This window comes from Aliiglaciecola aliphaticivorans, assembly GCF_054782055.1.
In genome coordinates this window covers 115,344-173,014 of sequence record NZ_BAAGTF010000010.1, presented here as the reverse complement: position 1 = coordinate 173,014, position 57,671 = coordinate 115,344, and the positions used below count along the sequence as shown (strand labels likewise).

Annotated in this window: 50 protein-coding genes (2 of these 50 cut by a window edge); 27 read left to right on the top strand and 23 right to left on the bottom strand. The window is 40.2% G+C overall.

Annotated features, from left to right (window positions below; genetic code table 11):
• From ACYVIL_RS06110 to ACYVIL_RS06100, 3 genes are all read left to right on the top strand, one after another.
• Nucleotides 1–480 carry the 3' portion of an FMN-binding negative transcriptional regulator gene (locus ACYVIL_RS06110; RefSeq protein ID WP_460311907.1) on the top strand. 138 nt of this gene lie to the left of the window's left edge, so the window shows 480 of its 618 coding nt (coding positions 139–618); its start codon lies beyond the left edge, outside the window; the stop codon is at nt 478–480.
• A 34-nt stretch (nt 481–514) separates the two neighbouring features.
• Nucleotides 515–985 (top strand): Cys-tRNA(Pro) deacylase, encoded by a 471-nt coding sequence (gene ybaK / locus ACYVIL_RS06105; protein WP_460311906.1) that lies wholly within the window; start codon nt 515–517, stop codon nt 983–985.
• A gap of 197 nt (nt 986–1,182) precedes the next feature.
• Nucleotides 1,183–2,379 (top strand): MFS transporter, encoded by a 1,197-nt coding sequence (locus ACYVIL_RS06100; RefSeq protein WP_303473737.1) that lies wholly within the window; start codon nt 1,183–1,185, stop codon nt 2,377–2,379.
• A gap of 163 nt (nt 2,380–2,542) precedes the next feature.
• On the opposite strand, the gene ACYVIL_RS06095 is transcribed toward ACYVIL_RS06100, so the two are convergent.
• From ACYVIL_RS06095 to ACYVIL_RS06075, 5 genes are all read right to left on the bottom strand, one after another.
• Nucleotides 2,543–2,890 (bottom strand): VOC family protein, encoded by a 348-nt coding sequence (locus tag ACYVIL_RS06095; RefSeq protein WP_303473738.1) that lies wholly within the window; start codon nt 2,888–2,890, stop codon nt 2,543–2,545.
• A gap of 15 nt (nt 2,891–2,905) precedes the next feature.
• On the bottom strand, nt 2,906–4,225 hold the full coding sequence (locus ACYVIL_RS06090) for a DEAD/DEAH box helicase (protein WP_460311905.1): 1,320 nt from the start codon (nt 4,223–4,225) through the stop codon (nt 2,906–2,908).
• 2 nt (nt 4,226–4,227) lie between these two features.
• Nucleotides 4,228–5,328: a tetratricopeptide repeat protein gene (locus tag ACYVIL_RS06085; RefSeq protein ID WP_460311904.1), complete on the bottom strand. Its 1,101-nt coding sequence runs from the start codon at nt 5,326–5,328 to the stop codon at nt 4,228–4,230.
• A gap of 216 nt (nt 5,329–5,544) precedes the next feature.
• Nucleotides 5,545–6,201 (bottom strand): CoA transferase subunit B, encoded by a 657-nt coding sequence (locus ACYVIL_RS06080; RefSeq protein WP_303473742.1) that lies wholly within the window; start codon nt 6,199–6,201, stop codon nt 5,545–5,547.
• Nucleotides 6,201–6,914, bottom strand: coding sequence for a CoA transferase subunit A (locus tag ACYVIL_RS06075; RefSeq protein ID WP_303473743.1), 714 nt, complete (start codon nt 6,912–6,914; stop codon nt 6,201–6,203). Before ACYVIL_RS06075 ends, ACYVIL_RS06080 begins: the two co-directional genes overlap by 1 nt.
• 109 nt (nt 6,915–7,023) lie before the next feature.
• Here ACYVIL_RS06075 and ACYVIL_RS06070 point away from each other — a divergent pair, with 109 nt between their 5' ends.
• Nucleotides 7,024–7,929, top strand: coding sequence for a LysR family transcriptional regulator (locus ACYVIL_RS06070; RefSeq protein WP_303473744.1), 906 nt, complete (start codon nt 7,024–7,026; stop codon nt 7,927–7,929).
• Here ACYVIL_RS06070 and ACYVIL_RS06065 read toward each other — a convergent pair.
• Nucleotides 7,913–8,680 carry a hypothetical protein gene (locus ACYVIL_RS06065; RefSeq protein WP_303473745.1) on the bottom strand — a complete coding sequence of 256 codons (768 nt, stop codon included), beginning with the start codon at nt 8,678–8,680 and terminating at the stop codon, nt 7,913–7,915. The two genes, ACYVIL_RS06070 and ACYVIL_RS06065, sit on opposite strands and share 17 nt — an antisense overlap.
• 51 nt (nt 8,681–8,731) lie before the next feature.
• Nucleotides 8,732–9,439: a sensor histidine kinase gene (locus tag ACYVIL_RS06060; RefSeq protein WP_460311903.1), complete on the bottom strand. Its 708-nt coding sequence runs from the start codon at nt 9,437–9,439 to the stop codon at nt 8,732–8,734.
• A gap of 174 nt (nt 9,440–9,613) precedes the next feature.
• On the opposite strand from ACYVIL_RS06060, the gene cysB reads away from it, so the two are divergent.
• Nucleotides 9,614–10,588, top strand: a complete 975-nt coding sequence (gene cysB / locus ACYVIL_RS06055; protein WP_216046411.1) for an HTH-type transcriptional regulator CysB — start codon at nt 9,614–9,616, stop codon at nt 10,586–10,588.
• Between the two features lie 37 nt (nt 10,589–10,625).
• On the opposite strand, the gene ACYVIL_RS06050 is transcribed toward cysB, so the two are convergent.
• The 3 genes from ACYVIL_RS06050 to pabB all read right to left on the bottom strand — a co-directional run bounded on the left by ACYVIL_RS06050 (nt 10,626) and on the right by pabB (nt 14,148).
• On the bottom strand, nt 10,626–11,999 hold the full coding sequence (locus tag ACYVIL_RS06050) for an L-serine ammonia-lyase (protein ID WP_303473747.1): 1,374 nt from the start codon (nt 11,997–11,999) through the stop codon (nt 10,626–10,628).
• 117 nt (nt 12,000–12,116) lie between these two features.
• Nucleotides 12,117–12,710 carry a CoA pyrophosphatase gene (locus ACYVIL_RS06045; RefSeq protein WP_460311902.1) on the bottom strand — a complete coding sequence of 198 codons (594 nt, stop codon included), beginning with the start codon at nt 12,708–12,710 and terminating at the stop codon, nt 12,117–12,119.
• Nucleotides 12,703–14,148, bottom strand: coding sequence for an aminodeoxychorismate synthase component I (gene pabB / locus ACYVIL_RS06040; protein WP_460311901.1), 1,446 nt, complete (start codon nt 14,146–14,148; stop codon nt 12,703–12,705). Before pabB ends, ACYVIL_RS06045 begins: the two co-directional genes overlap by 8 nt.
• 125 nt (nt 14,149–14,273) lie before the next feature.
• Between pabB and ACYVIL_RS06035 the strand changes: the two genes are divergently transcribed.
• Nucleotides 14,274–15,794 carry a fumarate hydratase gene (locus ACYVIL_RS06035; RefSeq protein ID WP_303473751.1) on the top strand — a complete coding sequence of 507 codons (1,521 nt, stop codon included), beginning with the start codon at nt 14,274–14,276 and terminating at the stop codon, nt 15,792–15,794.
• A gap of 110 nt (nt 15,795–15,904) precedes the next feature.
• Nucleotides 15,905–17,383, top strand: a complete 1,479-nt coding sequence (rmuC, locus tag ACYVIL_RS06030) for a DNA recombination protein RmuC (RefSeq protein WP_460311900.1) — start codon at nt 15,905–15,907, stop codon at nt 17,381–17,383.
• A 174-nt stretch (nt 17,384–17,557) separates the two neighbouring features.
• Here rmuC and rimO read toward each other — a convergent pair whose 3' ends face one another.
• A complete protein-coding gene (gene rimO, locus ACYVIL_RS06025; protein WP_460311899.1) occupies nt 17,558–18,964 on the bottom strand; it encodes a 30S ribosomal protein S12 methylthiotransferase RimO in 1,407 nt (468 codons plus the stop codon).
• A gap of 469 nt (nt 18,965–19,433) precedes the next feature.
• Here rimO and ACYVIL_RS06020 point away from each other — a divergent pair, with 469 nt between their 5' ends.
• Complete coding sequence (locus tag ACYVIL_RS06020) at nt 19,434–21,224, top strand: diguanylate cyclase domain-containing protein (protein ID WP_460311898.1); 1,791 nt, start codon at nt 19,434–19,436, stop codon at nt 21,222–21,224.
• 53 nt (nt 21,225–21,277) lie between these two features.
• A complete protein-coding gene (locus tag ACYVIL_RS06015; RefSeq protein WP_303473755.1) occupies nt 21,278–21,754 on the top strand; it encodes a DUF2919 domain-containing protein in 477 nt (158 codons plus the stop codon).
• A gap of 27 nt (nt 21,755–21,781) precedes the next feature.
• Here ACYVIL_RS06015 and ACYVIL_RS06010 read toward each other — a convergent pair whose 3' ends face one another.
• The gene (locus ACYVIL_RS06010; protein WP_303473756.1) at nt 21,782–22,195 is read right to left on the bottom strand and encodes a hypothetical protein; all 414 of its coding nucleotides are present in this window, start codon (nt 22,193–22,195) and stop codon (nt 21,782–21,784) included.
• A 225-nt stretch (nt 22,196–22,420) separates the two neighbouring features.
• Here ACYVIL_RS06010 and ACYVIL_RS06005 point away from each other — a divergent pair, with 225 nt between their 5' ends.
• Nucleotides 22,421–23,062 (top strand): hypothetical protein, encoded by a 642-nt coding sequence (locus tag ACYVIL_RS06005; RefSeq protein WP_460311897.1) that lies wholly within the window; start codon nt 22,421–22,423, stop codon nt 23,060–23,062.
• Nucleotides 23,063–23,086: 24 nt separating this feature from the next.
• Here ACYVIL_RS06005 and tcdA read toward each other — a convergent pair whose 3' ends face one another.
• Nucleotides 23,087–23,863: a tRNA cyclic N6-threonylcarbamoyladenosine(37) synthase TcdA gene (gene tcdA, locus ACYVIL_RS06000; protein WP_460311896.1), complete on the bottom strand. Its 777-nt coding sequence runs from the start codon at nt 23,861–23,863 to the stop codon at nt 23,087–23,089.
• Between the two features lie 311 nt (nt 23,864–24,174).
• Between tcdA and ACYVIL_RS05995 the strand changes: the two genes are divergently transcribed.
• Both ACYVIL_RS05995 and ACYVIL_RS05990 read left to right on the top strand, forming a co-directional pair.
• A complete protein-coding gene (locus ACYVIL_RS05995) occupies nt 24,175–25,593 on the top strand; it encodes a mannose-1-phosphate guanylyltransferase/mannose-6-phosphate isomerase (protein ID WP_303473759.1) in 1,419 nt (472 codons plus the stop codon).
• Nucleotides 25,594–25,606: 13 nt separating this feature from the next.
• A complete protein-coding gene (locus ACYVIL_RS05990; RefSeq protein WP_460311895.1) occupies nt 25,607–27,055 on the top strand; it encodes a phosphohexomutase domain-containing protein in 1,449 nt (482 codons plus the stop codon).
• Nucleotides 27,056–27,144: 89 nt separating this feature from the next.
• Here ACYVIL_RS05990 and ACYVIL_RS05985 read toward each other — a convergent pair whose 3' ends face one another.
• Nucleotides 27,145–27,570 carry a DUF3429 domain-containing protein gene (locus ACYVIL_RS05985; protein WP_303473761.1) on the bottom strand — a complete coding sequence of 142 codons (426 nt, stop codon included), beginning with the start codon at nt 27,568–27,570 and terminating at the stop codon, nt 27,145–27,147.
• Nucleotides 27,571–27,746: 176 nt separating this feature from the next.
• A complete protein-coding gene (gene gltA / locus ACYVIL_RS05980; protein ID WP_303473762.1) occupies nt 27,747–29,027 on the bottom strand; it encodes a citrate synthase in 1,281 nt (426 codons plus the stop codon).
• A gap of 401 nt (nt 29,028–29,428) precedes the next feature.
• On the opposite strand from gltA, the gene sdhC reads away from it, so the two are divergent.
• From sdhC to glnS, 9 genes are all read left to right on the top strand, one after another.
• Nucleotides 29,429–29,803 carry a succinate dehydrogenase, cytochrome b556 subunit gene (sdhC, locus tag ACYVIL_RS05975; RefSeq protein WP_303473763.1) on the top strand — a complete coding sequence of 125 codons (375 nt, stop codon included), beginning with the start codon at nt 29,429–29,431 and terminating at the stop codon, nt 29,801–29,803.
• Nucleotides 29,797–30,147, top strand: coding sequence for a succinate dehydrogenase, hydrophobic membrane anchor protein (gene sdhD / locus ACYVIL_RS05970; protein ID WP_303473764.1), 351 nt, complete (start codon nt 29,797–29,799; stop codon nt 30,145–30,147). The genes sdhC and sdhD overlap by 7 nt, the downstream gene beginning before the upstream one ends.
• Nucleotides 30,144–31,913: a succinate dehydrogenase flavoprotein subunit gene (sdhA, locus tag ACYVIL_RS05965; RefSeq protein WP_303473765.1), complete on the top strand. Its 1,770-nt coding sequence runs from the start codon at nt 30,144–30,146 to the stop codon at nt 31,911–31,913. Before sdhD ends, sdhA begins: the two co-directional genes overlap by 4 nt.
• A gap of 14 nt (nt 31,914–31,927) precedes the next feature.
• Complete coding sequence (locus ACYVIL_RS05960) at nt 31,928–32,638, top strand: succinate dehydrogenase iron-sulfur subunit (protein WP_303473767.1); 711 nt, start codon at nt 31,928–31,930, stop codon at nt 32,636–32,638.
• A gap of 176 nt (nt 32,639–32,814) precedes the next feature.
• A complete protein-coding gene (gene sucA / locus ACYVIL_RS05955) occupies nt 32,815–35,637 on the top strand; it encodes a 2-oxoglutarate dehydrogenase E1 component (RefSeq protein ID WP_303473768.1) in 2,823 nt (940 codons plus the stop codon).
• Between the two features lie 12 nt (nt 35,638–35,649).
• Entirely contained in the window at nt 35,650–37,137 is a 1,488-nt protein-coding gene (odhB, locus tag ACYVIL_RS05950) for a 2-oxoglutarate dehydrogenase complex dihydrolipoyllysine-residue succinyltransferase (RefSeq protein ID WP_303473769.1), read from the top strand.
• A 132-nt stretch (nt 37,138–37,269) separates the two neighbouring features.
• Nucleotides 37,270–38,436, top strand: coding sequence for an ADP-forming succinate--CoA ligase subunit beta (sucC, locus tag ACYVIL_RS05945; protein ID WP_303473770.1), 1,167 nt, complete (start codon nt 37,270–37,272; stop codon nt 38,434–38,436).
• Complete coding sequence (sucD, locus tag ACYVIL_RS05940; RefSeq protein ID WP_303473771.1) at nt 38,436–39,308, top strand: succinate--CoA ligase subunit alpha; 873 nt, start codon at nt 38,436–38,438, stop codon at nt 39,306–39,308. The genes sucC and sucD overlap by 1 nt, the downstream gene beginning before the upstream one ends.
• A 787-nt stretch (nt 39,309–40,095) precedes the next feature.
• Nucleotides 40,096–41,760: a glutamine--tRNA ligase gene (glnS, locus tag ACYVIL_RS05935; protein ID WP_460311894.1), complete on the top strand. Its 1,665-nt coding sequence runs from the start codon at nt 40,096–40,098 to the stop codon at nt 41,758–41,760.
• A gap of 131 nt (nt 41,761–41,891) precedes the next feature.
• Here glnS and ACYVIL_RS05930 read toward each other — a convergent pair whose 3' ends face one another.
• Nucleotides 41,892–42,638: a YciK family oxidoreductase gene (locus ACYVIL_RS05930; RefSeq protein WP_460311893.1), complete on the bottom strand. Its 747-nt coding sequence runs from the start codon at nt 42,636–42,638 to the stop codon at nt 41,892–41,894.
• Nucleotides 42,639–42,990: 352 nt separating this feature from the next.
• On the opposite strand from ACYVIL_RS05930, the gene ACYVIL_RS05925 reads away from it, so the two are divergent.
• Both ACYVIL_RS05925 and sohB read left to right on the top strand, forming a co-directional pair.
• Nucleotides 42,991–45,570: a VolA/Pla-1 family phospholipase gene (locus ACYVIL_RS05925; protein ID WP_460311892.1), complete on the top strand. Its 2,580-nt coding sequence runs from the start codon at nt 42,991–42,993 to the stop codon at nt 45,568–45,570.
• Nucleotides 45,571–45,834: 264 nt separating this feature from the next.
• The gene (sohB, locus tag ACYVIL_RS05920) at nt 45,835–46,857 is read left to right on the top strand and encodes a protease SohB (RefSeq protein WP_303473775.1); all 1,023 of its coding nucleotides are present in this window, start codon (nt 45,835–45,837) and stop codon (nt 46,855–46,857) included.
• Between the two features lie 75 nt (nt 46,858–46,932).
• On the opposite strand, the gene ACYVIL_RS05915 is transcribed toward sohB, so the two are convergent.
• Both ACYVIL_RS05915 and ACYVIL_RS05910 read right to left on the bottom strand, forming a co-directional pair.
• The gene (locus ACYVIL_RS05915; RefSeq protein ID WP_460311891.1) at nt 46,933–48,762 is read right to left on the bottom strand and encodes a M2 family metallopeptidase; all 1,830 of its coding nucleotides are present in this window, start codon (nt 48,760–48,762) and stop codon (nt 46,933–46,935) included.
• A gap of 79 nt (nt 48,763–48,841) precedes the next feature.
• Nucleotides 48,842–49,177: a hypothetical protein gene (locus tag ACYVIL_RS05910; RefSeq protein ID WP_303473777.1), complete on the bottom strand. Its 336-nt coding sequence runs from the start codon at nt 49,175–49,177 to the stop codon at nt 48,842–48,844.
• Nucleotides 49,178–49,306: 129 nt separating this feature from the next.
• Between ACYVIL_RS05910 and ACYVIL_RS05905 the strand changes: the two genes are divergently transcribed.
• Nucleotides 49,307–50,068, top strand: coding sequence for a Nif3-like dinuclear metal center hexameric protein (locus tag ACYVIL_RS05905; RefSeq protein ID WP_460311890.1), 762 nt, complete (start codon nt 49,307–49,309; stop codon nt 50,066–50,068).
• 46 nt (nt 50,069–50,114) lie between these two features.
• Here the strand turns inward: ACYVIL_RS05905 and ACYVIL_RS05900 are convergent, their stop codons facing one another.
• Nucleotides 50,115–50,873 (bottom strand): ElyC/SanA/YdcF family protein, encoded by a 759-nt coding sequence (locus tag ACYVIL_RS05900; RefSeq protein ID WP_460311889.1) that lies wholly within the window; start codon nt 50,871–50,873, stop codon nt 50,115–50,117.
• 67 nt (nt 50,874–50,940) lie between these two features.
• On the opposite strand from ACYVIL_RS05900, the gene ACYVIL_RS05895 reads away from it, so the two are divergent.
• Entirely contained in the window at nt 50,941–51,702 is a 762-nt protein-coding gene (locus ACYVIL_RS05895; RefSeq protein ID WP_460311888.1) for a methyltransferase domain-containing protein, read from the top strand.
• Nucleotides 51,703–51,760: 58 nt separating this feature from the next.
• Here the strand turns inward: ACYVIL_RS05895 and ACYVIL_RS05890 are convergent, their stop codons facing one another.
• The 4 genes from ACYVIL_RS05890 to sbcB form a co-directional block, all read right to left on the bottom strand.
• Nucleotides 51,761–52,750 (bottom strand): 2-hydroxyacid dehydrogenase, encoded by a 990-nt coding sequence (locus tag ACYVIL_RS05890; protein WP_460311887.1) that lies wholly within the window; start codon nt 52,748–52,750, stop codon nt 51,761–51,763.
• 48 nt (nt 52,751–52,798) lie between these two features.
• Complete coding sequence (locus ACYVIL_RS05885; RefSeq protein ID WP_303473782.1) at nt 52,799–53,281, bottom strand: glutathione peroxidase; 483 nt, start codon at nt 53,279–53,281, stop codon at nt 52,799–52,801.
• Nucleotides 53,282–53,320: 39 nt separating this feature from the next.
• Entirely contained in the window at nt 53,321–54,976 is a 1,656-nt protein-coding gene (locus tag ACYVIL_RS05880; RefSeq protein ID WP_303473783.1) for a DUF342 domain-containing protein, read from the bottom strand.
• Between the two features lie 284 nt (nt 54,977–55,260).
• Complete coding sequence (gene sbcB / locus ACYVIL_RS05875; RefSeq protein ID WP_303473784.1) at nt 55,261–56,697, bottom strand: exodeoxyribonuclease I; 1,437 nt, start codon at nt 56,695–56,697, stop codon at nt 55,261–55,263.
• Between the two features lie 277 nt (nt 56,698–56,974).
• Here sbcB and ACYVIL_RS05870 point away from each other — a divergent pair, with 277 nt between their 5' ends.
• Nucleotides 56,975–57,391, top strand: coding sequence for a CBS domain-containing protein (locus tag ACYVIL_RS05870; protein ID WP_303473785.1), 417 nt, complete (start codon nt 56,975–56,977; stop codon nt 57,389–57,391).
• Between the two features lie 90 nt (nt 57,392–57,481).
• Nucleotides 57,482–57,671, top strand: partial view of an ATP-dependent RNA helicase HrpA gene (hrpA, locus tag ACYVIL_RS05865; RefSeq protein WP_303473786.1) — the 5' portion only. Its footprint extends 3,716 nt past the window's final position; the window shows 190 of its 3,906 coding nt (coding positions 1–190); it begins with the start codon at nt 57,482–57,484; its stop codon lies beyond the right edge, outside the window.

Here is a 57,671-nt window from a genome sequence, read left to right as displayed (position 1 = left end):
GGTAAGCTTTGGTTGTATGCCCATATGGCGAAGGCCAATTCACACTGGAAAACCATTGATAATACCCGTGCACTAGTCGTGTTTAACGGGCCTCATGCTTATATCTCACCTAGCTGGTATGATAAGAAACCCGCAGTGCCAACCTGGAATTATGTGGCCGTTCATTGTTATGGTGATATTCATTTGTTGGACGAAAGTGAGACAGCCATAAGAATGCACCAATTGGTATCTCACTACGAACCCAGTCTATTGAAAGATGAGGTCACAATGCCCGAGGGGTTTCAACATCGTCTGCGTCAAGCTGTGATCGGTTTTAAACTTGAAGTAAATGACGTTCTAGGAAAAGAAAAGCTGGGGCAACATCGTAGTCATGAAGATCAAGTTGGCGTGTTATCAGGCTTAACCAATAGTACAGATCCCATGGCAAACCTATTAGCTGAATATATGCAAGCTCGTAATCTGGGGAATGGCGAAGCCTAATTGGTAACTTACTTAATAGAATGAGTATTGGAAAATGACACCGGCAATCAACCTGGCCAAAAAACGTAAAATTCAATTTACTGTTCATCAATATCAGCATGACGCAGATGCTAAATCTTTCGGTTTAGAGGCTGCTGAAAAGCTCGGTTTAGATGAGGAGCAGGTGTTTAAAACTTTGGTAGTGGAGTTTGATGGTAAAGAATTAGCTGTCGCCATTTTACCCGTCAATACCAGTTTAAATATGAAGTTAATGGCCAAAGCTCTGGGCGTAAAAAAAGCTCAGATGGCCAATAAAGCCGACGTGGAGCGAACTACGGGTTATGTTATAGGGGGCGTGAGCCCTTTAGGCCAGAAGAAGCGGCTGAAAACCATTATTGATGGCAATGCTCAAAAATTTCCAACGATTTTCGTCAGTGCCGGGCGAAGGGGGTTAGAAATTGAATTAGCAGCCGATGATATGATCAGCTTGCTGGGTGCAAAATACGCCCAAATCAGCCAACACTAGAGTGCTTTGGCATTATTCCATGCAATTGAATTCGGGTTCATCTAATGCGTTTTGAAATTAGTTATTTAGCAGCGAAGAAAACAAAGTAATTGTAATACAAGCTGTTTAACTTATTACACCGTTAGTCTTGGAAACTGCTGTTGGGTGTATAAATGTCTGTTATTATTCATCTTTCGATTTAATTGTTAATTGTTGTAATGAACTCAATGCCATCTACTCGCTCCCTTTTTTCCTCTGCCATTTTAATACTAGGCATTTTCTTGATCGCTGCCAATCTGCGGGGCCCCATTACTGGAATTGGTCCAGTATTAGATCAAGTTATTGATAGTTTCCAACTAACAGCTTCGCAGGCGGGGATGTTAACCACATTACCGTTACTGGCATTCGCTGTTGCTTCGCCGTTGGCTCCAAGTTTAGCGAAACGATATGGCCTTGAAATATCCTTATTTGTTGCGCTGGCCTTAATCGGTTTTGGACTTGGTATTCGCTTGTTCGACTCAGTGATTATTCTTTACCTAGGTACTGCAGTCATTGGTATAGGAATCGCCATAGGTAACGTGTTATTACCCAGTTTAATTAAACGAGACTTTCCCCATAAAGTAGCGGTTATGACCTCAGCATATGTATTAGCAATGGGAGTGTTTGGAGGCAGTTACTCTGCTGTGATCATTCCATTGGCTGCTTATCAGGATTTCGGCTGGAAAATGGCCCTAGCCAGTTATGCTTTAATCACATTATTGGGCCTTATAGTTTGGTTACCTCAGTTAAAATTACATACCAAGCCTACCAAAGATCTTACCCAGTCTTTCACTAAAGGGAAGATTTGGCATCATGCCATTGCGTGGTATGTGACCTTGTGTCTTGGTCTCAATTCTTTTTTTACTTATATAATAATTGCTTGGTTACCTAATATATTGATCGAAGGAGGGCAGGAAGCGCAAAAAGCGGCTGTCTATCACGGCGTATTTTTAATAGGTTCAGCTGTACCTGGAATTATCTTAATACCATTATTATCTAAACTAAAAGATCAAAAAATACTGGCGCTATTGTTAGCTATTTTAGGATTCCTATGTGCCTTAGGGTTACTGTATCTACCTAGTTTTGCTTTGGTCTGGTCTGCCACGTTAGGTTTTTGCTCTGGAGCTATTTTTATCTTAGGTTTGTCTTACATCAGTTTGCGCACCCACAATTCAAGACAAGCGGCTTCGTTATCTGGAATGGCACAGTGCATTGGTTATTTATTGGCAGCTATAGGCCCAATGTTTGCCGGGGGGTTACATTCGTATTTCAGCAGTTGGGCACCGGTCTTGTGGCTATGCGCCTTAGCGAGTTTGTTATGCGGTGTGTTTGGTTATTTAGGTGGTCGAAACATCAGTTTACATGAACATGCTTAATGCCTGTGAAAGCGGCTTTTTGCGATAGCTGAACGGACAATAAAGGAATCAAAACCAATTCAAATAGGAACAGATACTCAATTCCTAATTAGAATTAGATGAAATTCAAGGTATAGATAAAGTGGTTTTCGTCAGATCAGGTCTAAATTTCAAGAGATTAATTTCATAAATGATTGAGTTGGGTTATGTGGAGCAACTCGCCAACCGGCCCCCAGAGATAAAACACCTGACCCCAGGACTCAGTTTGAATTTCCGATAGTTTTGTCTTGTGTTCGGCATTTTGAGCAAGAGAGTAGGCTTGTTCGATATCCTCTACACATATCTGTAGCATCAAATTTTCGGCTAACTGTTGATTATAGAAACGTTGAATAAAAAAATAACATTCCCCATTTTTGCACAAAGTTAGATCATCGCTGGCGAATTCACAATCGAATCCCAATTGTTGATAAAAACCTATGGAGTTTTCATAATCTAAACTGGGTATAAATACTCTTATATCTTCAACTTGCATGGGATTTCGATTCTCTTAATCTTCAGGCTCGGTAGGTCGGGCTTTTTTACGCATGGGAATGTGACCTACATCAACGCCTTCTTGGGAACGGATCCGTTTTTGTGGTTTAGGCGTGCTTTGTTGTGCTACTTTTTTGGTTTTTTTCTGTACGGCACCTTTTAATGCTTTTTGCTTAGCAGGTTTAAGTCCTTTGAATTTTCCTTCAAGCCCCTCAAACTCACTGAAACTTATGCTTTGTTGTAAGATACCCTTGATGGCAATAAAACTCTGCCAATCTTTAGGGCCAACAAGAGAGGCTGCATTACCTTTACTGCCTGCTCGGCCCGTGCGTCCAATTCTATGAATGTATTCGTCTGCCAATTTAGGCAGATCGAAGTTGATAACCCATTCGACTTTACGTAAATCTAAGCCCCGCGAGGCCACATCCGTGGTAACCAATACCTGATGTTGACCACGACTAAATGAGTTCATAATATTACTACGTTGAGATTGAGTTAAACTCGCGCTCAAGGCTGCACTATCTATGTTATCAGCCGTTAATAGTAATGATAATTTCTCGGTATCTTCTCTGGTGGCAGTAAATACAATTACTTGCTTGTTGTCGGCATTTTTTAGCAGTTTTTTGAGCAGTAAAATTTTATGATCTAAATGATCTGCTAAGTAAAATTGTTGTTCGATGTCGAGATGTTGTTCTCTAGAGTCACCGACACTTATGCGTTGCGGTGCATTCAACATACGTTCTGTTAAGTAATGCAATTCTGCTGAGTCTAATGTGGCAGAAAACATCATTGTTTGGCGCTTTCTATGATCTGCACAGCGGTCTATTAATTTTAACTCATCGGCGAACCCGAGATCTAACATGCGGTCTGCTTCATCTAGGATAAGTAGTTCAAGACCATTCAAATATAGACTTTTGCCTTTAACATGATCCGCTATTCTGCCCGCTGTCCCTACCACAAATTGCGGGTTTCGTTTAAGGGCTTTCACCTGATCATTAAAATTTTCACCGCCTAAAATGAGGGTGGCAAAAATATTTTGATTGGCAATCAACCATTTGAGCTGCATAAATACTTGTTTAGCTAACTCTCTAGTTGGCGCTAGAATCAATACTCTGGGATCTTTTCTACTTAACGCTCGTTGTTTAAAAACCCGTTGCAGCGCTGGAATTAAAAACGCTAGTGTTTTCCCCGACCCAGTTTTAGATGAAGCAAGTAAATCTTTGCCTAGCAAGCCTTGTCCAATGGCTTTTGCCTGGATTTCGGTGGCTTCTTGAAAGCCTTTTACTTCTAAGGCTTTTAAAATTCGATGGTCTAAGGGGAAATCATTAAATTGCAAGGTTAGTTCTCTTTTAAGTCTTGGAATTGAGCTAGTTGAGATATTAACACAGAGATGTAATTATCATCCGAAAACTTCTCCCAATTACACATTGGATATAAAGTTTTTAAGCTATCTCGCTGTACTTCATTTTTAATTGGTATCTCAGCTTGCCAAGCTAAACCATAGGTACCGATAAGTTCTGCCAGAACATCTCTCAGGGCTTTATCTTTTAATAACGTCATATTAGCGCTTATAGTGTCGGTTGATGCAGCTATTTTAGTACTATCAATTCTCGCTTCATAAATGGCTTTTAATATTGCAAAGTAAGCAGTCCGACTGCCGCTTTGAGAACGTTTTAATTTTCGCTTTATACGATCAGATAGACGGGCGAATAAATCTAATTTATCTTGATACAAAAAACTTAATAATAGATTTTCCCCTGATAATACTTCACCAGAACGACGTTGGAGTTTTTCATTGAGTTTTAAAGCTTCACTGAAATGTACTTGTGCTTGTGGATATTTTTTTTCGATTAAACTGATATTTCCGAGCCCATTTTCAACAATAGCAAATACCGATGCGAGTTCGTGTTTTTCTGCTATTCCTAGGGCAAGCTCATATAATATCCTTGCTGTTTGAGTATTACCCAATCTTAGTTCCACAATAGCTAAATTCATTATGGGTATGACTTTACCCACTTCCGTGCTGTTATTGTTAGCGCTACACAGGTAACTTATTTTGGCATCCAGTAAGAATCCTGACTTACGCATCCAAATGCCAAGGCCATTTAACCAGGTTGTCCGGTTTGTTTTGGAAAAGTCAGTGTTTTGTAGTTTGCTAAGATGAATTAGTGCATCTTGAATTTGATCTAAGTCTGCGACTCTGATTGACGCAATCATTTTTGCATCATACCAATCGGCTAAAATTTCATGGTTGCTGATGCGCAATAAATGCTCTTTGTTACTTAAAATAGCCAATGATCTCTCTGGTAACACAGATAAATAATCTCTAGCTTCTTGCAACTTATCTTGAATAGGCATGGCAATCATTTGTTTATTTGCAAAACACGGAAAAACAAATACCCAATACAACGCTGTGCTTAATATTCCTTTTTTCAACATAAATCTCAAACTAATGGTTGTTTAAAAATAATCGTGGCCTTTTAGTAGGATTGTAATTGAACCTGGATTAAAAGTAATCAAATTAAGTTAATTGAGAGGGGACAAAAAGGGGCAAATCAAAGGATTATAGCAAACATTCAAAGGGAGGAGCTTGCATGTAAAATAGTGTCGTTGAGGGCAGGGAACATATCCCTCAATGACACTTTAAAACGCGACTTAAAATACCATTTCTTTTACTGCATCGCTGACCACTAATTTACCAGCAGTTTTTTCTTTCACTTCATCAACAGAAACGCCAGGAGCAAGTTCTAATAAATGAAATGCGCCGTCTTTAACTTCTACTACGGCTAAATCGGTAATAATTTTATTGATGCAATTCACACCAGTAAGTGGGAGGGTACAACTTTCCAATAATTTTGAATTGCCATATTTATCTGCATGAGTCATTGTTACAATGATATTTTTAGCACCTGCTACTAAATCCATTGCCCCGCCCATACCTTTTATTAGTTTTCCAGGGATCATCCAAGACGCGATATTACCACTTGTATCCACCTCAAAAGCACCTAATACAGTGAAATCTACATGGCCACCTCTGATCATCGCAAAGCTTTCAGCTGAGTTGAAAATTGATGCTCCGGTGATTGTTGTGACGGTTTCTTTTCCAGCGTTTATCATATCTGCGTCTAGCTGCTCTTCTGTTGGGTTGGGACCCATGCCTAAAAGGCCATTTTCAGACTGCAACATTACAGCGATATCTTCAGGCACATAATTGGCCGCTAGTGTTGGAATACCAATGCCGAGATTAACATAATCTCCGTCTTGAAATTCTTGAGCTACGCGCATAGCAATTTGATCTCGCGATAAAGCCATTAGATATCTCCTTTGGTTGTTGCAACAACACGACGTTCAATGCGTTTTTCAAATTCACCTTTAATCACTCTATTTACATAGATACCAGGGGTGTGAATTTGACTTGGTGGAATAGCACCAGGTGGCACAATTTCTTCTACTTCAACTATGGTGATTTTCCCCGCAGTTGCTGCCATAGGATTAAAATTCTGGGCTGTATGACGGTAAATACAATTTCCAAAAATATCTGCTTTCCAAGCTTTAACGATAGCAAAATCTCCGGTAATTGACTCTTCCAATATATAAGGGCGACCATTAAATTCTTTAACTTCTTTGCCTTCACCTACCGGAGTACCGTAACCCGTTGCCGTATAAAATGCAGGGATCCCAGCTCCACCGGCGCGCATTTTTTCAGCCAAAGTGCCTTGCGGAGTCAGTTCAACCTCTAATTCTCCATCTAATAGTTGCTTTTCAAATAGGGCATTTTCTCCTACGTAAGAGGAAATCATTTTGCTAATTTGTTTATCTTCAAGCAACAAGCCTAAACCGAACCCATCTACGCCACAGTTGTTTGAAACAACGGTAAGATCTTTGGTTCCCATTTTTTTGATCTGGGCAATTAATCCTTCCGGTATGCCACACAAACCAAATCCACCGGCAATCACAGTCATACCGTCTTGCAAGCCTGCTAACGCGTCTTCATAGCTGGTAACAACTTTATTAAATCCGCTCATAAAAGCCTCTTCTTTACAAAAATTTAACTTAGTATTAATCCAACTTGAATTAAAGTAAAATTGATTTAATATGCTTATTAATAAGTTTTATTTATTAATTGGTGCGAACATGTTGTCCTATAAACAATTGCAGTGTTTTATTACATTAGCTCGCTCTAGTACGTTTGCTGAAGCAGCGGAAAAAGTACATCTTTCACAACCCGCTTTATCTACCTCCATCAAGAAATTAGAAGAGTTTTTGGGAGGGGCATTATTTTCACGTACTACTCGCAAAGTTCAATTAAGCCATGAAGGCAAAGAATTTGTACCTATTGCTAAACGTTTAATGCACGATTGGGAAACGGCCATTGCCGATATGCAAGATTTGTTTGCCATGCAAAGGGGGCGGCTAACAATTGCAGCTATGCCATCTTTTGCGAGTAGTATTTTACCGGGGGTATTAAAGTCTTTCCATCAGCGCTGGCAAGATATTAACTTAACCATTCGTGACGTTGTGATGGAAAATGTGATTGATTCCGTGCGCGAGGGTCGTGCCGAAATTGGCTTTACTTTTGAGAATGATCAGTTGGACGGCTTAGATTTCTATCCTCTAATGACCAATAAGTTCATCGCCGTAGTTGCCGCAAACCATCCACTTTCAACAAGTGCAAAAGTCACTTGGCAACAATTATGTGAGTATCCATTTGTGGTGTTGAACCGAGGATCGTCTGTACGAAAATGGATTGAAAATTTTGCCCGTACAAATCACATTAATTTGAATATAGTGGCGGAGGCAAACCAATTGGCAACCTTAGGGGAGTGCGTTAAGCAAGATATTGGTGTATCCGTTGTGCCGGGCATTTGTCAGCAACAATTTAGTCATACTGAGCTGGTATGTCTACCCATTGAAGGTGAGAACCTCATCCGTCGAATAGGGATGGTTAAGGCGTCTCGAAAGTCTCTGTCGGTGCCAGCTGAAACACTGTGGCAGTTGTTGATGGAAAAAGGTGAAAACGATATTACCACTTTTTCTTAGGGGCAAATAACTCATCTAGTTCGTCTCTTTCTTCTTCTTGCTTTTTCTGCCTGTCTTTAGCATTGGCATTGCGTAGGTTATCTTGAATAACTTTTAAGCGATCTTCTAGGGCCGCTTTACGCTCAATATTGTATTGGTCAGGTTGGTTTTGTGCTTCCAGAGCGGCAATGGCCTTTTCAAAGTATTGACGAGCGGAGCCTAACATATTGGATTGTAACGCGGTGTTACCCCGTTTCGCCAATGTTTCTACATTCACTTTAATTTGCAGAGCGGAAAGTTGTCTATCTTCTACGCTATATAATTGGGTGTCGACTTTTCCCTTCGCATGCTCTGAACGCAACAGCGAACGAAATTTTTTCACAGCTTGAATATATTGAATCACCATCTTGTCACTATCAGGTAAAACAAAGTTATCGTGACTTGGAGGCGGGGATTCCATATCAACCATTTTTAAACGGTCTTGGCTCTGTTTTATCCGCTGTTTTAACTCCGGAATACCAGGGTTGAGCTCATACATAATTTTGAGGGCATTTAGAATTCGATTTTGTAACACAGCCACTAAACGTTGAGATACAGGAATCGTATCGACAGTCATTAGGATATCTTCCGTCTCATCAATTACCGATTTTTGTTTGGCAATCTCAGTCCGTTTTTCAGCCTCGATTTTTTCTTTGTGCTGTTGCAATGCGTTTACCACAATTGCAACCACAACTAACGAGACGATTAAAATTATTATGATAGGAAAAATCATTTAGCCTTTAAATCCTGTAACAACTGACTTTTTGTTCTATAAAACCGGACGTTAAGGCAACTTAAGTGTAAAAACACTGCCGCCTAATGTTCCGCCATTGGATAACAATATCTCACCTTTTTTATCACCTCTGCGGTGAGCTGAAGCGATTAATCTAGCAAAAAATATTCCTAATCCTGTTCGACCGTTAACCAATTTAATATCCTGCATTTCAATTTTATTGTTAACTAACATTTTACTGGGATAACCTTCACCATCATCTTCTACTTTAATAAATAACCAATCATCTTCTTCATAGGCAGAAACTAACAACTTAGAACTGCCATAGCGTATTGCATTTACCAAAATGTCATTTAATAAAAGATGAATTAAATCTTGGTCTAAATAACGTACTAGCCTTGGTGTCTGTTCTATTTCAAGGGTCATATTTTTATGTCCCAAATAATGTTCATGGGTAATAAAAATGTTTTCCAATAGATCGTCAATAAAACACTCATCTTCATTTATCGGCAGATTTTCCATTTCCGCCCTATATAAAGACAAAAGTTGTACTAAACCCGTATTTAAGCGTGATGATTCGTAGTGAGCATTAGATAATAACTGCTGTGCAGCGCGATTTTCCGGTTCAATCGTTTTATTTAGACCATCAATAGACTGTTGTAAGAGATTTAGTGAACTTTTCATGTCGTGTACGGCAGCGGCTAGTACGGTGGAAAAGTCGATTAATTGTTGCTCTTTTACGGTCACTGTAATACTCATTGAACTGGGCTACAAAAGATTTAGTATCCCTGAACTAAGGGATATTTACCAAAAATTTTACTTAACTGGAATAAAAAAGCAGATTTTTATTAAAATTTTTTGGAATTAATGTAACCTACAGTAAATATGTTTTGCATATATGTATATGTTCTCAAAGGCACTTGGTTAATAAAAATGAAATTACAGCAACTAAGATATATTGTTGAAGTCTTAAACAACAATCTGAATGTTTCTGCTACTGCAGAAAATCTATACACCTCACAACCGGGGATAAGTAAACAAGTTCGCATGCTAGAAGATGAACTCGGCGTCCAGATTTTTGGTCGCAGTGGTAAACATCTAACTCATGTCACTGATGCTGGCCAAGACGTGATTAATATTTCACGAGAAATCCTGGCTAAAGTAGAAAGTATTAAAGCTGTAGCCAGAGAACACACTTTACCTGATCAAGGTAAACTAAATATCGCGACTACTCATACCCAAGCACGTTATGCATTACCTGATGTGATAAAGGGCTTCATGGGTAAATACAAAAAAGTGTCATTGCATATGCATCAAGGTACACCTTCGCAAATAAGCGATTTGGCAGCTAAAGGTGAAGCTGACTTTGCAATCGCTACCGAAGCTTTGCATTTGTATAATGACTTAGTGATGTTGCCTTGTTATCACTGGAACAGAAGTATTATTGTTAATCGCGATCATCCCTTAGCGAAAAAGACCACAATTACTATTCAAGACATTGCTGAGTATTCATTAGTTACCTATGTGTTTGGATTTACTGGACGTTCTGAATTAGACCAAGCGTTTGACCGTGCAGGTTTGGAACCTAAAATAGTGTTTACTGCGACAGATGCTGACGTAATTAAAACCTACGTAAGATTAGGCGTTGGAGTAGGGGTCATTGCCTCAATGGCAGTAGATGACAAACTGGATAGTGATTTGGTGAAAATTGATGCCAGCCACTTGTTCGAATACAGCACCACCAAAATTGGTTTTAGAAAGGGCTCTTTCTTACGTAGCTACATGTATGAATTCATCGAACGCTTTGCGCCTCATCTGACTAAAGACGTGGTAGAACGCGCTATGATGCAAAAGAATAACGATGAAGTAGAGAAAATGTTTAAAGGACTTACGTTACCCGTTAAATAACGGGTAACGTTTTATGTTTAAGAGTGAGTATGTAACGCTAACACTCTATTATGTTTACCGCTAAACCGCCTCGTGCGGTTTCTTTGTATTTAGACTTCATATCGTTACCCGTATCCCACATGGTTTTAATGACTTTATCTAAGGATACTTTGTGTTGGCCTGAACCTCTTAAAGCTAATCGTGAAGCGTTAATTGCTTTAATTGCGCCCATGGCATTGCGCTCTATGCAAGGCACTTGGACTAAGCCGCCTACGGGGTCACAGGTGAGCCCTAAATTGTGTTCCATACCAATCTCTGCGGCATTTTCCACCGCATCAACTGATCCACCGATAATCTCGGTTAATGCACCTGCGGCCATTGAACAAGCAACACCGACTTCACCTTGGCAACCCACTTCTGCACCAGAGATGGACGCATTCTTTTTATACAAAATTCCAATTGCCGCTGCGGTGAGAAGGTATCTTGCAGCCGTGGGCTTTTCAACTTTGCGGACAAATTTGTCAAAATAACACAACACTGCGGGAATGATACCAGCAGCGCCATTAGTCGGTGCTGTTACCACTCTACCTCCGGCCGCATTTTCTTCATTTACTGCCAACGCAAAAAGATTCACCCAATCCATGGCTTGCATTGGATCGGCTGTTTGTTCCGTTTCTAATCGACGGTAAAGGGCGGGGGCACGGCGAGTCACTTTCAGTCCACCAGGCAAAATTCCTTCAGTATGAATTCCGTTATTAACAGACTCCAACATGACCTGCCAAATTTCCCATAGCTTGTCGATCACGTCCGCTTTAGGTTGCACGGTGGATTCGTTCTCTAACATTAATGCGCTAATTGAAAGACCGTTTTCTTTACACTGTTTAATTAATTCGAACGAGCTTGCGAAGGGGAAAGGTAGAGGTTTTTGTTGTTTTTCCAACGACATGTCTTTAACAGATTGAAAATCTTCTTGTTTGACTATGAAGCCGCCACCGATAGAGTAGTAGGTTTGGCTAACAACGAGTTGGTTATCTTGATAAGCATGAATTGTCATGCCATTTGAATGCAAGGGTAAGGTTTTACGGCGATGGAATACAATCGCGCCTTCACGGGGAAATTTGACCTTATGTGTGCCGTTTAAATTGATCTGTTGAGATTGTTCAATTTCCGATAGCCATGTATCAACCTTCGACACATCAACAGTTTCTGGATCGAAGCCCAGTAAGCCTAAAATGACGGCTTTTCCTGTACCATGACCTTTTCCAGTCTGCCCAAGTGAGCCAAATAATTCTACACAGACTTGATCAACGTTGGAAAGCAAATTGTCTGAAGAAAGTTGCTGACAAAAGGCATTTGCGGCGCGCATCGGTCCTACTGTATGTGAACTCGATGGGCCAATGCCAACACTAAACATGTCAAAAACGCTGATCATTACCGTATTTTCCTCACTTTAATAAATATCATAATACTATGCTGATAGTTACTCAGGAGGGCAAGTGGTTGGCGGGGATTTTTAAACGAGAATTGTTAATGACAGCGTAAATAAAACTTATACAGTCTCATCGAGTGACTCATAGTCAATGTGATTTGATAGCAGTCTTACAAATGACGCTGTTGCACCCCAAATAGTTTTATCCTGCCAAGTGATAAAATAAATTGGTTGCCTAACCCCTTTACGTTTCGTCCAATGAATAAAGTGGTTTTGTTTGTCCATAAGATGCAAAAATGGCACTTCAAACACATTGTCAACTTCATTTCTATCCAAAGTCAGTTCAAATTCAGGCTCAACAAAACTTAAAAATGGTGTCACTTCAAAACGACTAACGGTACGAAATTTCGGAAGGCTACCAATTAAGGTTATTTTATCCGCCGTTAGTCCAATTTCTTCTTCTGTTTCACGCAGCGCGGTATGGGCTAGATCAGTATCGCTTTTTTCTAATTTACCGCCCGGGAAACTTACCTGACCAGGATGATTCTTTAAATGCATTGCGCGTTGAGTAAATAATACTGTTAACTGGTCTGCTCGCTCTATAATCGGGATCAGTACAGCAGCAGGTTTGCCTACTTCAGTTAAGGGAAAATCTGCTTCTGGTTTGATTTTTCTGATATGTTGAAAGCGACGAACAAACTCTTCTTTATTCATAGTCGTTTTCCAATATGGGTAAAATTTTCGACACCTTATCTAAACTTTCTTGATATTCTTCTTGAGGATTTGAATCTAATACAATTCCTCCGCCTGCCCAACAATATATCTGCGAATCTTCGCATAATAAAGTGCGAATACAAATACTTGTATCCATATCACCGTTTCTATTTATATAACCAATACTGCCACAATAAATATTACGTCGATCTGGTTCTAATTCATCAATTATTTCCATCGCTCGTATTTTAGGCGCTCCAGTGATTGAACCACCTGGAAACGCGCCTTGTAACAAGCTTAGGCTATCATCATAGCTATTTAAGGTTCCTGTGACTGTGCTAACAAGGTGATGAACGGCTTCGAAGGATTCAATGGCAAAAAGCGCTGGGACTTGAATAGAGTGATCTTCACATGACTTACTCATATCATTTCTTAACAAGTCCACAATCATCAGGTTTTCTGCACGGTCTTTCTCTGAATGTTTTAACGCTTCAATATTTTGTTGATCAGTTTGTAGGTTGGTTGAACGCGGACGCGTGCCTTTAATGGGTTGGCTTTCTACAAATCTGTTTTTGGCTTTTAAGAATCGTTCTGGTGAAATGCTTAAAACAGTACTGTTAACTAACTGAATATAAGCAGAGAAAGGCGCTCGATTAGCTTGTCTAAGCCGCAAGTAGCCTTGCCAGGTCGAACCATTGAACTGGGCGTTAAAACGTTGTGCCAAATTGACTTGATAACAATCACCGGCGTGTAAGTAATCAAGAATACGCTGCAATTTAATAATATAGTCAGCCTTTGACATATTGGATTGCCAATTTGTTTTCAATTCCCATGGTAATTGCGTTTCATCAGGGGCTGGACTCATAAACACGTTTTCAATTTCTTGTTTACTTGGCGAGGGGAGGCCAGGGATATCTGTCAGGTAAAACAATCCTGTGTGATTATCTTTGATCACACTCCAACTATAAATTCCCACAGCCATGTCTGGATTGTGATGGCTATTTTTAGCCAAGCTAGGCAAAGTTTCATAACATCGTCCTAAATCATAACCAAAATAGCCTATGCCACCAGAGGTAAAAGGCAATGGTGTTTCGGTTTCCATCGGCGCTGGGGGCTCTTTTGGTAGACAAGATTGCAATAACGACCGCAAAATACTGATTGGCTGACCGTCTCTTTTTACTGTCTTTTCTGTGGGGATGTATTCATCTAAGGGATCATAAAAATACTCTATTTCGCATACATTTTGATAGGCAGTTATCGCCGCGATGGGATCAGAGACTACAATATCAAAGCGTGCATTTTTGTGTGTACTTTTAGCTGAATCGAGCAATATTGACCATTTAGTTTGGCAATAATGGGCAAACAATTCCGTAATGTCTGTTGAAGAAGGAATAGCAAGTGTTTGAATACGAGAGCTTTTACAAGCGCTATGCTGCATGGAAATTTTACCAACAAATTTAAATTATACGCGTTTAGCGATGGAGCAATTGATTCCAAGAGGGTATCATATTGGCGGATATTTAAGACACAAAAAACTTCCCTACAATTGATTTAGAGGCACCTATGGCACTCATTCGTCAGCAAGATTTAATTGATAGCATTGAAGATGCATTACAATTTATTTCCTATTACCACCCTATAGATTATGTAAAAGCGGTTGAAGCAGCTTACAACAGAGAACAAAGTCAGGCAGCAAAAGACGCTATGGCTCAGATACTGATCAATTCTCGTATGTCAGCTGAAGGCAAACGTCCCCTTTGCCAAGATACAGGTATCGTAACTTGTTTTGTCAAAGTTGGAATGGGCGTGCAGTGGGATAAGACTGACATGACCATTCAACAAATGGTTGATGAGGGAACTCGTCGCGCTTACCTTAATCCAGATAATCCACTTCGAGCATCCATCGTATCTGATCCTGCCGGTGCTCGTAAAAACACTAAAGATAATACCCCAGCTGTAGTCCATATCGATATGGTACCAGGTGAAGGTATTGAAGTGATGATTGCGGCCAAAGGCGGCGGTTCTGAAAATAAATCAAAAATGGTTATGCTTAATCCAAGTGATGATATCGCTGATTGGGTGGTTAAAACTTTGCCAACCATGGGCGCGGGTTGGTGTCCTCCTGGCATGTTAGGTATAGGTATTGGTGGAACAGCTGAAAAAGCAGCGGTATTGGCCAAAGAAAGTTTAATGGATCCCGTTGATATTCAAGAGTTAATGGAGCGGGGCGCTGAAACGACTGAAGAAAAACTGCGTTTAGATATTTTCAAAAAAGTAAATGACCTCGGTATTGGGGCGCAAGGTTTAGGCGGCTTGACAACAGTAGTCGATATTAAAATTAAATCAGTGCCAACCCACGCGGCTTCAAAACCCATCGCCATGATCCCCAACTGTGCCGCCACGCGACACGCACATTTTCACCTTGATGGCAGCGGACCCGCAGAATTGACGCCACCTAAATTAGAAGACTGGCCAGATATTACTTGGGAAGTGGGCGACAATACCCGTCGTGTAAATCTCGATACCGTCACAAAAGAAGATATTTTGGACTGGAAAGTCGGAGAAACCGTTTTACTCTCAGGCAAAATGTTGACTGGTCGTGATGCCGCCCATAAACGTATTCAAACCATGATGGATAATGGTGAGGGTTTACCAGAAGGGGTTGACCTAACTAATCGCTTTATTTATTACGTGGGGCCTGTTGATGCAGTGGGTGATGAAGCTGTTGGTCCTGCAGGTCCAACAACCGCCACTCGTATGGATAAATTTACCGACATGATGTTGGAGAAAACTGGTTTAATGGGAATGATTGGTAAAGCTGAACGAGGGCCTGCGACGGTTGATAGTATCGCTAAACACAAAGCGGTTTATTTAATGGCAGTGGGTGGCGCAGCGTACTTGGTATCAAAAGCGATTAAAAAATCTCGTGTCGTTGCTTTCGAAGATTTGGGTATGGAAGCAATTTACGAATTTGATGTTGAAGATATGCCGGTAACCGTTGCCGTTGATAGTACCGGAGCCAATGCTCACGAAACGGGTCCAGCTATTTGGAAAGTGAAAATTGAGGATTTAAACAAGGCATAGTAAGCCTCAGTTTAGTTGTTCCAAGAGTGCATCTCGCCTGAGATGCACTGCTTTTATTTCATCAAGTACTTCGCAATTTTACCCATCTTTATTAATTAGAATCCATTAATATGAATGTAGATTTAGACCAAAATACTGTTTTACTGTTAGTCGCTACCGGTTTTTTAGGACTGTTGCTAGGGACGCTTGTGACTAATGTAATTAATCGTCAAAAGCATCTGAGCGACAAAAAAGAGGCACAACAACAACAGGATCTCATTCGGCAACAGCTCGAAAATCAAATTTTGCAGCTACATGATGACATCACAAAGATGCAGACAAAAATTGATGAAGCCCATCAACAGCAACTTCTTGCACAGCGAAAATTTGGTGAGTTAGAGCAAAAAGATTTGCAAATAGAACAATTGTCTATTCAGCTTGCAACTTGGCAAGAAAATGCGCAAAAGGCTAACGACAAGTCGAATCAATATTATTCTCAACTTGAATCCCAAGGGGCCAGTTTTGCCCAAGAACGTATCGCGTTAGAAGACAAACTTGATTTACTGACCAGTGCTGAGAAACGTTTACAGGAACAATTTGAAAACCTGGCAAATAAAATATTTGAACAAAAGCAACAGAAGTTTACGCAATCAAGTCAAGCTGGGCTCGATGCTTTGCTAACTCCCCTTAAAGAACAAATCGAAGGCTTCAAAAAGCAAGTCTCTGATCAGTACGTCAAAGAAGGTCAAGAGCGAGCTTCCCTCAAAACTGAAATTTTAGGGCTCAAGGAACTTAACCAGCAAATTACGCAAGATGCAGCAGCATTAACCAAAGCCTTAAAGGGGGATAACAAACAACAAGGTAATTGGGGAGAGGTTGTTTTAGAGCGCATTTTAACTGAATCTGGTTTACGAGAAGGGCACGAGTTCGACACCCAGGTCAGCCTTAAAAATGAATCTGGAAAACAATACCAGCCCGATGTGGTGGTGCATTTACCTAACGATAAAGACATCGTTATTGATTCCAAGGTATCACTGGCGGATTACGAACGTTATTTTAACTGTCAGGATGATGAGCTTTCCCGTCAGCAGTTTTTAGTGGCCCATACCCACTCTTTACGCAATCATATTAAGGGACTAGGGAAAAAGGATTATCAAGATCTAAAAGGTATACGCACGCTGGATTATGTGTTGATGTTTATTCCCATAGAGTCTGCTTTTTTAGTGGCCATAGATCACGCGCCTGAGTTAGTAAAGTTGGCTCTGGACAATAATATTATGTTAGTTAGCCCCACTAACTTATTGGTGGCACTACGTACCATCAATAATATTTGGCAATACGAATACCAAAATCAGAATGCGCAAAAAATTGCCACTCAAGCTGGCAAGCTGTATGACAAATTTCATGGTTTCGTGGAAGATATGGAGAAGATCAGCAAATCCGTTGAATCAGTGCAAAAAAACGTAGACGCAGCAACCAATAAGTTAGTCTCAGGAAAGGGAAATCTTGTTCGTCAAATAGAACAATTTCGGCACCTTGGGGTGCAAACCAATAAACGTCTTAGGCAGGATTTAATTGATCAGGCCAAAGACGATAATGGAGATGATTAAGCCGTTGACATGGTGAGCAAGTAAAGCCTTTGAACGGGTAAATTAACGGGCTGATTATCAGCCCGAATTGCACTTGCGCAGAAGATTTGCTTTGTGTGCGCGCACAGGTTACTTACACCGAGTACTTACGATTCGCATTTGACAGAGCTTGGCAATGAAACCAACAAGGTTGAATTAGTCTTCTACTTTCACTGCCCACATGTCATGTTCGTCTGCATGAATAATTTGCCCCCAAATGAGATCGCCAGGATTAACCTCAAATTCATCCGTTAAATACACTTGACCGTCGATTTCCGGTGCATCAGCGAAACAACGCCCTACGGCACCTTCGCTGGTAACCTCATCAATCAATATTTGGTATTCCAAGCCGATTTTTTGCTGTAGTTTTTCAGCACTAATTTGAGACTGTAAGGCCATAAAACGTTCGAAACGCTCCTGTTTAACCGTTTCTAGCACAGGATCCGGTAGATCGTTAGCTTTAGCCCCTTCAACGTCTGAGTATTTAAAACAACCCACTCTATCGAGTTGAGCTTCCTTTAAAAAGTCTAGGAGTTGTTGAAACTCCTCTTCTGTCTCACCTGGGAAGCCGACAATGAAGGTGGAACGTATAATTAATTGAGGGCAAATGGCGCGCCAAGCTTTGATCCGTTCGAGGGTTTTTTCTGCCGCAGCAGGACGTTTCATCAACTTCAGTATTCGTGGTGTAGCGTGTTGGAAAGGAATATCTAAATAAGGCAATATTTTCCCTTCTGCCATTAACGGAATGACTTTATCAACCGAGGGGTAGGGGTAAACATAATGCAAGCGCACCCAAATACCCATTTCTGCCAATTTTTTACATAGTCCCAGCATGTCAGTTTTCACTGGCATTCCATCCCAAAAGCCGGTTTGATATTTTACGTCAACGCCGTATGCACTGGTATCTTGAGAAATAACAAGAAGCTCTTTTACTCCTGCATTTTTTAATCGAGTGGCTTCATCCAACACTTCGCCGACTGGGCGGCTGACTAGATCGCCACGCATGGAGGGGATAATGCAAAAAGTGCATCTATGATTACAGCCCTCGGAAATCTTCAAGTAAGCATAATGTTTAGGAGTCAGCTTAATTCCATGGTCAGGTACTAACTGCATAAAAGGGTCGTGTTTAGGCTTGGGAAGGTGAAAATGAACTTGCTCTACCACGCTTTCATAGGCGTGAGGGCCGGTAATCGCCAACACATTAGGATGCACTTCGCGAATTTCGTCTTCTTTGACACCCAAACAGCCAGTAACGATAACTTTGCCGTTTTCGGCCAGTGCTTCACCAATGGTATCCAAGGATTCCTGTACAGCAGAATCGATAAACCCACAGGTATTTACAATCACTAATTCAGCATCATTGTAGGTGGGCACGACATCGTAGCCTTCAGTCCGTAACTGAGTCAAAATGCGTTCTGAGTCGACTAAGTTTTTAGGGCAGCCTAAGCTCACAAACCCTATCTTGGTGCCTGAAGCTGCTTTCGTTACAGTATTTGATTCCAAGATTTTCACTGGTGTTTCTAGAGTAGTGGTTTGCTTGGGGTTAACGATTTCTACGGTCATCTTACGCCTTGTGCTATTGCAGGTGTTATTTAAATGAGTTGACTTAACCATCTGAAAATATTGGACTAGCTTAAAATGCAGTCAAATTAGACAGCCATGCCTGAATTGGTTATTTTACGCGCTGAATTATACAGGATTGTCCTTTGCGGTGATAGCGTCTAGTAAAAACTAAGTCTAATCAGATATTAACGTCAATTTATAGAGCGCAATGATGTTTACAATGGCTGCTAAAACTTAATTTTCGGTGCTAGAAATTGGCATTAAGGGGACTATCTATTAGCCACGACATTCGCATTTTTAGGCGTTTTCAACTACCTCATTCCATCTTGTGCTTAAAACTAGAAAGAATTAAACTTATAATTAGATTTTCATGGGGCTGATTGTTTAGCTTTAAAACATAATATAACAATAAGAACAATTAAATCATGTTTATTGACAGCTTCCTTTTTACGCGTGTTCGGATATTACCTTGATTAGAAAATCAGTGTACTTTTATTTTTTAATCGTTTTGCTGATCAATTCTTCGGTGGGTTTTGCTGCCGAAATTAGCGAAATTGATAACTTTATTCTCACCTCAACAATTGAGCCCTATGATTGCCCCGAAGACGATGCAAATCTAGCAATCGACAGTTATTTGAATCTTTCAGAATTGAGCGATACCCAGAAATTTCAACTAATGGTGATGAAAACCCATTGGCAAATTTGTGTTGGAAAACACGAAGAAGCTAAACAAGCATTGATCGCACTTATCAATAATCCCAAAGTAGATAGAGAGATGGAATATTTTGCCTCAGCTACTTACCAGTTAGGTTTCATTTATGATGTTCAAGAAAATTTGGATCGTTGTGAATATTATGGAAAGGCAGAACAACTTTCGCAGAACAAATTTGAAGGGATTAATCTGAGTGCGCAGTTGGGTTTGATCACGGTTTGTCATGCTAACATGGATGATGGTGTCAAACTCGGTAAAATGTACGCTTTGTTGGAAACCTATGCGGTTAAAAATGATCAGGCGGCTTTAGCTCATATTCACAATAATATAGGGCTCCTTTATGGCTCATTAGGTCAACAGGTTTTAGCCGCTGAGCAATTTCAAAAATCTTACGAGTTAGGGTTAAATACCTACACAAGTTCCAACTTACTGGCCACGCTAATGAGCGTTATCTCTTCTCACATGGCCGCTGGGAATTTTGAAAAAGCCGAACAAGCGATTCAAGAATTTAAACGCGTCAATCTTTCCGTTGATACAGCGTTATCTAATGTGTGGTTGTATTTTGCTGAAGCGGGCTACCATTATCGAACCAATAATATTGAACAGTTACGCTATAGTCTTGCAAAGTGGAAAATCTATCTTGAAAGCATCAATAGTTCCACATTTAATAGTTTGTATCGTTGGTATAGTGCGGTGGTCTGTTATGAAGATAATGACATTGCATGTCTAAAGCAATTTTTAGAAGATGAAAAAAATACCAATGAAGGTTACAAAATCTTTGTTAATAGAAATAAAGACTACTTGAAATTTATCGTACAAGTCTACTTGTATCTGGGCGATATTGAAAACGCTGAAAAAGCCTTCAACACTTTTTCTGAGGTAATGATCAATAAGGCTATTGAGCAACAAGAATCAGGTAAAATATTGGGAGTGGCTAATCTACATAGCCAAATTCAAAGCTTAGAGACTAGTTTGCAAGCGTCAAAAAGTGATCGTATTCAAACCATCGTTATTGTGGTCTGCGTGCTCCTGATTGTTATTGTTGCAATCATATTTTGGCTACGTCACCGTTATCTCAATAGTTTATCTTTTGATACGGTTACTAACCTACTTAATAGTAAAGCCGCATTGGCAAAAATTAAACGAGTACCTGAACCTTCACCTGGACGAACCAATGCATTAGCCTTATTTGATTTAGGCAACTTTCGAGATGTGAATAGGCAAATAGGGGCAACCAATAGTGAGTTAGCGTTAAAACAAATATCCTTAACCCTAAGCCAGGTTACGCGTGAACGCGATATTTTAGGTAGATTTGCACCGGAGCAATTCATCGTCTGCCTAACTGATATAGAAGAAGATTCTGCAAAATCATTTTTTGAACGTATGCGATATGCATTGGAGAATACGATTTTGGGTGAGCAACGTGGTCAACAAGTAAGTATTCGTTCTAGTATGAGTATCTATATTTCCAGTGGAACCTTTGTAGATTTAGATGAAGTGCTTGATGACATGTTACTGTCCCTTGGAATTCAAACTGAAAGTGAATAATTTCCATTGGCTTCGGCCACAGTTTCAGTGCTTAGACGCTATTCAACTCTAAAATGGCGAAACTACTATTACCTTTAAACCATTATGATGAGGCTGGGCGAATTAAACCGCCACGATTTTTTTGGTGGTGTTGTTTATTTCTCGCAAAAAGTTATGCCATTTTTGTTCTTTCACTCAGTAATTTTCGAGATGCAGATGGATTGCTTGAAATATTTTATCCGCAAAAAAGTGAACTATACATTGGTTTTGGCATTGGCGGTGGAGCGTTAATTGCGATAATTATTGTGGCGTACAGAGAAAAGTGGTGGGATAGCAAGTGGCAATTTATCAGGCGACTCATAAAACCTTGTTTGATTTTAACCGTTTTACTTGATTTGGCCCATCAAATGCAAATTTCGGTCGGCCAATACTGGCAGTTTTCCTGGCCGGTTGCTTCCATGATGTTAGTTGATGTGGTGATACTTTATTGGATTTTAAAAAGTCGCCATTTACGCTATATGATAGCGGATTGGGCTGATAATCAGCCCTGATAAATTTTCTAGGGGCGCTTTGTATGGTTACTGCACACTATTTGCCACAGCCTGTTGAAAATAATCTTGTACACTTATTTGACTATCATTGACTAGTCTTTGGTAACAAATACCAGCAAATGCATAAGACTTGCCTGAGTACTCCATGACCACATAAGGTGCATCTTTATCTGATTCATCGTAGCGCCAATTTCCGCCCACAAGCTGTTTAAATATTTCGCCTAAATAAGCTCCGTAAATATTCGATATGGTAAAAACAGCGTCATTTTCTAACGCTTGATCTTTGTATCTTTCAATCCAAGCTAAAATCACATCGTCAACTAACGAGATACTTTCAACTGTCCCATCTAATACAAGTTTAAATTCATCCAACGTGGTATCAATCGCATTTTGAGCACTATCTGCCATCAATTGATTGAGTTCTTCTTGGGTCATGCGCATGGAGCATCCTTAAATTAATCAGTATTGTCTTATACAGTAATGTGATTGTGGCGATATAATCGCTTTTTGTCTAATTTTCCATTGGATATTGATCATATGCTTGTTTGATATCGGCAAATTTGCTTATTTCTTTTCTCAAACATTCGATATTTTAATTTTAATATTTTAATAACGAGTTAAAGCCGCTATGTTGATCCCAAAATCTTTGAGTCACGTAAAGTTGATATGAAGTATGCATTTGTTCTACCAACAACCGCGTTATTTGCACTGGGTTTAATTTCATCTTTGGTGCATTTTGACGTTATTCCTGCTGGGATAACTATACTTGAAGACTTAAAGTCATATTTCGGTGAGTACTTTTACGCTTTGATTTTTTTCATTATCTTAGCAGAGTCAATTGTTTACGTGGGGTTTTACTTTCCGGGGCAGTTTTTTGCCGTCGTATTGGTGATTTTATCCAAACCAACCGTCGCGGATATTCTATTCTTAACCTTTGCCATGGTTGCGGCGGCAACGATGGGTTCATACATTAACTACCGACTCGGACAGTTGAGTAGAAACGACGACTCTCAGCATTCTAAAATTAGTTTAAAAGCGCTGTTGTTAGCGATGATACATATTAATTCATTGGCCTTCTTCATGTTTAATCAAGGAAGCAAAAATGGGCCTTTAAGAGTGATTTGGATGGCAGGTTTACTCAATCTTCCATATTACTTAGTGCTAATAACCTCAACTGCATTGTTAAGCGAAGAAATCATGCAAGTGGCGGAAAGTACCTGGTTAATGATATCAATAGTTTGCGTTTGGTTAATTATTGCAATCGTTTTAGATGTTAGGAATGCGCGTTCAACTCAACAGAAAACCTAATCACTGTATCTATTTAAACCCAACTTACAGGGATAAAAACTTATTTATTGCACGAGAAGCGGCGAAAAATCCAAAACAAGCCGTTACCGAAACCGCTGCTCCGAATCCGGTATTACAATCTAATCTAGCACTACTTTGAGCTTCCGATTTTTGGCACGAAACGCTACCGTCACCTTGTGGGTAACGCAGGTGTTCAGTGGAAAATACACATTCAACTGCAAAACGTCTTTTAGGGTTTTGGCTAAAGTTGTGAAATCGTCTTAACTGGCTTCGAAGTTTAGCGGCGAGGGGATCCTGGATGGTTTTAGATAGATCTGAAATGGTTATTTTACTTGGATCAATTTGACCGCCAGCACCGCCTGTCGTAATGATTTTTATTTTGTTTCGTTTACAGTGGGCAATTAAAGCTGCTTTTGCAGGGACACTATCGATGGCATCAATGACATAATCAAATTCTTTACTGATGTATTCTTGCAGGTTTTCTGGCGTCACAAAATCTTCAATGCAATTGACCTCACATTCAGGATTAATTTGCCTAATACGCGCTGCCATGACGTCTACTTTGGCCTCACCAACGGTATCGGTTAATGCATGAATCTGTCGATTGGTATTAGTGGTACAAATATCATCTAAATCAATTAAAGTGATTTTTCCTAACGCTGTGCGAGCCAACGCCTCGGCTGCCCATGTCCCTACACCTCCGATCCCAACAACACAAAAATGCGCTTTTTTAAGACGTTGTGTTTCTGTTAAACCATAGAGTCTTTCGGTACCACCGAAACGCGATTTTTGTTCCTGCATAAATGAAAATTGTTTGTCATGTTTTTAATTTCGCGCAGTATAACAATTACTATCAATATTGCTAATTTATGTCACAAAGAGATGTTAAAAGTATGCAGTTTTAAAGTGAATATAATGGGTAACTTTGACGTTATTGTTATGTTTTTTAGCTTATTGCTATTCAGTTGTTGATTACTAAGCGCAGCTTTTATAGCATGCTTTTAACTATGTTTGTGGAACGGATGGTTTCAGGTATTTGACGAGCTTTAACGCATTCATTGCGAGTGAGTCATGGGCCTAGACATCATTAAAATATAAAAAAGGAAAAATACATGAAACCAGTTGTATTAGCGGGCGGATCTGGAAGTAGATTGTGGCCAAAATCACGTGCTGCATTGCCAAAGCAGTTTTTAGCGTTAACCGATGAAAACACTATGTTGCAAAATACTGTCAGTCGCCTTGATGGTTTAGACATGGATCCAGCTATTTTTATTTGTAATGAAGCACACCGCTTTCTTGTAGCCGAGCAATTACGTCAGCAAGGCAGGGATCACGGCGGAATTTTGCTTGAGCCTGTGGGTCGCAATACTGCTCCTGCTATCGCATTAGCTGCGTTGCAGGCGTGTAGCGAAGGTGAAGATCCTGTACTACTGGTTTTAGCTGCAGACCATTTAATCAAAGACAACAAGGCTTTCCATAAAGCGATTCAACACGCCAATGCGTTAGCTGAACAAGGGAAGTTGGTTACCTTTGGTATCGTTCCTGATTGTGCCCATACTGGTTACGGTTATATTCGCAGAGGAGAGCAGTTAAATCATTCTGAAACGGGGTTTGCAGTATCGCAGTTCGTAGAAAAGCCAGATATGGAAACTGCTGAAAAGTACGTTGCCAATGGTGATTATTTTTGGAATAGCGGTATGTTTATGTTCAAGGCTAGCCGCTATCTACAAGAGCTAGAAAAGTATGCGCCGGAAATGCTCAAAGTATGTAAAGAAGCGATTTCTTCAGAATCTAAAGATTTAGACTTTGTGCGTGTTGATGCTGATATTTTTGCCACTTGCCCAGATGACTCAGTTGATTATGCGGTAATGGAAAAAACCGACGACGCAGCTATGGTTCCATTAGATGCCGGTTGGAATGATGTAGGTAGCTGGTCTTCTTTATGGGAAACAGCTGACAGCAAAGATGCTCAAGGTAATGTTTGTGTGGGTGATGTTATGTTAACCAACACAAATAATAGTTACATTAATTCTGAACAACGACTAATTGCTGTAGTAGGTTTAGACGATGTCGTTGTGGTAGAAACCAAAGATGCAATTTTGGTAGCAAATAAAAATAAAGTTCAAGACATTAAAACAGTGGTTAATGAACTCAAAGCGCAACACCGACCAGAGTTTGAATTTCATCGTGAAGTATTTAGACCTTGGGGAAGTTACGATTCCATCGATAACGGTGACCGATTCCAGGTGAAACGCATTACGGTTAATCCGGGTGAGAAACTTTCAGTTCAAATGCATCATCACCGAGCCGAACATTGGATTGTGGTTTCAGGAACCGCAAAAGTAACGAACGGTGAAGAGACCTTCTTAGTCACTGAAAACGAGTCTACATATATTCCAATTGGTATCGTCCATGCGCTAGAAAATCCAGGTAAAGTTCCACTTGAGCTTATTGAAGTGCAATCAGGTAGTTATTTAGGTGAAGACGATATCGTTCGTTTTTCAGATAGATACGGTCGCACAGCGAAGTAAATAAGGACTTAAGATGCAAATTAGTTGTTTTAAAGCGTACGATATTCGTGGCAAATTGTTAACGCAATTGGACGAAAATGTGGCTTATCGAATTGGCCGAGCCTATGCCGAATATTTAAATGCCAATGACGTGGTTGTTGGTGGTGATGTGCGTCATACTTCAGCACCATTAAAATTAGCATTGAGTGCCGGCCTAGTCGATGGTGGTGCTAACGTCATCGATTTGGGTATGACAGGCACAGAAGAAATTTACTTCGCTACCAAACATTTAGGGGTTGATGGCGGCATAGAAGTGACTGCTAGTCATAACCCGATTGACTACAATGGTATGAAGTTGGTTAAAAGTGAGTCTCGCCCAATTAGCGGCGATACCGGCTTGTTTGCTATCAAAGATATTGCTGAACAATATGATCAAGACACAGTTGAATCGCGTTTAAGTTTTTTCTCTGATAAACGCAGTAGCGATGAAGCATTCCTAAAAGGCGAGGGCAGTGTTTCCACTGATAAACTCACCGCTTCTGGTAAATATTCACAACGTTCATGTTTACCTGCTTATGTTGAACATATATTGTCTTATGTGGATTTGACAAACTTCAAGCCATTAAAGCTAGTTGTAAATGCCGGTAATGGAGCTGCAGGTAAAGCATTAGATAGTATTGAACAAGCGTTAAAATCCCTTAAAGTACCCATTGAATTTATTAAAGTGCATCATCAACCGGATGGTGACTTTCCAAATGGTATACCTAATCCATTGTTACCAGAAAGCCGTGCAGATACAGCCAATGCTGTCATCGCCCATCAAGCTGATATGGGAATAGCCTGGGATGGGGATTTTGACCGTTGTTTCTTGTTTGATGAGACTGGCGAATTTGTTGAAGGGTATTACATTGTAGGTTTGTTAGCTAAAGCATTTTTGGATAAAAATGCTTCGAGCAAAATTATTTACGATCCTCGTGTATATTGGAATACTGAAGACATTGTAAAAACTGCTGGCGGTACGCCGATTAAAAGCAAAACTGGCCATGCCTTCATTAAAGAAAGAATGCGTAAAGAAGATGCTGTTTATGGCGGTGAAATGAGCGCCCATCATTACTTTCGAGATTTTGCGTATTGCGACTCGGGTATGATCCCCTGGTTATTAGTAGCAGAGTTAATCTGCACCAGTGCTCAGCCATTGTCTGAATTAGTGAAGCAACGAATAGCGGCTTTCCCTTCATCAGGTGAAATTAACAGTCTATTGGAGGACGCTGATGCTGCACTTAATCGAGTTATTGCTAAATATCAGCCTATGGCAGAAGTGATAGACGATACAGATGGTGTAGGATTGGAGTTTGGCAACTGGCGATTTAATCTAAGAAAATCGAATACCGAGCCTGTTATTCGTTTAAATGTTGAATCCTCAGGAGATATTGCCTTGATGGAAGAAAAAACAGCTGAGTTATTGGCGCTTATTCGCGCTTAACTTTGTTGTAGAAGTGACGATATTAAAAAAATAGCCCTACTGGGCTATTTTTTTGCTAAAAATTTGATTGAAGAACTGATTTATTTTAACTATTGAGACATTTGGTAAATTAACCAAATTATCATTAAATGGCTGCCTACGGTAATTGCAGTTAAGCGGATCCTCAAGGATTTATACCATGTGGCCAGGCTAGAGAGTTTAAATTCGTAAAAAATAACCAAGATATAACTACAAGCCAGGGTAATTAATGCAGCCTCGGGCGGAAACCAAATAACACTCAACCAACCTACAATCGAAGGCAGCATAGCCAAGTATATTAAGATTATAGAGCGCTTGTTATTAATTCCATCAAACCATAATACACCACCTAAAAAAGATAAAATAATGGCAGAATACTGAATGAAAAAGCCAACTCCTTCAAAGTAGGAAACGGTTTCCCAAAGTATAAAAAAAGGCAGAAAAATAAATGGGGTTAATCCAGCATAACCTAATATTTTGGCGTGGTATTTAAGCATTTTTATCACTTTTTGTGGTGTTATTGATTTGTTAATGTAATCAAACTTGTTTATTTACTTATATTTAACATTTGTTTGCTGCAATAAGCTAACTTATTGACCAGAATTAATTTTTTATTTAACTACAGAGAAAAAAATAGCGCCTTGAGGCGCTATTTTTGAATAGTCAATAATAGTTACTTTTTAATTGGGTTGTACTTTCTAGCATTTTCACCAGTATAAAGCTGACGAGGACGCCCAATTTTTTGTCCAGGTTGACTTAACATTTCGTGCCAATGAGATACCCAACCCACTGTTCTTGCTAGTGCAAAAATACAAGTGAACATGTTAGTAGGGATGCCAATTGCCTTAAGAATGATACCTGAATAAAAATCCACATTTGGGAAAAGCTTTTTCTCAGCGAAATACGGGTCGCTAAGGGCAATTTTTTCTAGTTCCATAGCCACATTCAGCAATGGATCATCAATGTTCATCTCTTCAAGTACTTCATGACAACTTTCGCGCATCACAGTTGCACGAGGGTCGTGGTTTTTATAAACACGGTGACCAAAGCCCATTAATCTGAACGGGTCATTTTTATCTTTAGCACGAGCTATAAACTCAGGAATGCGGTCTACACTGCCAATTTCTTGCAGCATGTTCAAACAAGCTTCATTGGCACCACCATGAGCAGGCCCCCATAAAGATGCAACGCCAGCGGCAATACACGCGTATGGATTAGCGCCTGATGAACCCGCAAGTCTGACTGTAGAAGTAGATGCATTTTGTTCGTGATCAGCATGCAATGTAAAGATACGGTCCATTGCTCTAGAGACAGCAGGGCTTATTTCATAATCTTCAGCAGGTACAGAAAACATCATGTTTAAGAAGTTTTCAGCATAACTTAGATCATTTCTTGGATAAACAAAGGGTTGACCGACATTATATTTGTAACACATGGCCACTAAAGTAGGCATTTTTGCGATTAAGCGGTAAGCACTTCTTAAGCGTTGTTCAGGATCAGAAATATCTAAATCATCGTGATAGAAGCTAGATAGCGCACCAACTGTACCACACAACATGGCCATTGGATGAGCGTCACGGCGGAAGCCTCTAAAGAAGTTTGTTAATTGATCGTGAACTAAGGTGTGACGTGTAATGGTGTTTTTAAATTCAGCATATTCTTCAGAAGTGGGCGTTTTGTCGTGTAATAACATATAGCAAACTTCTATATAATCGGCGTCTCTCGCCAACTCTTCAATTGAATACCCTCTATGAAGTAATACGCCTTTAGCTCCATCAATAAAGGTGATGGATGATTCGCAAGAACCAGTAGCCATGAAACCAGGGTCAAAAGTGAAGTAACCGCTAGAGCCTAATGCTCGAACATCTATTACGTCGTTCCCAGCAGTTCCCGAAAGTACCGGAAGTTCTACCTCTTTGTCGCCTACCTTTAAAATGGCTTTAGTTTCTGCCATAAGATGTTCTCCTTAGACTAAGTTCTTAAACTGTTAAAAATTTATACAATAATAACAGCCATGAAAAAAAGTGTGCTATTTGTACTTAGAAAGTTAGCGCAAGTCAATTTTAATACACGAATGTTTAATATTTATTCTTAAAATGTGTCCGTATTACTCATAAATACCTAAATCCATAATTAAACCGTTTTTATCAAGAACAAAAATTGTAATTAATCTCTACGGTGGATATACTTTGTGACACTAAATGAAAAAAACGCTTAGTTGTTAAAGGTTTAATACTTAATTAACAAAGTGTTAACAGTTGAGCTAGCTTAACTTTATTTTTCGTTTATGCACTATACAACATAATAACTTTAAATAAATGCGTCAAACCTCAACAATGATTACAGGCACATAAAGTGAAAAAACAAAGACCAGTCAATCTGCAACTCAATACGATAAGTTTTCCCCCTTCAGCTATAGTTTCTATTTTACATCGGGCAACCGGTGTTGCTATGTTCTTCGCCCTGATTTTTGTGATCTGGGCCTGGGCTGTATCAGTATCAAGCCTTGATGGGTTTAATACGGTGCAAGAAGTGATGGCAGGGCCTCTTGGTAAATTCGTTGCTATCGGTACCTTATCCGCATTGACCTACCATATTCTTGGCGGTATCCGTCACGTGATTATGGATATGGGTCATTGGGAAGAAATCGACTCAGGCAACTTAAGCGCACAAGCCACTATTGGTTTGTGGGTATTAGTGACGATCGTTATAGGAGTTATATTGTGGTAACCGAACAAGCGGGTTTAAAACGTAACGGAGTGCAAGATTTTGTTACTCTGCGTGCTACGGCACTTATCATTACCTTATTTTCTTTTTACATGACCTATTTTTTCATTGCCACACCCGTGGTGACATTTGAAATTTGGAGAGATTTATTTTCTAGCATATTTATGAAAGTTTTCACTTTCATTACGCTAGTTGCAATTATGTATCATGTAAGAATTGGTCTATGGCAAGTTTTAACTGATTATGTCAAAGGTCCGGGTTTACGAGCAACGTTACAATATGTACTTAACATTATTGCATTTGTGTATGTTGCAGTTGGTTTATTTGTTTTGTGGGGTGTGAAGTGAGTATTCCGGTTCATGAGTTCGATGCGGTAGTAGTAGGGGCTGGCGGCGCTGGAATGCGAGCAGCTTTACAAATTTCTCAATCAGGTAAATCCTGTGCGTTACTTTCAAAGGTATTTCCAACACGTTCACACACAGTGTCTGCTCAAGGCGGGATCACTGTTGCGTTAGGAAATGCCCATGAAGATAACTGGGAATGGCACATGTACGATACAGTTAAAGGCTCTGATTACATTGGTGATCAAGATGCAATTGAGTACATGTGTAAAACAGGTCCTGAAGCGATTATTGAAATGGAGAATATGGGTTTGCCATTTTCTCGATTCGAAGACGGTAGAATTTATCAGCGTCCTTTCGGTGGTCAATCTCAAAACTTTGGCGGTGAACAAGGCGCTCGAACAGCTGCTGCAGCCGACCGTACAGGTCATGCTTTATTACATTTGCTTTATCAGCAGAATGTGAAAAATAAAACAAAAGTATTCAGTGAATGGTACGCCCTTGATTTAGTCAAAAATCAAAATGGTGATGTAGTCGGTTGTACTGCTATTGACATTGAAAGTGGTGAGGTCGTTTACTTTAAGTCTAAAGCCGTCGTTTTGGCTACAGGTGGAGCAGGTCGTATTTATGCTTCAACTACCAATGCTCACATTAATACCGGTGATGGTGTTGGTATGGCATTGAGAGCGGGTGTACCGGTTCAAGATATGGAAATGTGGCAGTTCCACCCAACTGGTATTGCCGGTGCTGGTACGCTAGTTACTGAAGGGTGCCGCGGTGAAGGTGGTTACCTTCTTAATAAAGACGGCGAACGTTTCATGGAACGTTATGCACCAAACGCGAAAGATTTAGCGGGCCGTGACGTGGTAGCACGTTCAATGATGACTGAGATTCGTGAAGGTCGCGGTTGTGACGGTCCTTGGGGTACGCACATTAAACTTAAGCTTGATCACCTAGGTAAAGACGTCTTGGAATCAAGATTACCAGGGATTCTTGAGTTGTCTCGTACCTTTGCTCACGTTGATCCAGTAAAAGAACCTATTCCAGTTATTCCAACTTGTCACTATATGATGGGTGGTATACCCACTAACGTTGATGGCCAAGCAATTAGCATTGATAAAGATGGCAATGAAAAACCCATTGGTGGATTGTTTGCATGTGGTGAGATTGCTTGTGTATCTGTTCATGGCGCCAACCGTTTAGGTGGTAACTCGCTATTAGACTTGGTTGTTTTCGGTCGTGCTACAGGTCTGCATCTTGGTGAAGCTATTGATAAAATTGATTCTACTGAAGCATCACAAACTGATGTGGAAGAAGCTATGGTACGCTTCAATCGCTGGGAGAGCTCAGAGGTTGGTAAAGGCGAAGATCCAGTACAAATCAAGAAAGATTTACAACAATGTATGCAACTTAACTTTTCTGTTTTCCGCGAAGGGGATGCCATGGCCGAAGGTCTTGCTGAACTGAAAGAAATCAGAGAAAGGTTGAAATTTGCCCGCCTTGATGACAAGAGTAGCGATTTCAATACTCAGCGTATTGAATGTCTTGAGCTTGATAATCTAATGGAAACTGCATTTAGTACTGCGGTAGCAGCGAACTTTAGAACAGAAAGTCGCGGGGCACATAGTCGTTTCGATTATCCAGATCGTGATGATTCACAATGGTTGTGCCACTCTGTTTACTTACCAGAGTCAGAGTCTATGCGTAAGCGTGATGTAAACATGACACCTAAATTACGCGAAGCGTTTCCACCTAAAGCTAGAACTTATTAATTGGAGTAACGAAGATGAATCTTACTTTCTCAATATATCGTTACAACCCGGATGTTGATAACGCTCCACGCATGCAAGAATATTCGCTTGAAGTGGAAGAAGGGCAAGATATGATGGTGCTTGATGCACTTATCGCCCTTAAAGAACAAGACCCTACGTTGTCATTTAGACGTTCATGCCGTGAAGGTGTGTGCGGATCAGATGGCGTAAATATGAATGGTAAAAACGGCTTAGCATGTATTACCCCGCTTTCCGCATTAGGAAAAGGAAAAATTGTAGTACGTCCTTTACCTGGTTTGCCTGTGGTACGTGATTTAGTCGTTGATATGAGTCAGTTCTATACTCAATACGAAAAAATTAAACCGTTTTTAATTAATGATGATAAACATCCGCCAGCTCGCGAACATCTTCAACTTCCTGAAGAGCGTGCTAAGCTAGATGGTTTGTATGAGTGTATTCTGTGTGCATGTTGTTCTACATCATGTCCTTCATTTTGGTGGAATCCAGATAAGTTTATTGGTCCCGCCGGATTGTTACACGCTTATCGATTCCTAATTGATAGTCGTGATACCGCCACTGATGAACGACTCAGTGATTTGGATGACGCATTTAGCGTGTTCCGTTGTCACGGAATCATGAACTGTGTGAGTGTTTGCCCGAAAGGACTTAATCCAACTAAAGCCATCGGCCATATCAAGTCGATGCTGCTACAACGGGCTGTTTAGTTTAGTCATTTAACACCAGTGGTGTTAATCGTGACAGCAAGTCTAAATAGCCATCCTTCGTAGGATGGCTTTTTTGCTTAAAAAATCGAACCTTATTGGTTTATTTACTTTAATTTTTTGGATATTTACGCATACTAGATATCCGGTTGTTAGCCTTACTTTTTAAAGGGACAATAATGCAACAAAGCGTGATGAAAGCATGGTGGGATTCTTCACACATGGCTGGCGGCAACGCTGCTTATATAGAAGAACTCTACGAAACATTTTTGGACGATCCAAACAGTGTTTCAGAGCAGTGGCGAAGTATATTTGAAAGTTTGCCTAAAGTGGATGGCGTTGAATTAGATACCAACCATTCTTTAATAAGAGAGCAATTCAAAGCCTTAGCTGCTTTAGGTCCTGCGGCCAGAGCAACTAGCAGTGCACCTGCTAAAGCTTCAAGTAGTGATGAAAAGCAAGTTAAAGTATTGCAGTTGATCAATGCCTACCGATTTAGAGGGCATCAACATGCCAATCTAGATCCTTTGGACTTATGGAAGCAGCCTAGGGTTCGAGACCTAGAGTTATCCCACCATAATTTGACTGAAAAAGATTTCGATACCCATTTTAATGTAGGTTCTTACGCCATTGGTCAAGAAACCATGACGTTGAAAGATCTATTCACTTCCTTGAATAGAACTTATTGTGGCTCTATCGGTTCTGAATATATGCATATCACTGATACTGAACAGAAACGTTGGTTACAGCAGCGCTTAGAATCGGTACAGGCAAAACCTGAAATTAGTCGTGATGAAAAAATCAATATTCTAAAGGGCCTAGTTGCTGCCGATGGTATGGAGAAATACTTAGGGGCTAAATTTCCAGGTGCAAAACGCTTTTCATTAGAAGGTGGTGATGCATTAGTGCCTATGCTTAAAGGCTTAATTAACCACGCTGGTGCTAATGGTGCTAAAGAAGTGGTTATTGGTATGGCTCACCGTGGACGACTTAATGTTCTAGTAAATGTCTTAGGTAAGAACCCTTCGGTTTTATTTGATGAGTTCTCTGGTAAACATGATCAATCCCTAGGTGCAGGTGATGTTAAATATCATGCTGGTTTCTCTTCTGACTTTGCTACCGAAGGTGGTAATGTGCATTTGGCGTTAGCATTTAACCCATCTCACTTAGAAATAGTCAATCCTGTGGTCATTGGTTCAGTAAGAGCGCGTCTTGACCGTCGTGAGTGCTCTGATGGTTCAACGGTTTTACCTATTACTATACACGGTGACTCAGCCATAGCTGGGCAGGGTGTTGTACAAGAGACATTTAATATGTCTCAAACCCGCGGATTCAAAGTGGGTGGTACAGTTAGAATCGTAATTAATAATCAGGTAGGCTTTACTACTTCTAAAACAGAAGATACCCGCTCAACACAATATTGTACTGATATTGCGAAGATGGTTCAGGCACCTATATTCCATGTGAATTCTGATGATCCTGAAGCTGTTTTATTCGTCACAAAATTAGCGCTAGATTATCGTAATACTTTTAAACGTGATGTGATGATTGACTTGGTTTGTTATCGTCGTCATGGTCACAACGAAGCTGATGAGCCAAATGCGACTCAGCCATTGATGTATCAAAAAATTAAAAAGCATCCTGTGCCACGTTTATTGTATGCAGATCAATTAACTGCTGAAGGCAGTATTGAAGATCACGAAGTTGAGAAATTAGTCAGTGAATATCGTGCAGCGCTAGATCACGGCGCGTGTGTTGTTCCAGAGTGGCGTCCTATGACAGAACATTCTGTAGACTGGACTCCGTATTTGGGGCATGACTGGGATGCGCCTTACAATGCTCAAATTGATAAAGATAAACTCATTGAGCTTGGCCGATCTATTGTCAATTATCCTGAGAGCTTTAAATTGCAATCGCGGGTGAAAAAGCTCTATGGCGATCGTGAAGCTATGCTTGCAGGAGAAAAGCTTATCGATTGGGGGATGGCTGAGAATTTAGCCTATGCCGATATTGTTTCAAAAGGAACAAATATCCGCCTAACTGGTCAAGATTCTGGTCGAGGTACATTTTTCCATCGCCACGCGGTTCTACATAACCAAAGCGATGGCGCGGAATATATGCCATTGCAACATGTGAGTGAAGACCAAGGTAAAATGGAAATTTACGACTCAGTGCTGTCTGAGGCTGCGGTTGTCGCTTTCGAATTTGGCTATGCAACGGCTGAGCCTGGTACCTTAACTATTTGGGAAGCACAATTTGGTGATTTTGCCAATGGCGCACAAGTGGTTATCGATCAGTTCTTAAGTTCTGGTGAAGCAAAATGGGGACGCTTATGTGGATTAACATTATTGCTTCCACATGGTTATGAGGGGCAAGGTCCTGAGCATAGTTCTGCTAGATTAGAGCGCTTTTTACAATTATGTGCAGATCATAACTGGCAGGTGTGTGTGCCTTCTACACCAGCGCAGGTTTACAACATGATCAGACGTCAAGCGATTCGTCCAATGCGTAAACCGCTAATTGTTATGTCACCTAAGTCACTTTTACGTCATCCTCTGGCAGTGTCTAGCTTTGATGAATTAACTGATGGTGTTTTTCACACTGTGATTGACGAAGTTGATGATATTAAGCCAGCTGATGTTAAACGAGTTGTAATGTGTTCAGGAAAAGTTTACTACGATTTATTAGAACAACGTCGTAAAAACGAACAACAGGATGTGGCTATTGTTCGAATTGAACAACTTTATCCTTTCCCAAGTGAGGACGTGGTGGCAAAGATCACTAAAAAGTATACTCACGTTAAAGACTGGGTTTGGTGTCAAGAAGAACCACAAAATCAGGGAGCATGGTATTGTAGCCAGCATCATTTCTGGGCATCGCTCCCAGAAGGAGCAAAACTAACTTATGCAGGTAGAACTGCATCTGCTTCTCCTGCAGTTGGCTATAACGCAGTTCACAATCAACAGCAAAAAGCGTTGGTTGATGACGCACTTACTCTATAATTAGGAACCAGTATGACAATAGAAATTAAAGTACCGGTGCTACCAGAATCAGTAGCAGATGCTTCGATTGCCACATGGCATGTCAAAGTTGGTGACAAAGTCAGTCGAGATCAAAACCTTGTTGATATTGAAACCGACAAAGTAGTGTTAGAAGTTGTATCACCAGACGAAGGTACAATTACGGAAATATTGGATGCTGAGGGTGATACAGTCCTTGGTGAACAAATTATTGCAAAACTAGAAGAAGGCGACGGCGCTAGCAGTGCAAAAGCACCTGCAGCACCCGCAGCTAGTCAACCAACTACATCAAGTACAAAGGGTAAATCAGTGGAAATTAAAGTTCCTGTGCTGCCAGAATCGGTAGCTGACGCAACAATCGCAACATGGCATGTACAACCTGGGGAAGCGGTTTCTCGGGATCAGAACCTAGTGGACATCGAAACTGACAAAGTAGTGTTAGAAGTCGTTGCTCCTGCTGACGGTTCACTAACTGACATCGTTGCCCAAGAAGGTGACACTGTTACTGCTGAGCAAGTTATCGCTAATTTTGCTGAAGGTGCAGGTGCATCTGCTCCAGCAGCTAGCGAATCTACAGAAGCTGAGTCTGCAGAAGAGAATGACGCCTTGAGCCCATCAGTAAGACGTTTATTGGCAGAAAAAGGCGTTGATGCGTCGAATATCAAAGGCACTGGCAAAGGCGGTCGTATTACCAAAGAAGATGTTGAAAAACATCTGAAAGGCGCGTCTAAACCAGCATCAAAAGATGCCGCAGTTGCAGCTCCAGCCGCGCTAGTTGGCGAGCGTACTGAAAAACGAGTACCAATGACACGTCTGCGTAAAACCATTGCAAGTCGTTTATTGGAAGCGAAAAACTCTACGGCAATGTTGACTACCTTCAATGAAATCAACATGAAGCCAATTATGGATTTGCGTAAGCAGTATCAAGAAAGTTTTGAAAAGCGCCATGGTATACGTTTAGGTTTCATGTCTTTTTACGTGAAAGCTGTGACAGAAGCATTGAAGCGTTTCCCTGAGGTTAATGCATCAATTGATGGTGATGATATCGTTTATCATAACTATTTTGATATCTCTATTGCGGTTTCAACTCCTCGTGGATTGGTCACTCCAGTTTTACGAGATTGTGACGCTCTAGGAATGGCAGGGATTGAAAGTGGTATTAAATCTCTTGCGATAAAAGGTCGTGATGGCAAATTAGCCATGGATGACTTACAAGGTGGTAACTTTACTATCACTAACGGCGGTGTATTTGGGTCATTATTGTCAACTCCAATTATTAACCCTCCACAAAGTGCTATTCTTGGTATGCACAAAATCCAAGAACGTCCAATGGCGGTAAATGGAAAAGTTGAAATTTTACCAATGATGTACTTGGCACTATCTTATGACCACCGAATTGTTGATGGTAAAGAGTCCGTAGGCTTCTTAGTTACGGTAAAAGAAATGTTAGAAGATCCAACTCGTTTACTTTTAGACGTATAATATTTTGGACTAAATCGAATTGATAGGTGGTAGCTTGAGCTATCATCTATCCAAATGTCGGTATTTTATCGGCACCTTTAATCAAGTCGCTATTATGCGACTTTTAAATTAAATTAAACGGATAGAAACACCATGAATTTGCATGAATATCAAGGTAAGCAATTATTCAAAGAATATGGCTTACCAGTATCTGAAGGGTTTGCTACAGATTCTCCAGAAGAAGCTGCAGCAGCGGCCGATAAAATTGGCGGAAGTGAGTGGGTAGTAAAGTGCCAAGTACACGCAGGTGGCCGAGGTAAGGCTGGCGGTGTTAAATTAGTTAAATCTAAAGATGAAATCAAAGCATTTGCTGAGAAATGGTTAGGTAAAAATCTAGTTACTTTCCAAACTGACGAAAATGGCCAACCAGTTAGCAAGATTTTAGTTGAATCTTGTACGGATATTGCTGATGAACTTTATTTAGGTGCGGTTGTTGACCGTACTTCTCGTCGTATCGTTTTCATGGCGTCTACTGAAGGCGGTGTTGAAATTGAAACTGTTGCTGAAGAAACACCTGAAAAGATTTTGAAAGCTGAAATCGACCCTATTGTTGGTGCTCAACCGTACCAAGCGCGTGATATGGCATTCCAGTTAGGCCTTAAAGGTGTTCAAATCAAACAGTTCACTAAAATCTTTTTAGGTTTAGCGAAAATGTTTGTTGATTTAGATATCGCACTTATCGAAATCAACCCTCTTGTTATAAAAGATGACGGTGATATTCATTGTCTAGACGCTAAAGTGGCTATTGATGGCAACGCTGCATATCGTCAGCCTAAAGTTAAAGCTATGCACGATCCATCTCAAGATGATGCCCGTGAAGCTGAAGCGGCTAAATGGGAACTAAACTATGTAGCACTAGACGGAAACGTTGGTTGTATGGTTAACGGTGCTGGTCTTGCAATGGGAACTATGGATATAGTCAACTTGCACGGTGGCAAGCCTGCTAACTTCCTAGATGTTGGCGGCGGTGCGACTAAAGAACGTGTTGCAGAAGCATTCAAAATCATACTTTCTGACAGCAACGTTAGTGCAGTATTAGTTAATATTTTCGGTGGAATTGTACGTTGTGACATGATCGCTGAAGGTATTATCGGTGCAGTTAAAGAAGTGGGTGTGAACGTACCTGTTGTTGTACGTCTTGAAGGTACTAATGCTGAACTAGGCCGTGAAGTATTGGCTTCATCTGACCTAGATATTATCGCTGCAAGCAGTTTGACTGACGCAGCTCAGCAAGTTGTTAAAGCTGCGGAGGGCAAATAATGTCAGTATTAATTAATAAACATACCAAAGTTATCTGTCAGGGTTTTACTGGTGGTCAAGGTACTTTCCACTCTGAGCAAGCAATTGCTTACGGTACGCAAATGGTTGGTGGTGTTACACCTGGTAAAGGTGGTACAACTCACTTAGATTTGCCTGTATTTAATACAGTACGCGAAGCTGTCGAAGAAACTGGCGCAACTGCTTCTGTCATATATGTACCTGCACCTTTCTGTAAAGATTCAATTGTAGAAGCTGCTGATGCAGGCATCGAATTGATTATTTGTATCACAGAAGGTATTCCTACCATCGACATGTTATTCGTAAAAGAATACTTGACGGTAAAAGGTGTTCGTATGATCGGACCAAACTGCCCAGGTGTTATCACTCCGGGTGAATGTAAAATCGGTATCATGCCTGGTCATATTCATAAGCCTGGTAAAGTAGGTATCGTTTCTCGTTCTGGTACCCTAACTTACGAAGCAGTTAAACAAACTACAGACGAAGGCTTTGGCCAATCTACTTGTGTTGGTATTGGTGGTGATCCTATTCCTGGTTCAAACTTCATCGACATTTTGAAGTTGTTCCAAGAAGATCCAGAAACTGAAGCAATCGTGATGATTGGTGAAATTGGTGGTTCTGCAGAAGAAGAAGCTGCTGAATTTATCAAAGCTAATGTAACTAAACCTGTTGTCTCTTATATTGCTGGTGTAACTGCACCTGCTGGTAAGCGTATGGGTCACGCTGGCGCAATCATTGCCGGTGGTAAAGGTACAGCTGACGAGAAGTTTAAAGCACTTGAAGATGCAGGTGTTAAAACAGTTCGTTCGCTTGCTGATATTGGTAAAGGCTTGCGTGAAATTACCGGTTGGTAATCTGCAATTAATTTGCTGTGAAAAACCCGCTTTCTAGCGGGTTTTTTTATGCCTATTATTCTTTGTAATTTAACTTAGTCGTAGTATAAAAATCCTCCATTAATTGTCGAAAATACTAGGTTTACTCCCTTTAAAAAACCGCATCTGATAGCTAACAAAATATAAATTCTCAAAACGAATTTGTAGTATCAAAGTTAATCAGGATTTAGATGAGTTTCAAAACTTCAGGGGTAATACTGATTGGCAAGCAGCTGACAAATTACCAGTGGCAGCGTACTTTTCTTAATTAAACATGAAAAGTGAGTTTAAAACGGTTTACTAGGGGGATTCGCGAGTGCAGAGGATGAAAGAGGTATACCTTATTTTGACTCCGATATTTCCATTTTTTATTTGTATAATGGCTTATATTTGGCGGATATCGGCTTTAGTCAATTTAACTATTTCTCTGATGTCGATAATGTCTATGTGACTAAATGTGGTAGCTATCCTTGTGAAAATAAGAATGAATTATTTGCATACCGGCTTGATTTAAAATACGAGGTGGATTGGGATACGTCACCTAATTGGGAAATATCCAATGAGGTTGCATTTACTTTCATAATGATTACTTTCTAATATTATTGAGGGATGCTGTTATCTGGAGTTGGTTTAGTCGCTTACTTTTAAGCACCGGCTTAACCTGTAAAGCTTTATAAATTATTTGATTAAAAAGATTTTGCCTTCCTAGCAAAGTGTTATAATAGCTTCTTTTTTCGTTTCTAATACACGTGTTACAGGGGAACTATTAATGGCCGAGACAGACATTCGTCCGACCAACTTCATACGTCAAATTATTGATAAAGATTTGCAAGCAGGGTTGCACAAACAAATTCACACTCGCTTTCCGCCTGAGCCTAATGGTTATCTGCATATAGGCCATGCGAAGTCAATCTGCCTGAATTTTGGTATTGCACAAGATTATCAAGGAACCTGTAACCTCAGGTTTGATGATACTAATCCTGACAAAGAAGATATTGATTATGTTAACTCAATCAAGAACGATGTTCATTGGTTAGGGTTTGAATGGGAAGGAGATGCCCGTTACTCTTCAAACTATTTTGATCAATTGCATGCCTATGCGACTGAATTAATCGAGAAAGGGTTGGCATATGTTGACTTCTCAACCCAAGAAGCAATGCGAGAAATGCGTGGCACCTTAACCCAACCAGGACAAAATAGTCCTTATCGCGACACCAGTGTTGAACAAAACTTGGAAGAGTTTAGTAAAATGACAGCCGGTGAATATGCTGAAGGGCAGTGTGTTTTGCGGGCTAAAATTGATATGACGTCTGCATTCATGTGTATGCGTGATCCTGTCATCTATCGGGTTAAGTTTGCTCACCATCATCAAACCGGTGATAAATGGTGCGTATACCCAATGTACGATTTTACCCACTGTATATCAGACGCTATCGAAGGTATCACTCATTCTCTTTGTACTTTAGAGTTTCAGGACAACCGTCGTTTGTATGACTGGGTGATAGATAATATTGATATTCAGTCACAACCACGTCAATACGAATTTTCACGTTTGAATCTTGAATACACGGTATTGAGCAAACGTAAATTAATTCAGTTGGTTGAAGAAGAGCATGTCAGTGGATGGGATGATCCGCGTATGCCTACCATTGCCGGATTGCGCCGTAGAGGGTATACAGCAGATTCAGTGCGTGAATTTTGTAAACGCATTGGTGTGACTAAAATGGACAATATGGTTGAAATGGGCATGCTTGAAGCCTGTATCCGTGATGATCTTAACGAAAATGCAAATCGGGCAATGGCGGTTTTATCGCCAGTGAAGGTGGTAATCGAGAATTATCCTGAGGATCAGGTTGAACAGCTTAGCGCAGCTAACCATCCAAATGATGAAAGCAAAGGAACCCGCAGTATTCCGTTTACGCAAGAAGTATTAATCGAAGCTGACGACTTTCGTGAACAAGCGAATAAGAAGTTTAAACGCTTAGTTCTGGGAAAAGAGGTTCGTTTACGAAATGCTTATGTGATTAAGGCCGAGCGTGTTGAAAAGAATGAGGAAGGGGAAGTCACCACCATTTTCTGTAGCTATGATCCCGATACATTGGGTAAAGATCCTGCCGATGGACGCAAAGTAAAAGGTGTGATCCACTGGGTTAGTGCTAGTAAAGCCTTGCCTGCTGAAATTCGACTTTATGATCGATTGTTTACAACGCCTAACCCTGCTGCTGAAGAGAACTTTGTAGACTGTATTAACCCAGATTCATTAGTTGTCAAAAATGGCTGGGTAGAGCCTAGTTTGTTAGAAGCTGAAATTAATCAAACCGTGCAATTCGAACGCACTGGGTATTTCTGCAAAGATAAAGACAGTACTGAAAGCAAATTGGTATTTAACCGTACCGTGGGCTTGCGAGATACCTGGGCAAAAATTGGCGATTAGGTTGGTATAAGCCTAGTTTACAATTTTAGTTACATGGAAAGAAAAAATGCGGCTTTTATAAGTCGCATTTTTTCTTTAATTATGTTGTTTTTGTTTAACTCAATACCGTGCCTTTGGCATTGCTCAAAATACTAAGACTTTGGTTGAGCAACGAAGGTTTTTCCGTTTTCTTCTTTACTGTCATCCGACATCAAATATAAATATAGCGGCATGATATCTTCTGGTGCTTTCAGTGTACTTGCATCTTCACCTGGAAAAGCTTTAGAGCGCATGGAAGTGCGAGTTGCGCCTGGATTGATACAATTGAAGCGTAGACTGGTACCTGCATATTCATCGGCTAAAACTTGCATCATTCCTTCAGTGGCAAATTTTGATATGGAGTAGGTACCCCAGTAGGCTCTTCCCTGGCTGCCGACAGTGGAACTTGTGAAAACAATCGAAGCGGTAGGGGCAAGTTCAAGGGCTTCTAATAATGCTTGTGTCATTAGAAATTGACTGTTTAGATTCACTTGCATGACTTGCTTAAAAATATTTTCTTCAATCTGCTTGAACGGTTCTAAATGTCCCAGCACACTCGCATTTTGTAACACACCATCTAATTTTCCAAACTGATTTATAATGGTGTTGGCCATATCCTGATAGTGCTTTTTTGTCGCGCCTTGCATATCTAATGGCACTATGGCGGGCTCTGGATAACCCTCATTGACTATTTCATCGTAGACTGATTCAAGTTTTTTAACTGTGCGGCCTAACAGTATAACTGTGGCCCCATGTTTGGCAAAGTGAATAGCAGCCGACTTACCAATGCCTGCTCCGGCACCAGTGATTAATATTGTTTTATTTTGTAGGGCATTTAAAGGGGCAGAAAAATTGAGCATGTTAAAATGTGAGTTAAACAAAAGGTATGGAATTCTAACATTTATGGGCTTTTTGAGGTATTCATTTTTAAATTAACTGGGGAATCAAATAAGCTCAAGAAAGAAATCGTTGAAAGTCTAATGTGACGGTTATTTATACATAACCAGCAAAACATAACTCTTTTACAAGTAGCCAGTCTAACATTATTTTAACAAACTCATTTGCAAAAAACTAACAAAGCCAATACTATGGGGGCAATGACAACTGGTCATACTTGTTGAAAGGTGGAAGGCACAAACAATGTACAGATGTTGCCTAAAAAATCGACTTTTCACATGTGTATCAATGAATTAACTGTATTTGGGAGAAATAATGAAAAAACTGTTAATCAGCACAAGTATCGCTGCAGTGTTTGTGCTCGCTGGTTGCGGTGGTGGCGACGAACTCAAAGAAATCCAACAAGATACAACGAAAACAGTTCCCGCTTCACGTATTATGTTTGACCCCTCCAATAGTGTATTGAACGTACCAAATGACTTATTTTTTGCGTTAGTGGAAGTGACTGATGATGGTACTTTAGAAATGCCGGATGAGGTTGCGGGTCAGGCTAATGGCGGGACCCCTGATTTTGGCAACCCTTCAGCCGCCTTGGGGGCGCTAGATGGTTGGTCAACGCAACACCCGTTTACTTTTTCAACTTCTCATCCAGAAGGCGTGAGTTTAGACGCTGAGTCGGTCGCTAGTGCTGGCGCAGTTAGGATATTCGAAGGTGCCATTGGTGGTGATTTGAATGCTCCCGATTGCACATATGTTTCACCGATTACAGGCTGTAAGGTGGGCGAAGAGTTGACCTTTGGGGTTGATTTTATCACCACAGCAAGTGGTGATGATGTGGCTATCGTGCCCCTTAAACCTTTCAAAGAGTCTACTTCTTATTATGTGGTAGCAACCAATAAATTGACCGCCGGTGGACAAGCGTTAAAGCCGTCAACAACCTATGAGTTAGTAAGACAAGACATCAACACCTTACCTTTGGCAACCGAATCTCAGCTTAGTTTACAAGGAATAATCAATTCTTATGAAGCTGTATTAACGAGCCAAGGGGGCTTGAGTCAGGATGAGATAATATTTAGTTATACTTTTACTACTCAATCAACTACGCAAATCATCAATACCGTTAAACAATTGCAAATTGCACCTTTTGCACAAGCTCTTCAATCTGGGCTTTCGGTTGAAGATGCTGCGGCATTTTTACCAGTTATCCCGGTATCGGACGCACCGGTTTCAACGGCGTTTGATATGTTGGCACCAAGCCTTTTGGGAGAAGAGCAAATGGCCGGCCTTACGGCGGTAGGACTCAATACCTGTGATGGTATGATTTCCGCGATTTCTGATCCTTCGTCGCCTTTATTCGAAACTGCTGCTAGCGTTTTCCCGCAAGTCGGAGCGTTTTGTGCCGCTTCTCTGAAAGCCGGAGTTATTGACTTACCTTATTACAGTGATCCAGCCGATCCGTTAAATGGACGTTGGGAAGCCGCTTGTACAAATGGCTTAGCTTTACAAACTTTAGGCAGTGAGCAGATAGCGACATTAATCGCTAATGGCACTATTTCTGTTGGGCCGAATAACGACTTATGTCAAGCAGCATCAGACGGCCAACTCCTTGATTTGGATTTGACTAATGTGGGCGTCAATGACTTACGTCATGTAACCCGCTACAGCCCAATACCAGCGGCTCAAGGAACAAACGCAGATGGTACGCAAACCATTGATGTGCAAGTTACCGTTCCTGATCCCACTGTGATTGCCGTCTTAGCAACAATACCTGATTCAGGTGTAACTGCCATTAGCAAGCCAGAATCAGGCTGGCCTGTGGTAATTTTACAGCACGGTATTACCTCTAAAAAAGAAGACTTCTTAGCAATTACCGGGGCGCTATCCCTTGCTGGTTACGCAACAGTCGCAATTGATCACCCTTTACACGGTAGCCGAGGTTTTACTATTGACGGTGAAATTGTTAATACATCAACTGGTTTTGGTGGTTCAACTACGGATTATTTAAATCTGGCTTCGTTATTAACAACGCGAGATAACAATCGACAAAGCATTGTTGATGTCATGGGGTTAAGATTAGGTTTGAATGCCGTTGTTGATCTAACTGGTGGAAGTGTAGATTTAGATGGTAGTCAGGTTTCTTATGTTGGACAGAGTCTAGGTTCTATTACCGGTATTTCTTCTGTCGCTTCTTCGAATAGATCATTCGGTGAATCTAGTCCCCTTGCTGCCTTTGACTCTATGTATCAATTTGAAACCGCGGTATTCAGCGTTCCTGGTGGCGGTATTGGCGGTTTCTTGATTGAATCACCTAGCTTTAGCAATTTAATTAAAGGGTCGCTACTGGCATCTTCATCTGCAGAGTTTCAAGCTTTCTTAGTTGACTATGCTACGGAAAATCAAGTCCCAGCTGAAGAAGCAATAATCCCTGCATTTATTGCTTATGAAGCGCAACTTGATGACACCGGTCTAGCTGAAATTAATGCTACGTTTGCTAGTTTCGTGTTTGCAGCCCAGACTATTATTGATGCGTCAGATCCAAATAACTTTGCGTCTTTACTTGCTTCCAATACAAGCTTCATGTTTCAAGAAGTGATTGGTGGCGGGATTAATGATGATGGTTCAACTGCGTTGCCAGATCAGGTTATTCCTAACACAACAGTCAATTCATCAACCTTTGCAGGTACAGAGCCGTTGGCAAGTTTTGCAGGTTTAAGCGGAGTTTCAAGCACCACTGAAGGTAATGGGTTAGTGCGTTTTATTGCCGGAGGACATTCCAGTTTATTAAGTCCTACACCTAGTGCTGCAGTGACAACTGAAATGCAAAAACAAGCTGCGGCATTTTTTGCCACCGGCGGAACCATTGTCATTTCTGATCCATCAGTAGTATCCAATTAAGGTAAGATGATATTTCAATAAGCCAAGTCGATGACTTGGCTTTTTTTTGCCTTCCGTTTATACATTTATATGTTGTCCCACTAAGGACTGGGTTATATTCTGACTATCGTCATTATTTATGGGTTATTGAAATCTGCAAATAATGCGCTTTTAATCTCTTATTTTGTCCCCACATTAAGGGATTACTATTTGGAACGGTTTATTCCGCTCCTCATCTAATAATTTGAAGAAGTTGATTTTTAAATCAATACAAAGGAGTTACGCTTGGAGTTTTTATTTCAATATGGGTTGTTTTTAGCCAAAGCAATCACCATTGTGGTGGCCATTTTATTGGCAGTTGGCGGTATAGTTGCACTTGCTTCCAAGCAAAAACAGGGCGATGGACAATTAGAAATTAAATCTATGTCTGAGCAGTTCGAGGAGTTAAAAGAACATGCGCAAAACCTCCTTTTAAGTAAAGAGCAACTTAAGAAAAAGCAAAAAGAACAGAAAAAAGCAGAAAAAGCAGCCAAAAAGAAAGATCAAGATAGTCAAAAGTCGAATCTTTTTGTTGTCGATTTTAAAGGTTCAATGGATGCCCACGAAGTCGACAGTTTGCGTGAGGAAGTCACCGCAATTTTATGTGCAGCTCAGCCACAAGACGAAGTTTTAGTGCGTTTAGAAAGTGGTGGTGGGGTCGTCCATGGTTATGGGTTAGCTGCATCACAGTTACAACGCCTCAAAGATAAAAATATTCATCTTACTGCTGCTGTGGATAAAGTTGCTGCCAGCGGAGGGTATATGATGGCCTGTGTTGCAGATAACGTATTGAGCGCTAAGTTCGCGATTATTGGCTCTATCGGTGTGATTGCGCAACTGCCTAACTTTCATAAAGTTTTGAAGAAAAATGATATTGAGTTTGAGCAGCACACTGCGGGTGATTTTAAGCGCACTTTAACCTTGTTTGGAGAAAATACGGAGCAGGGACGTGATAAATTCAAACAAGAGTTAGAAGAGGTGCATGTCATGTTTAAAGACTTTGTTTCTTCACACCGCACAGATTTAAACATAGATAAAGTGGCGACCGGTGAATATTGGTATGGAAGTCGAGCAAAAGAGCTTGGATTGGTGGATACTATCCAAACATCGGATGATTTCTTGATGAGTAAATTAGACAGTCGCAACATTTTTTCCGTTAAATACAGTAAGAAAAAAGGTCTAGCAGAAAAGTTTGGTAAAGCCGCGTCTATTGGGATTGAGTCGGCTTTTGTAAAGCTTTGGTCTAAAAGTCAGACGTTGTTTAAATAGCCCTCGATTAATTTACACGCAATGACAAAAAAGAGCGACCTAGGTCGCTCTTTTTTGTGCTGATTGGTTATTTATTTACCATCCACATTGTCTGTCTTGGTTTTGCTCATCTAACCAAGCTTTTAATGGTTCAAAGTAATCAAGAATGGCCGTGGCATCCATTTCTGATTTACCGGTTAAGGTTTCCAATGCTTCTTGCCAAGGTTTGCTTTGTCCCATTTCCAACATGTTATTCAAAGCTGTGCCAGCTTCTTTACTACCGTATATCGAACAGCGGTGCACAGGGCCTTGATCACCGGCTATTTCACATAAACTCTTATGGAATTGGAACTGTAAGATATGGGCTAAAAAGTAGCGTGTATAAGGTGTATTTGCTGGTACATGATACTTAGCACCTGGATCAAATGCATCAGCAGGGCGTTCAACTGGGGCTTTCAAGCCTTGATACTTCTCGCGAAGTTCCCACCAAGCAGTATTGTATTGTTCAGGTGTTACTTCCCCTGAGAATACCTTCCAACGCCACTGATCAACCATAAGCCCGAAGGGCACAAATGCTATTTTATCCAAAGCCAATTTAAGCAACATGCCAATATCATTTGAGGCATCAGGTATCGAATCAACTAAACCAATTTCTTTTAAATATTTTGGTGTAATGGATAACGCGATTGTGTCACCAATTGCCTCATGGAAGCCATCATTAGCCGAGTTTTGGTATGCCATTGGCTGTTTATTATAGGCTCGTTGATAATAGTTATGGCCTAATTCATGGTGAATGGTAGCGAAATCTTCACCATTTTTCTGAATACACATTTTAATTCGCAGATCGTCAATGTTATCTATATTCCAAGCTGAAGCATGGCATACGGCATCTCGCTCGGTGGGTTGGGTAAACATCGAACGTTCCCAAAAGGTGTCAGGCAAAGGCGCAAAACCTAAGGATGAAAAGAAAGATTCGGCTTGCTTAACCATCTGTATCTCATCGTAATTATGCTCTTCCAAGGCTTTGGTGATATCGATAACGTCCATTTCTTGTTGTGGCTTTACGATATCATAGATATTTCCCCAGGATTGCCCCCACATATTACCCAATAAGTGAGCAGGGATAGGTTCACCTTGAGGCACAACATTTTCACCATATTTTTCGCCTAACTCGGCACGTACGTGACAGTGTAGTGCTTCATAAAATGGTTTAACTTGTCCCCATAATCGATCAAGTTCTTGGCTAAATGCATCTGCTTCCATATCATAGCTACCGCGCCACAATTCACTTAAATCTTTTTTACCTAATTCTTGTGCACCTAAATTCGCCAGTTCAGTTTGCTCCGCATATAGTGATTTCATCGGAGGAGATACTTGTCGCCAACCTTCCCACATTTCTAACAATAGTTTGGGGTCACGTTCGGTGGCCATAATATTGGACATTTCAGGCAGACTGAAACATTCGTTTTCACTGCGGCAATACTTTCCTGAACCATACATTCCGCCTAACTCTGATCCTATTTGTGCTAAACGAGCAGATTTTTTAGGATCTTCAGGAGCGGGCATAACTAAACTATTGGTCATTAAATTTAATTTTCTGCGCGTATCTTGGTCAACTTCAACGGCATTAAATTTTGCTGATTCTTTGGCATAATTTGTTGCTAAGGAAGTGAATTTTTCATTGAAGTATGCGCTTAACGCTGCGGTGTCTTGATTAATGTATGTTTGATAAGCCCACTCGGCTTGAGCCGCAGGAATAAGAATTTCTGCAAGATCCTGTTGTGCTGTTTCAACAAACTGCTGCGCATCTTTTTTTGTTAACACCTTAGGTTCAGATTGAGGAGAAGTTTCTTGTTTATCCCCACATGCTGCTAACCCTAAGGCAGCAATAACAAATAGTGCGCTTTGAGTACGTTTGAACGTCATGTGCTTTTCCTTTTTATAACAGAAATAAAAAAGCGGCTAATAAGCCGCTGTCATCGATTATTATTAGCCATTGTACAAATTAACGTGGCAGTTTTGAACCAGGATTTTGAGCCATAATTTTTTCTTGCCAATAGTCTTTAACTGAAAAGCTATGTTTTACTTTGGATTTTGTCACTGTTTTTGTTGCTGAATCTGGTTTCGGTTCTGATTTAGCTGTTTTCTTAAGTGTCTCGTTTTTAGCGTTCCCTGATGTAAGGTCATGAGTCATTTCTTCGAGGGCAGACAATCGGACATTTTTTCCACCATCGACACTGTACCAGCCACCCTTAGCTTCGATAGTTGGTGTTTTGCCATGTGCGGATTTGTATGCTTCGGTAAAATTTTCGATGATCTGTTCTTTGTCCAATTTGCTCATTGTAGGGTCTGCACCTTTTTACTAAAATTTATTGCTATTGTTGGAATGCTTTTATACCGTGTTTTCTGAAAAATGTCTAATTTCGACAATTATGTATATTAAATGATAATAAAGTGTTAAAGGGTGGCTATGAGCATCAATAACCGAACGTTGTTAACTTATCTCAATCAATTACTTAAACCTGAAAAGATTAAAGATTATTGTCCTAATGGATTACAGGTAGAAGGAACTCCCGAAATTCGTAAAATTGTTACTGGGGTGACAGCCTGTCAGGCGTTAATTGATCGCGCTGTAGGGTTAAATGCAGATGCCATCTTTGTTCATCATGGTTATTTTTGGCGTGGTGAAAACCCTTGTATCATAGGGATGAAACGACAGAGAATTAAAGACCTAATCAATAATGATATTAACCTCTATGGTTACCATTTACCTTTAGATATCCACCCAGAATTGGGGAATAATGCGCAATTAGCAAAACGGCTCAATATTGACGTTATTGGAGGTTTAGAGCAAAAAAATCCGCAAAGTGTTGCCATGTTAGGACAATTTGAAATGCCTCTACCGCTGCATGAACTGGCAATCAATATTGAAACCTCTTTACAAAGAAAACCGCAGATAATTAATGCTGGCGATCACAATATTAAATCAATTGCTTGGTGCACAGGTGGCGGTCAGAGCTATATAGAAATGGCAGCAGAACAGGGTGTGGATGCGTTTATAAGCGGTGAAATATCAGAACAAACGGTTCATGTTGCTAGGGAAATGGGCATTCATTTTATCGCTGCTGGGCACCATGCTACTGAACGCTATGGCGCTAAGGCTGTAGGTGAATATTTAGCCCGGTCCTTTGATATAGATGTGACGTTTGTAGATATAGACAATCCCGTTTAAGACGACTTTTTCGCCGCTTAGTTTTAAAGGAGCACTTAGTTTTTGATTAGAACCAACTCTTTATTTTAACCCAAGTGTTTCCCATCCATTCGTACCACCAGCGTTCAAATTTGTATATGTTTTTAGAGTTCGGTAGCAAATAACCGCTGTCGCCGTCTTCTGAATCTCTGACTAGGTGCTCGGTTGGTGCTGCAATGGGGATTAACCCTTGTTGTTGGAATAAATGCATTGCACGTTTCATGTGTGAGGCTGAGGTGACTAACGCAAATTGGTTGTTCTGCAGTGTGTCGCGCAAGTTAGCGGCTTCTTCTTCAGTGTCTTTTGACAAAGGAACCTCAATAATACGACTTTCTGGAATACCCATGGCAATGAGAAACTGCGCATTCATATAGGCATTACTAAATGTTTGACTACCGACGTTACCTGAAGTCAATATCTTTGCCCGTGGATTATATTGTAATATTCTGATGGCTTCGGTAGCTCTGATGAGCGAGCAAGGAGATAGTTGAGACGTGATGGGGACGGCCCTATCATTGATGTGAGAACAGCCAAGTACAACGATAAAATTTACCTTTTTGGATAAATCGTATTGTGGATATTGTCGCTCCAGGGAATGCAAAAGCGTATTGGGTACGGGGGCAAAAGACACTAAAATGAAGCTCACTATGCCGACAATCATAAACAGATTGGCTCGAGCGTACTTTTTTCGCCATAAACAAATTAACGCGGTGATTAAACATATTAAAATTACCGGTAAAGGCATTAAGAATACACCGATAAACTTTTTAAAAAGGAACAAATCCACGTAAAATGATCTCCATTAAAGTCACGTACAGTGAGAGGCTAAACCTCTTGTCAAAAAATATCATTCTATGAGTAAAAAATCAGATCAAAGTTTTGATTCATTGATGGATAAATTTGCTAACAATATTTACGGTTCCAGTAAAGGTAAACTGCGCCATGAATTGTTAGTTAATAATCTTAATCAGTATATCAATCATAACGATAAACCGCTCGACATTATTGACGTTGGGGGCGGTACAGGAATCATGAGTAAAGTCATGCTTGAATGGGGGCATAAACTTACATTTAATGACTTGTCTGCAGATGCCGTGGCGATGGCTAAAAAAAATTTAGCAAATTATGAAAATGTGAGCTTTGTGTGCAGTTCATTGAGTGATTTGCCCACTCAACAGACCTATGATGTGGTGATATGCCACGCCGTTTTAGAGTGGTTAGAGTCGCCACTTGAGGCTATTTCTTCTTTGCTAACAAAAGTAAAGCCGGGTGGGGTACTGTCTTTAAGCTTTTTCAATAAGGATGCCCATAGGTTTGGTAATCTGCTGTACGGTAACTTCGACTATGTTGCAGCTGATATGAAGCATAAAAATACCGTGAGATTGAATCCTAATAATGCATTAGAACCGCAAAAAGTTATTCATCATCTAGATGACTTGCCGTGTGAAATTATTAGCAGCGCGGGTATCCGTTGCTTTCATGATTATTTAAGGGATATCACTAAGCAAACCGACGAATACGAAAAGATTAAAGCCGCTGAAATAAAATATGGTCATAGGGAACCATACAAATGGTTGGGCAAGTATTTCCATCTTATTCTTCGCTGTAACTCCTGATTTCGGGGTAAATTGACCCAGCAACCACTTTTTATTACGAGTACTGAATAACGGATCCTTAAGCTAAAAAGGTATTAGGATCTGATTGTTTTTTTGCCATTAACGCAAGGTTGTTAAGGGTGGTTTGGGCAATTTGTTGTAATGCTTCGTGGGTGAAGAATCCTTGATGTCCGGTAATTAATACGTTGGGAAACCCCACTAACCGGTCAAAAACATCATCTTGCATAATCTCCCAAGACTTATCTTCAAAAAATAAATCTGATTCCATTTCGTACACATCTAAGCCCAGTTGGCCTATCTTTCGAGACTTCAACCCTCGTATTACCGCTTTACTATCGACCAATCCGCCGCGGGATGTATTAATCAGCATGACATCATCTTTCATTTTATGGATCGAGTCATCGTTTATCATATATTGACTTTCACTGGTTAGTGGACAATGTAAGCTTATGATATCTGAATTAGCTAAAAGGGTGTCAAGGGAAACAAAAGTGACATCTTTAGAGGGAGTATCTTGAGCAATTGGATCATAACAAATTACCTTACAACCTAAGCCGAGTAGTATATTAGCTGTGCATCTTCCTATTTTACCATAGCCAATAATACCAGCAGTTTTGCCATGAAAATTGAAACCAATTAAACCGTTGAGACTAAAGTTGTTTTCACGCACGCGGTTGTACGCTTTATGTAACTTCCTATTCAAGGTCATCATTAACGCAACAGTGTGTTCCGCAACGGCTTCAGGAGAATAAGCTGGTACGCGAGAAACGTTTATTCCAAGTTGTTTTGCCGCTTGTAAATCAACATTATTGAACCCAGCGCAGCGCAACGCAATATGCTTTACTCCCATGTCTTTTAGCTGTTCAATAACCTGTTTATTCACTTGGTCATTAACAAAGACACAGATGGCTTCATAACCCTGACATAAGGCTACGGTATCAATTGATAGCCTAGCTTCTTGAAAGTCTAAGGTGAAGTTATAATCTGCATTTTGTTTAGTAAAGTAAGTAATATCATGAGATTTACTACTGAAAAATAGTGTTTTCATTCTGCTCGTCTCTTATGCTTTGGCTATGATTCTGAGGTGATAGATATATTACAACAGTGCTTCTATATCTTTTTCAATGGCTTCTGGTTTGGTTTTTGGAGCATATCTACCCATAACTTTTCCGTCTTTGTTTACTAAAAATTTAGTGAAATTCCATTTAACACTTTTGCTACCTAACACACCGGGAGCTTGAGCTTTCAAATACTCGTAAAGAGGAGAGGCATGTTTGCCATTTACATCTGATTTTTTAAAAAGAGGAAAGTCGACGCTAAAATTCAGAGTACAAAATTGTTCAATTTCAGAATCGGAACCGGGTTCTTGATGTCCAAATTGGTCACAGGGAAATCCCAAAATTTCTAATCCCTGTGTTTTATATTTTTTATATAGTCCTTGTAAGCCGTCATATTGGGGCGTAAATCCGCATTTGCTAGCGGTATTTACTATCAATAGCACTTTGCCTTTATAATCTGAAAAATCTTTTACTTCACCACTGCTCATTGGCATTTGAAAATCGTAAATCGAGTCTGACATATTTATCTCATGTAGGTTGCTATTGCGGCTTTATGATATTTATATTATCGGTTCATAGTTCCACTGATGGCCCGCATAATGCACTTTGGCTTTGGCATATTCACGTTCAGCACGCCATGTGCGGTTGTTAAGTTTAACTACAACACCGGCATACAAACGCTTATTTGCGATTATTTTAATATCCTGTTGATAGGCATCTTTGGCTAGTTTCATTTTTTCACATTTTGATTCTAGCCATTCCAGCAATTGGGATTCACTTTTAAACATCTCTTCTGCTTGTTTGAATTTACGCTGCAGTTCTGGATGAATGTTTTTACTGCGCATTAACTCAAATTTGCCTCTGTGGCGAAGATTATTGTCTCGTAACTGCAGCAATAACTCTTCGACCGTATCTTTTCTTTCCAGTAGGGTATTAAATCCCTGACTAAAGTCGATATTTAAATGGCTGCCAGATACTGCACCTAAAGTGCCGGCGGTTATCGCACCTTTGCATTGAATATCACAGGCAAACAAGTTGCCATTTGGTTTATCAATTGGGCCTATGGTAACGCTTCCACCACAGTTTATTTTGCTATAAGCCAATTGACGTCCGATGGTAACGTTTCCACTGCACTGCACTTTAAGCCCTTGCCCATGCTGCACGTGGACACTTCCTTCGGCAATCAGTTTGGTACTATATTCAGTACTGTGTTCATTAACTTTGCCCATTGCCCCTTCGGTGATGATGATATCGCCACCGGCTTTAATGGTAGCCGATTCAACAAAGCCATTAATAGTGACATCTCCACTGGCGGTAATTTCCATTTTTTCAGTTACATCACCATTCACTAATACGGCACCATCGTATTTAATATTGCCAGTGCCTACATTTACACCTTTACAAATAAAGGTATCATCTACCCACATTTTGCCATTTTGAAATTTAGGCATGCCAGTGATCGCAGCTAAAAATAAATTTTCATCATGGTCACTGACTTTGATCCCATCACCGGGTTTGAATTTAATCCAAGCGCCTGGTTTGGGAGCAGTTAAACCACCTTTAACATTAAAACCACTACGACCTTTTGATGGGGCAATGCGACGTAAAACTTCAGTATTTGCTTTCACGCAAATGACATCCCCTAAATTTCGCATGTCTACTCGGCTTGAGCCACTGGTTTGCGGCTTTAATATTCGCTCCAGGGCATTAGGTACTAACGGGTTAAGCTTAGAATCTTTACCATTTTTAACAGGCAAGCCCTTCGCCACTAGTGCCTCAATAATCGTACCTGGTTTTGCGGCTTTCGCTTTTACTGCAACGTCATCGATTATTTTCTTACTTAAGCCTCTTACGACACCACTGTCATTTGCAAGTTTGACTAATTCAGACGCCGTGGGGGTATGGCCTCCGTATGCTGCGGTGATAGAGATAAAAGCGAACATATCATTATCTTCAATACGAAATTTTACCTTTGCATCCTTTTTTTCAGCAATGACTTCAGTAATGATTTCGTTGTTCCCTTCTTTTCGCGCTTTGATCAATAAATCGCTAGCATTAATCACGTTTTCTTCAGACAAGTACAAGTCTGCATAGTTACTGTTATTAAAGCTGTTAATCAGAGATTTAGTGTCGACATTGGGGGCTACATCACTTGGATTTATAACCAAATTTAAAAATTTGCCGCTATCATCAAGCCTAAAATTGATGCCTTTCATTATTACCACCTAAATTTAATCTGATCTACTTGTTACTGCTTTATCGACTATAGAAATGAATGTATTAATTATAGACAACCTATGACCATGGGTTATTCATATGAACAGCTAGCTACCACTTTGTCCAACTATCATTACGAGTTCTAAGAGTTGAACAAACAGGTTAAATATGGTGCTATCAATTAGCATCTATTTATATCACAACAAATGTCAAATGTACTCGCTGTTCGATTCAATTCCCAAAGAATTATTTTAACCATTACGCTGTCTTGAGTAGGTCATTTTTATAAATTTTCTGCGTATTGATGAAGTGCTCGAATAATGGCTCTTTTGGGCGGGTTATTCTGGTACTCGAAGGTTAATTGTTCCAACAAACTTAAATACTCAGGCAATTGCATACTTGCCGGTGAGTCAGGATCAGTAAGACGGTATTGTCTATGTCGTTGCCATTTAATGACCTCTTCTTCACTTAAGCTCAACGGATAATTTCGTGCTCTATATCGAAAAAGTAGGGTAGCGAGTCTTGAGTCGTCGAATTCCCACTCCTTTGCACCTAAATTGCTAGGGGCGATTTGATGAATTTGATTTAATTTTTGGCGATCTGAATCACTTAAAAATCCCCCTGTATAGAGGGCATAGTCAGGGTCTATGGATGGAGTAGACTCCCGCTGTTCATCAAATACGGCTACGAGTTTACTGGCTAAACCGGTTTGACTTTTTATGCTCGCTAAGTTTTGCAAACATTGACTGCGGTCAATGCCTAATCGCTGGGCATTTTCTTCATTTAGGGTTTTTGCAGGGGCGACGAAAGGGCACTTATTTAGATGAATGAGTTTCACCGGCAGTCTTTGTTGCCCCTCAGGCATATCAGAGGTTCGTTGATATAACCGCGCTTTTATTTCTTCAATGTCTAAATCAAAAAGAGGCTTAGGATCCAAGCCTAAATTTAAACATATGATGGCGTTTTTATTGGTTGGGTGATATGCAATCGGTAATACCCAAGTGCAACATCCATTCTTTGCTGGTAATTTTGACGAAATATGGACGAGAGGAACCTGAGCATCGATGTTTATATGCTCAGCTACTTTACGTTTGTTTCTAAGACTAAAAATATATTCATAGAGCTTGGGTTGGGCTTGTTTAATTAGTTTCGCCATAGCAATAGTGGCATAAACGTCAGCTAAGGCATCATGGGCATCCGTGTGGGTTATCTCATTGGCTTTAGTAAGATCTTCAAGTTTAAAGCTCGGAGTACCATCTTCTTTGTAAACCCAGTTTATACCTTCTGGTCTTAATGCATAACACGCTCTTACTAAATCAATAATATCCCATCGACTATTACCATTTTGCCATTCTCGAGCGTAGGGGTCGTATAAATTCCGATATAAAGTGTAGCGCGTCACTTCATCATCAAATCGAATACTATTGTAGCCTGCGCTGCAGGTGCCAGGGATTGTCATCTGTTGTTGTATTTTTTCTATGAACTCAGCTTCAACTAAGCCGTCGCGCAAGGTTAATTGTGGGGTAATACCCGTTACCAGGGCCGCATGAGGGTTAGGCAAATAATCATTTGGAATTTGGCTGTACCATTTTACTGGTTTATCAATAATATTGAGATCAAGGTCGGTTCTTATTCCCGCAAACTGACAAGGAACGTCTTTTTGAGGGTTCACTCCCCAGGTTTCATAATCGTGCCAAAGAATTGATGGGCTCAACGTCATTACTCTCTACAATTAAAAGTCCCCTAATCACCAATAGAATAAAAAACTGAATGTCTTATTTTTTGCAGTGATTCTGAATAGGGTAAAATAAGAATTATACAGAAACCAATAGGTTCTGCTATCTACAAAGGCATTCTTAGTCAATCCTTTTAAAAATTCAAAAATGTTTTTAAAAAGTTATGTTTTTTAAACGGTTAAGACTATCTTTATATTAGGTGATCAATTTGTTGTATAAATTGATAGCTAATCAAAGCACTTTCGAAGCTAAGGAGAAAGGGTGGAATCATTAAAAGTAAATCACTATATGAATCGTCGGCCCGTAACATTTACTGATGAAATGCCAGTGGCCGAAGCGGTAGAACGTCTTTTGACGGGTAAACAATCAGGTGGCGCCGTGCTAAACCCACGCAATAAAGTCATTGGATTTTTGTCTGAAAAAGACTGCATTGCGCGAATGGTTACATCGAGTTACTACCGAGAGCAAGTGGCTCGTGTTAAAGAAATTATGAAGACAGACGTATTAGCTGTGAAATCATATGATTCGATAATTGAAGTGGCACAACGATTCTTAAATGAAGGGACAAAACTATACCCAGTGGTTGACGATGATGGCTATTTCATCGGTACCATAAGTCGTGCTGATGTCCTTTATGCTATAGATGTACAACTAAGAGACGGGTATAAACGCGCCTAAAAGGGTTTAATAGGCTACTTTGCTGGAAATTTGCTGGCGTTTCTTCTAGGATCCGTTGCGTTTTAATGCATCGAATTTTTTGAGAATACATTGTCTAATAATCAGAATATAGCCATTCCAACTCGCGACGATTTACAAAAGCAGCTTTCAGGTTGCTTAGGTAGTGATATTTTTAAACTGCAAAAGCAGTTAAATCGTTTAGTCAAAAGTAAATCAACTGATGCTCAGTGGTTATCTTTGGCATCTGCCATTGAAAAATCCACTTTAGTACGTCAATTTA

Coding starts and splice junctions, on each gene's coding strand:
- ybaK (WP_460311906.1), top strand. CDS start 515: ATGACACCGGCAATCAACCTGGCCAAAAAACGTAAAATTCAATTTACT.
- ACYVIL_RS06100 (WP_303473737.1), top strand. CDS start 1,183: ATGAACTCAATGCCATCTACTCGCTCCCTTTTTTCCTCTGCCATTTTA.
- ACYVIL_RS06095 (WP_303473738.1), bottom strand. CDS start 2,890: ATGCAAGTTGAAGATATAAGAGTATTTATACCCAGTTTAGATTATGAA.
- ACYVIL_RS06085 (WP_460311904.1), bottom strand. CDS start 5,328: ATGTTGAAAAAAGGAATATTAAGCACAGCGTTGTATTGGGTATTTGTT.
- ACYVIL_RS06080 (WP_303473742.1), bottom strand. CDS start 6,201: ATGGCTTTATCGCGAGATCAAATTGCTATGCGCGTAGCTCAAGAATTT.
- ACYVIL_RS06075 (WP_303473743.1), bottom strand. CDS start 6,914: ATGAGCGGATTTAATAAAGTTGTTACCAGCTATGAAGACGCGTTAGCA.
- ACYVIL_RS06070 (WP_303473744.1), top strand. CDS start 7,024: ATGTTGTCCTATAAACAATTGCAGTGTTTTATTACATTAGCTCGCTCT.
- ACYVIL_RS06065 (WP_303473745.1), bottom strand. CDS start 8,680: ATGATTTTTCCTATCATAATAATTTTAATCGTCTCGTTAGTTGTGGTT.
- ACYVIL_RS06060 (WP_460311903.1), bottom strand. CDS start 9,439: ATGAGTATTACAGTGACCGTAAAAGAGCAACAATTAATCGACTTTTCC.
- cysB (WP_216046411.1), top strand. CDS start 9,614: ATGAAATTACAGCAACTAAGATATATTGTTGAAGTCTTAAACAACAAT.
- ACYVIL_RS06050 (WP_303473747.1), bottom strand. CDS start 11,999: ATGATCAGCGTTTTTGACATGTTTAGTGTTGGCATTGGCCCATCGAGT.
- ACYVIL_RS06045 (WP_460311902.1), bottom strand. CDS start 12,710: ATGAATAAAGAAGAGTTTGTTCGTCGCTTTCAACATATCAGAAAAATC.
- pabB (WP_460311901.1), bottom strand. CDS start 14,148: ATGCAGCATAGCGCTTGTAAAAGCTCTCGTATTCAAACACTTGCTATT.
- ACYVIL_RS06035 (WP_303473751.1), top strand. CDS start 14,274: ATGGCACTCATTCGTCAGCAAGATTTAATTGATAGCATTGAAGATGCA.
- rmuC (WP_460311900.1), top strand. CDS start 15,905: ATGAATGTAGATTTAGACCAAAATACTGTTTTACTGTTAGTCGCTACC.
- rimO (WP_460311899.1), bottom strand. CDS start 18,964: ATGACCGTAGAAATCGTTAACCCCAAGCAAACCACTACTCTAGAAACA.
- ACYVIL_RS06015 (WP_303473755.1), top strand. CDS start 21,278: ATGGCGAAACTACTATTACCTTTAAACCATTATGATGAGGCTGGGCGA.
- ACYVIL_RS06010 (WP_303473756.1), bottom strand. CDS start 22,195: ATGCGCATGACCCAAGAAGAACTCAATCAATTGATGGCAGATAGTGCT.
- ACYVIL_RS06005 (WP_460311897.1), top strand. CDS start 22,421: ATGAAGTATGCATTTGTTCTACCAACAACCGCGTTATTTGCACTGGGT.
- tcdA (WP_460311896.1), bottom strand. CDS start 23,863: ATGCAGGAACAAAAATCGCGTTTCGGTGGTACCGAAAGACTCTATGGT.
- ACYVIL_RS05995 (WP_303473759.1), top strand. CDS start 24,175: ATGAAACCAGTTGTATTAGCGGGCGGATCTGGAAGTAGATTGTGGCCA.
- ACYVIL_RS05990 (WP_460311895.1), top strand. CDS start 25,607: ATGCAAATTAGTTGTTTTAAAGCGTACGATATTCGTGGCAAATTGTTA.
- ACYVIL_RS05985 (WP_303473761.1), bottom strand. CDS start 27,570: ATGCTTAAATACCACGCCAAAATATTAGGTTATGCTGGATTAACCCCA.
- gltA (WP_303473762.1), bottom strand. CDS start 29,027: ATGGCAGAAACTAAAGCCATTTTAAAGGTAGGCGACAAAGAGGTAGAA.
- ACYVIL_RS05960 (WP_303473767.1), top strand. CDS start 31,928: ATGAATCTTACTTTCTCAATATATCGTTACAACCCGGATGTTGATAAC.
- sucA (WP_303473768.1), top strand. CDS start 32,815: ATGCAACAAAGCGTGATGAAAGCATGGTGGGATTCTTCACACATGGCT.
- odhB (WP_303473769.1), top strand. CDS start 35,650: ATGACAATAGAAATTAAAGTACCGGTGCTACCAGAATCAGTAGCAGAT.
- sucC (WP_303473770.1), top strand. CDS start 37,270: ATGAATTTGCATGAATATCAAGGTAAGCAATTATTCAAAGAATATGGC.
- sucD (WP_303473771.1), top strand. CDS start 38,436: ATGTCAGTATTAATTAATAAACATACCAAAGTTATCTGTCAGGGTTTT.
- glnS (WP_460311894.1), top strand. CDS start 40,096: ATGGCCGAGACAGACATTCGTCCGACCAACTTCATACGTCAAATTATT.
- ACYVIL_RS05930 (WP_460311893.1), bottom strand. CDS start 42,638: ATGCTCAATTTTTCTGCCCCTTTAAATGCCCTACAAAATAAAACAATA.
- ACYVIL_RS05925 (WP_460311892.1), top strand. CDS start 42,991: ATGAAAAAACTGTTAATCAGCACAAGTATCGCTGCAGTGTTTGTGCTC.
- ACYVIL_RS05915 (WP_460311891.1), bottom strand. CDS start 48,762: ATGACGTTCAAACGTACTCAAAGCGCACTATTTGTTATTGCTGCCTTA.
- ACYVIL_RS05910 (WP_303473777.1), bottom strand. CDS start 49,177: ATGAGCAAATTGGACAAAGAACAGATCATCGAAAATTTTACCGAAGCA.
- ACYVIL_RS05905 (WP_460311890.1), top strand. CDS start 49,307: ATGAGCATCAATAACCGAACGTTGTTAACTTATCTCAATCAATTACTT.
- ACYVIL_RS05895 (WP_460311888.1), top strand. CDS start 50,941: ATGAGTAAAAAATCAGATCAAAGTTTTGATTCATTGATGGATAAATTT.
- ACYVIL_RS05890 (WP_460311887.1), bottom strand. CDS start 52,750: ATGAAAACACTATTTTTCAGTAGTAAATCTCATGATATTACTTACTTT.
- ACYVIL_RS05885 (WP_303473782.1), bottom strand. CDS start 53,281: ATGTCAGACTCGATTTACGATTTTCAAATGCCAATGAGCAGTGGTGAA.
- ACYVIL_RS05880 (WP_303473783.1), bottom strand. CDS start 54,976: ATGAAAGGCATCAATTTTAGGCTTGATGATAGCGGCAAATTTTTAAAT.
- sbcB (WP_303473784.1), bottom strand. CDS start 56,697: ATGACGTTGAGCCCATCAATTCTTTGGCACGATTATGAAACCTGGGGA.